53 protein-coding genes (1 of these 53 cut by a window edge) are annotated in these 55,516 nt (G+C 73.5%); 25 read left to right on the forward strand and 28 right to left on the reverse strand.

The window, feature by feature from the left end; all coding sequences use genetic code 11:
- The first annotated feature begins 586 nt into the window (after positions 1-586).
- The 3 genes from OO52_RS01370 (at position 587) to OO52_RS01380 (ending at position 4,777) form a co-directional block, all read left to right on the forward strand.
- Entirely contained in the window at positions 587-1,552 is a 966-nt protein-coding gene (locus OO52_RS01370) for an SCO0930 family lipoprotein (protein WP_030639901.1), read from the forward strand.
- Positions 1,553-1,823: 271 nt separating this feature from the next.
- Complete coding sequence (locus tag OO52_RS01375; RefSeq protein WP_030639900.1) at positions 1,824-2,636, forward strand: SAM-dependent methyltransferase; 813 nt, start codon at positions 1,824-1,826, stop codon at positions 2,634-2,636.
- A complete protein-coding gene (locus OO52_RS01380; protein WP_030639893.1) occupies positions 2,633-4,777 on the forward strand; it encodes a putative bifunctional diguanylate cyclase/phosphodiesterase in 2,145 nt (714 codons plus the stop codon). The genes OO52_RS01375 and OO52_RS01380 overlap by 4 nt, the downstream gene beginning before the upstream one ends.
- On the opposite strand, the gene OO52_RS01385 is transcribed toward OO52_RS01380, so the two are convergent.
- Positions 4,714-5,634 (reverse strand): LysR family transcriptional regulator, encoded by a 921-nt coding sequence (locus OO52_RS01385; protein WP_078876949.1) that lies wholly within the window; start codon positions 5,632-5,634, stop codon positions 4,714-4,716. The two genes, OO52_RS01380 and OO52_RS01385, sit on opposite strands and share 64 nt — an antisense overlap.
- Before the next feature lie 163 nt (positions 5,635-5,797).
- Here OO52_RS01385 and OO52_RS01390 point away from each other — a divergent pair, with 163 nt between their 5' ends.
- Entirely contained in the window at positions 5,798-6,688 is an 891-nt protein-coding gene (locus OO52_RS01390; protein ID WP_030639891.1) for an NAD(P)H-binding protein, read from the forward strand.
- Positions 6,689-7,253: 565 nt separating this feature from the next.
- Here OO52_RS01390 and OO52_RS01395 read toward each other — a convergent pair.
- Positions 7,254-8,138 carry a LysR family transcriptional regulator gene (locus OO52_RS01395; protein WP_030639889.1) on the reverse strand — a complete coding sequence of 295 codons (885 nt, stop codon included), beginning with the start codon at positions 8,136-8,138 and terminating at the stop codon, positions 7,254-7,256.
- A gap of 120 nt (positions 8,139-8,258) precedes the next feature.
- Here OO52_RS01395 and OO52_RS01400 point away from each other — a divergent pair, with 120 nt between their 5' ends.
- The 6 genes from OO52_RS01400 (at position 8,259) to OO52_RS01425 (ending at position 14,652) form a co-directional block, all read left to right on the forward strand.
- Positions 8,259-8,930 (forward strand): succinate dehydrogenase, encoded by a 672-nt coding sequence (locus tag OO52_RS01400; RefSeq protein ID WP_030639887.1) that lies wholly within the window; start codon positions 8,259-8,261, stop codon positions 8,928-8,930.
- A 1-nt stretch (position 8,931) separates the two neighbouring features.
- Positions 8,932-10,881, forward strand: a complete 1,950-nt coding sequence (locus OO52_RS01405) for a fumarate reductase/succinate dehydrogenase flavoprotein subunit (protein ID WP_030639885.1) — start codon at positions 8,932-8,934, stop codon at positions 10,879-10,881.
- Positions 10,878-11,627 carry a succinate dehydrogenase/fumarate reductase iron-sulfur subunit gene (locus tag OO52_RS01410; RefSeq protein WP_030639883.1) on the forward strand — a complete coding sequence of 250 codons (750 nt, stop codon included), beginning with the start codon at positions 10,878-10,880 and terminating at the stop codon, positions 11,625-11,627. The genes OO52_RS01405 and OO52_RS01410 overlap by 4 nt, the downstream gene beginning before the upstream one ends.
- A 94-nt stretch (positions 11,628-11,721) precedes the next feature.
- On the forward strand, positions 11,722-12,777 hold the full coding sequence (locus OO52_RS01415; RefSeq protein WP_030639880.1) for a hypothetical protein: 1,056 nt from the start codon (positions 11,722-11,724) through the stop codon (positions 12,775-12,777).
- 208 nt (positions 12,778-12,985) lie between these two features.
- The gene (locus OO52_RS01420) at positions 12,986-13,756 is read left to right on the forward strand and encodes a GNAT family N-acetyltransferase (RefSeq protein WP_030639878.1); all 771 of its coding nucleotides are present in this window, start codon (positions 12,986-12,988) and stop codon (positions 13,754-13,756) included.
- Positions 13,756-14,652 carry a lysophospholipid acyltransferase family protein gene (locus tag OO52_RS01425; RefSeq protein ID WP_051818148.1) on the forward strand — a complete coding sequence of 299 codons (897 nt, stop codon included), beginning with the start codon at positions 13,756-13,758 and terminating at the stop codon, positions 14,650-14,652. Before OO52_RS01420 ends, OO52_RS01425 begins: the two co-directional genes overlap by 1 nt.
- Positions 14,653-15,128: 476 nt before the next feature.
- Here the strand turns inward: OO52_RS01425 and OO52_RS01430 are convergent, their stop codons facing one another.
- The 3 genes from OO52_RS01430 to OO52_RS01440 all read right to left on the reverse strand — a co-directional run bounded on the left by OO52_RS01430 (position 15,129) and on the right by OO52_RS01440 (position 18,707).
- Entirely contained in the window at positions 15,129-17,363 is a 2,235-nt protein-coding gene (locus OO52_RS01430) for an ATP-binding cassette domain-containing protein (RefSeq protein WP_432422514.1), read from the reverse strand.
- Between the two features lie 29 nt (positions 17,364-17,392).
- Positions 17,393-17,590, reverse strand: coding sequence for an antitoxin (locus tag OO52_RS01435; protein WP_030639872.1), 198 nt, complete (start codon positions 17,588-17,590; stop codon positions 17,393-17,395).
- Positions 17,591-17,699: 109 nt separating this feature from the next.
- Complete coding sequence (locus OO52_RS01440) at positions 17,700-18,707, reverse strand: LLM class flavin-dependent oxidoreductase (RefSeq protein ID WP_030639870.1); 1,008 nt, start codon at positions 18,705-18,707, stop codon at positions 17,700-17,702.
- 111 nt (positions 18,708-18,818) lie between these two features.
- On the opposite strand from OO52_RS01440, the gene OO52_RS01445 reads away from it, so the two are divergent.
- A complete protein-coding gene (locus tag OO52_RS01445; RefSeq protein WP_030639868.1) occupies positions 18,819-19,310 on the forward strand; it encodes an LNS2 domain-containing protein in 492 nt (163 codons plus the stop codon).
- A 21-nt stretch (positions 19,311-19,331) separates the two neighbouring features.
- Here OO52_RS01445 and OO52_RS01450 read toward each other — a convergent pair whose 3' ends face one another.
- Complete coding sequence (locus OO52_RS01450) at positions 19,332-19,547, reverse strand: dodecin (RefSeq protein WP_014676440.1); 216 nt, start codon at positions 19,545-19,547, stop codon at positions 19,332-19,334.
- Positions 19,548-19,757: 210 nt separating this feature from the next.
- Here OO52_RS01450 and OO52_RS01455 point away from each other — a divergent pair, with 210 nt between their 5' ends.
- Positions 19,758-21,014, forward strand: coding sequence for an extracellular solute-binding protein (locus tag OO52_RS01455; protein ID WP_030639865.1), 1,257 nt, complete (start codon positions 19,758-19,760; stop codon positions 21,012-21,014).
- Positions 21,015-21,029: 15 nt separating this feature from the next.
- On the opposite strand, the gene egtD is transcribed toward OO52_RS01455, so the two are convergent.
- The 4 genes from egtD to egtA are packed head-to-tail and all read right to left on the reverse strand — an operon-like array spanning position 21,030 to position 25,490.
- Positions 21,030-21,989 (reverse strand): L-histidine N(alpha)-methyltransferase, encoded by a 960-nt coding sequence (gene egtD, locus OO52_RS01460; protein WP_030639863.1) that lies wholly within the window; start codon positions 21,987-21,989, stop codon positions 21,030-21,032.
- Entirely contained in the window at positions 21,986-22,801 is an 816-nt protein-coding gene (gene egtC, locus OO52_RS01465) for an ergothioneine biosynthesis protein EgtC (protein WP_030639861.1), read from the reverse strand. The genes egtD and egtC overlap by 4 nt, the downstream gene beginning before the upstream one ends.
- On the reverse strand, positions 22,801-24,144 hold the full coding sequence (egtB, locus tag OO52_RS01470) for an ergothioneine biosynthesis protein EgtB (RefSeq protein ID WP_030639858.1): 1,344 nt from the start codon (positions 24,142-24,144) through the stop codon (positions 22,801-22,803). Before egtB ends, egtC begins: the two co-directional genes overlap by 1 nt.
- Entirely contained in the window at positions 24,141-25,490 is a 1,350-nt protein-coding gene (gene egtA / locus OO52_RS01475) for an ergothioneine biosynthesis glutamate--cysteine ligase EgtA (protein ID WP_030639856.1), read from the reverse strand. Before egtA ends, egtB begins: the two co-directional genes overlap by 4 nt.
- A gap of 272 nt (positions 25,491-25,762) precedes the next feature.
- Between egtA and OO52_RS01480 the strand changes: the two genes are divergently transcribed.
- On the forward strand, positions 25,763-26,587 hold the full coding sequence (locus tag OO52_RS01480; protein ID WP_030639854.1) for a TIGR02452 family protein: 825 nt from the start codon (positions 25,763-25,765) through the stop codon (positions 26,585-26,587).
- Positions 26,588-26,698: 111 nt separating this feature from the next.
- On the opposite strand, the gene OO52_RS01485 is transcribed toward OO52_RS01480, so the two are convergent.
- Both OO52_RS01485 and OO52_RS01490 read right to left on the reverse strand, forming a co-directional pair.
- Positions 26,699-27,145, reverse strand: a complete 447-nt coding sequence (locus OO52_RS01485) for a type II toxin-antitoxin system PemK/MazF family toxin (RefSeq protein ID WP_030639852.1) — start codon at positions 27,143-27,145, stop codon at positions 26,699-26,701.
- 9 nt (positions 27,146-27,154) lie between these two features.
- A complete protein-coding gene (locus tag OO52_RS01490; protein ID WP_051818143.1) occupies positions 27,155-27,661 on the reverse strand; it encodes a cupin domain-containing protein in 507 nt (168 codons plus the stop codon).
- Positions 27,662-27,773: 112 nt separating this feature from the next.
- Between OO52_RS01490 and OO52_RS01495 the strand changes: the two genes are divergently transcribed.
- From OO52_RS01495 to OO52_RS01505, 3 genes are all read left to right on the forward strand, one after another.
- Entirely contained in the window at positions 27,774-28,457 is a 684-nt protein-coding gene (locus tag OO52_RS01495) for a helix-turn-helix transcriptional regulator (protein WP_030639848.1), read from the forward strand.
- A gap of 142 nt (positions 28,458-28,599) precedes the next feature.
- Entirely contained in the window at positions 28,600-29,028 is a 429-nt protein-coding gene (locus OO52_RS01500) for a hypothetical protein (protein WP_030639847.1), read from the forward strand.
- Between the two features lie 61 nt (positions 29,029-29,089).
- Complete coding sequence (locus OO52_RS01505; RefSeq protein ID WP_030639845.1) at positions 29,090-30,670, forward strand: hypothetical protein; 1,581 nt, start codon at positions 29,090-29,092, stop codon at positions 30,668-30,670.
- Positions 30,671-30,700: 30 nt separating this feature from the next.
- Here OO52_RS01505 and OO52_RS01510 read toward each other — a convergent pair whose 3' ends face one another.
- The 5 genes from OO52_RS01510 to OO52_RS01530 all read right to left on the reverse strand — a co-directional run bounded on the left by OO52_RS01510 (position 30,701) and on the right by OO52_RS01530 (position 35,671).
- The gene (locus tag OO52_RS01510) at positions 30,701-32,188 is read right to left on the reverse strand and encodes an SPFH domain-containing protein (RefSeq protein ID WP_030639843.1); all 1,488 of its coding nucleotides are present in this window, start codon (positions 32,186-32,188) and stop codon (positions 30,701-30,703) included.
- A 133-nt stretch (positions 32,189-32,321) separates the two neighbouring features.
- Positions 32,322-32,540: a hypothetical protein gene (locus tag OO52_RS01515; protein ID WP_030639841.1), complete on the reverse strand. Its 219-nt coding sequence runs from the start codon at positions 32,538-32,540 to the stop codon at positions 32,322-32,324.
- Positions 32,541-32,566: 26 nt separating this feature from the next.
- Positions 32,567-34,003: an amidase gene (locus tag OO52_RS01520; RefSeq protein WP_030639840.1), complete on the reverse strand. Its 1,437-nt coding sequence runs from the start codon at positions 34,001-34,003 to the stop codon at positions 32,567-32,569.
- A gap of 135 nt (positions 34,004-34,138) precedes the next feature.
- The gene (locus OO52_RS01525; RefSeq protein WP_030639838.1) at positions 34,139-34,669 is read right to left on the reverse strand and encodes a hypothetical protein; all 531 of its coding nucleotides are present in this window, start codon (positions 34,667-34,669) and stop codon (positions 34,139-34,141) included.
- 39 nt (positions 34,670-34,708) lie between these two features.
- Positions 34,709-35,671 carry an alpha/beta hydrolase gene (locus OO52_RS01530; protein WP_030639836.1) on the reverse strand — a complete coding sequence of 321 codons (963 nt, stop codon included), beginning with the start codon at positions 35,669-35,671 and terminating at the stop codon, positions 34,709-34,711.
- A gap of 300 nt (positions 35,672-35,971) precedes the next feature.
- On the opposite strand from OO52_RS01530, the gene OO52_RS01535 reads away from it, so the two are divergent.
- On the forward strand, positions 35,972-36,853 hold the full coding sequence (locus OO52_RS01535) for an LLM class F420-dependent oxidoreductase (RefSeq protein WP_030639833.1): 882 nt from the start codon (positions 35,972-35,974) through the stop codon (positions 36,851-36,853).
- Positions 36,854-37,067: 214 nt separating this feature from the next.
- On the opposite strand, the gene OO52_RS01540 is transcribed toward OO52_RS01535, so the two are convergent.
- Complete coding sequence (locus tag OO52_RS01540; RefSeq protein WP_030639831.1) at positions 37,068-37,628, reverse strand: NADPH-dependent FMN reductase; 561 nt, start codon at positions 37,626-37,628, stop codon at positions 37,068-37,070.
- Between the two features lie 117 nt (positions 37,629-37,745).
- Here OO52_RS01540 and OO52_RS01545 point away from each other — a divergent pair, with 117 nt between their 5' ends.
- On the forward strand, positions 37,746-38,408 hold the full coding sequence (locus OO52_RS01545) for a TetR/AcrR family transcriptional regulator (RefSeq protein WP_196945812.1): 663 nt from the start codon (positions 37,746-37,748) through the stop codon (positions 38,406-38,408).
- Between the two features lie 1,004 nt (positions 38,409-39,412).
- Here OO52_RS01545 and OO52_RS01555 read toward each other — a convergent pair.
- Together OO52_RS01555 and OO52_RS01560 are read right to left on the reverse strand one after the other, a co-directional pair.
- A complete protein-coding gene (locus tag OO52_RS01555; RefSeq protein ID WP_030639825.1) occupies positions 39,413-40,561 on the reverse strand; it encodes an FAD-dependent oxidoreductase in 1,149 nt (382 codons plus the stop codon).
- Complete coding sequence (locus tag OO52_RS01560) at positions 40,558-41,262, reverse strand: TetR/AcrR family transcriptional regulator (RefSeq protein ID WP_030639822.1); 705 nt, start codon at positions 41,260-41,262, stop codon at positions 40,558-40,560. Before OO52_RS01560 ends, OO52_RS01555 begins: the two co-directional genes overlap by 4 nt.
- 137 nt (positions 41,263-41,399) lie before the next feature.
- Between OO52_RS01560 and OO52_RS01565 the strand changes: the two genes are divergently transcribed.
- Entirely contained in the window at positions 41,400-42,413 is a 1,014-nt protein-coding gene (locus OO52_RS01565) for a LacI family DNA-binding transcriptional regulator (protein ID WP_030639820.1), read from the forward strand.
- 39 nt (positions 42,414-42,452) lie between these two features.
- Here the strand turns inward: OO52_RS01565 and trxA are convergent, their stop codons facing one another.
- Positions 42,453-42,857: a thioredoxin gene (gene trxA / locus OO52_RS01570; protein WP_030639818.1), complete on the reverse strand. Its 405-nt coding sequence runs from the start codon at positions 42,855-42,857 to the stop codon at positions 42,453-42,455.
- Positions 42,858-42,997: 140 nt separating this feature from the next.
- Here trxA and OO52_RS01575 point away from each other — a divergent pair, with 140 nt between their 5' ends.
- Positions 42,998-44,428 (forward strand): dihydrolipoyl dehydrogenase family protein, encoded by a 1,431-nt coding sequence (locus tag OO52_RS01575; protein WP_030639816.1) that lies wholly within the window; start codon positions 42,998-43,000, stop codon positions 44,426-44,428.
- A gap of 8 nt (positions 44,429-44,436) precedes the next feature.
- Here the strand turns inward: OO52_RS01575 and OO52_RS01580 are convergent, their stop codons facing one another.
- Positions 44,437-45,081 carry a peptide deformylase gene (locus OO52_RS01580; RefSeq protein ID WP_030639814.1) on the reverse strand — a complete coding sequence of 215 codons (645 nt, stop codon included), beginning with the start codon at positions 45,079-45,081 and terminating at the stop codon, positions 44,437-44,439.
- Positions 45,082-45,214: 133 nt separating this feature from the next.
- Between OO52_RS01580 and OO52_RS01585 the strand changes: the two genes are divergently transcribed.
- From OO52_RS01585 to OO52_RS01595, 3 genes are read left to right on the forward strand one after another with little or no spacing between them, the layout of a single operon-like run.
- A complete protein-coding gene (locus OO52_RS01585) occupies positions 45,215-46,615 on the forward strand; it encodes a PepSY-associated TM helix domain-containing protein (RefSeq protein WP_030639812.1) in 1,401 nt (466 codons plus the stop codon).
- Positions 46,616-46,663: 48 nt separating this feature from the next.
- Positions 46,664-47,062 (forward strand): BlaI/MecI/CopY family transcriptional regulator, encoded by a 399-nt coding sequence (locus tag OO52_RS01590; protein ID WP_030639810.1) that lies wholly within the window; start codon positions 46,664-46,666, stop codon positions 47,060-47,062.
- A 6-nt stretch (positions 47,063-47,068) separates the two neighbouring features.
- Positions 47,069-48,004 (forward strand): M56 family metallopeptidase, encoded by a 936-nt coding sequence (locus OO52_RS01595; RefSeq protein WP_030639808.1) that lies wholly within the window; start codon positions 47,069-47,071, stop codon positions 48,002-48,004.
- A gap of 131 nt (positions 48,005-48,135) precedes the next feature.
- On the opposite strand, the gene OO52_RS01600 is transcribed toward OO52_RS01595, so the two are convergent.
- From OO52_RS01600 to OO52_RS01615, 4 genes are all read right to left on the reverse strand, one after another.
- Positions 48,136-48,585 carry a winged helix DNA-binding protein gene (locus OO52_RS01600; protein ID WP_030639805.1) on the reverse strand — a complete coding sequence of 150 codons (450 nt, stop codon included), beginning with the start codon at positions 48,583-48,585 and terminating at the stop codon, positions 48,136-48,138.
- Positions 48,582-49,070 (reverse strand): MarR family winged helix-turn-helix transcriptional regulator, encoded by a 489-nt coding sequence (locus OO52_RS01605; RefSeq protein ID WP_030639803.1) that lies wholly within the window; start codon positions 49,068-49,070, stop codon positions 48,582-48,584. Before OO52_RS01605 ends, OO52_RS01600 begins: the two co-directional genes overlap by 4 nt.
- A 111-nt stretch (positions 49,071-49,181) precedes the next feature.
- Positions 49,182-50,018 carry a cytochrome c oxidase assembly protein gene (locus OO52_RS01610; protein ID WP_030639801.1) on the reverse strand — a complete coding sequence of 279 codons (837 nt, stop codon included), beginning with the start codon at positions 50,016-50,018 and terminating at the stop codon, positions 49,182-49,184.
- Entirely contained in the window at positions 50,018-50,578 is a 561-nt protein-coding gene (locus OO52_RS01615) for a DUF2243 domain-containing protein (protein ID WP_030639800.1), read from the reverse strand. Before OO52_RS01615 ends, OO52_RS01610 begins: the two co-directional genes overlap by 1 nt.
- Before the next feature lie 272 nt (positions 50,579-50,850).
- On the opposite strand from OO52_RS01615, the gene OO52_RS01620 reads away from it, so the two are divergent.
- Positions 50,851-51,708 (forward strand): MBL fold metallo-hydrolase, encoded by an 858-nt coding sequence (locus OO52_RS01620; RefSeq protein WP_030639798.1) that lies wholly within the window; start codon positions 50,851-50,853, stop codon positions 51,706-51,708.
- Positions 51,709-51,738: 30 nt separating this feature from the next.
- Here OO52_RS01620 and OO52_RS01625 read toward each other — a convergent pair whose 3' ends face one another.
- On the reverse strand, positions 51,739-53,397 hold the full coding sequence (locus OO52_RS01625; protein WP_030639796.1) for a catalase: 1,659 nt from the start codon (positions 53,395-53,397) through the stop codon (positions 51,739-51,741).
- A 275-nt stretch (positions 53,398-53,672) separates the two neighbouring features.
- Here OO52_RS01625 and OO52_RS01630 point away from each other — a divergent pair, with 275 nt between their 5' ends.
- Entirely contained in the window at positions 53,673-54,371 is a 699-nt protein-coding gene (locus OO52_RS01630; RefSeq protein ID WP_030639795.1) for a chaplin, read from the forward strand.
- A gap of 410 nt (positions 54,372-54,781) precedes the next feature.
- Here OO52_RS01630 and OO52_RS01635 read toward each other — a convergent pair whose 3' ends face one another.
- Positions 54,782-55,516: the 3' portion of a hypothetical protein gene (locus OO52_RS01635; RefSeq protein ID WP_037628381.1), read on the reverse strand. 621 nt of this gene lie beyond the right edge of the window; only the last 735 of its 1,356 coding nucleotides appear in the window; its start codon lies beyond the right edge, outside the window; it ends in the stop codon at positions 54,782-54,784.

The raw sequence follows: 55,516 nt of genomic DNA on the forward strand, positions 1-55,516 counted from the left end.
GTGTCGGTGTCTGTGTCGGTGTCGGTGTCGGCGGCGGGGGCGGCGGGGGCGGCGGGGGCGGTGGGGGAGTGGGCGTCGGCGTCGGCGTCGGCGGACACGGTGGCGGGGGCGGCTTCGGACAGGGCGGGTCGGGCCAGTGGTGGCCGCCCGCGTAGGCCACCGCCACCGTGCCGTCCGGGCCCGTGGAGGCGTACGCGCAGGCGTCGGCCGACGCGGTGCCGGCCGGACAGCCCACCAGGGCCCAGGTCAGCGTCAACAGGGCCAACACCCGCGTGGTGGGCGCGCATCGGGTCACTTCGGGTCCAGGCACGACCGAGATCATGAGGCGCGGAAGGCCGCCGTACCCCGCAGTGGGCCGAGATTGCTCCGAAAGAGGGAGATGGGGTGATCGGAGGTTTGACGAGCGGAAGGGTCCGCTATCGCCCCATGTGTCCCCTGGGTGCGCCCGCCCCGCCCCGGCGCCGTACGGGCTCCGGAAAGAAATTCCGGCCGCCGTTGAACACCAGGGCCCCTCCGGTGCGTACCCATGGCCGTGCGGCGGCACATCAGGGCGCTGCAATATCCAGGCGATAATGGGGAGTTGACGATGAAGACCTCCTGGCGGACCGCCTCACTGGTGGCGACAGCCGCTTCTGTGCTGGCGCTGACGACGGCGTGCGGTCAGGACAATGCCACCACTCCCGCTTCGGCGGCCCAGAACGTCGGGGCCACCGCCGCGGCCGGCGACTACGGCAACCCGGGCAGCGGCACCGCGCCGGGCGCCGGCAACGGATACGGCGCAGACGGCAACCAGAGCTCCAGCTCCCCGGCCCCGGTCGCCCCCGCGGGCAAGCTCGAAGTCGCCGGCAACCCCGAGCTGGGCAATGTGCTGACCGACGGCTCCGGCCTCACCCTCTACCGGTTCGACAAGGACACCGCCAACCCGCCCAAGTCCAACTGCGACGGCGACTGCGCCACCACCTGGCCGCCGGTCCCCGCCGACGACGCCACCGCCGGTGCCGGCATCGACAAGGCGCTGCTCGGCGAGGTCACCCGCGCCGACGGCTCCAAGCAGCTCACGGTCGGCGGCTGGCCCGCCTACCGTTACGCCAAGGACGTCAACGCCGGTGACGTCAACGGCCAGGGCGTGGGCGGCAAGTGGTTCGCGCTCGCCCCCAACGGCAAGAAGGCCAAGCTGACCGACCTGCCCGGCCTGTCCGTCCGCAAGGACCCCAAACTGGGTGACATCGTCATCGACAAGAACGGCATGACGGTCTACCGCTTCATGAAGGACCAGGCCTGGCCGAAGTCCGTCTCCAACTGCACCGGCGCCTGCCTGGAGAAGTGGCCGGCGGTCGGCCCGGTCAACGCCGACGACACCGAGGGCGTCAAGAAGAAGGGCCTGATGCCCTTCACCCGCCCCGACGGGGTGAAGCAGATGACCGTCAACTGCTGGCCGGTCTACACCTTCTCCGGGGACAAGGCCCCGGGCGACACCAACGGTCAGGGCGTGGGCGGCACGTGGTACGCCGTCTCGCCCGACGGAAAGCCGGTCGGCGCGTCGGGCGACTGATCACCTCCCCAGGTCGATCGCCCCGCCCGCCCCGGCGCGCGGCCGAAGATCCGCCCCCTCCGCACCGCACGGAGGGGGCGGATCGTTGTGTGCGGTGAGCGCGCGAGTTGCCCGTACAGCCGTCACACAGCGGGGCATACGGGCACTTGCCACAGGCAGTGACCGGGAACGGACGGTCAATTTCCGGATCGGGTCGCTCCATCGGCGGGCGATCAGTAGCCTCAGCTCGAACACCGGATCGCCTGCACCCGTCCACGCCTTGGAGAGATACATGGAGCGTCCCGCCTGGGCCCCACGGAGCATCGACATCTCGGTGCCCAGCGTCTCGCGGATCTACGACTACTACCTGGGCGGTTCGCACAACTTCGAGGTCGACCGGGAAGCGGCCCGCAAGGCCATGGAGTTCATGCCGGGCCTGCCGAAGATCATGCAGGCCAACCGGGCGTTCATGCGCCGGGCCGTGCGGTTCGCGGCCGGCGAGGGCATCACCCAGTTCCTCGACATCGGCTCCGGCATCCCCACCTTCGGAAACGTGCACGAGGTGGCGCAGGCGGCCGTACCGGGCGCACACGTGGTCTACGTCGACCACGACCCGGTGGCCGTCGCGCACAGCCAGGCGGTCCTGGCGGGCAACGACGACGCCGACGTGGTCGCGGCGGACCTGCGCAAGCCCCAGGAGATTCTCTCCAGCCCCCAATTGAACCGCCTGATCGACCTGAATCGGCCAGTGGCCCTCCTCCTCGTTGCCATACTGCACTTCGTGGAAGACGCGGACGACCCGTACAGTGCGGTGGCCGAGCTGCGCGAGGCGCTCGCGCCCGGCAGCCTGCTGATCCTCACCCATGCCTCGTACGAGGGAATCCCGCTGCCCGCCGAGCGGGCCGAGGGCGCGGTGGACGTGTACAAGGACATTCGCAACCCGCTGATCATGCGCTCGCGCGAGGAGATCGCGCGGTTCTTCGAGGGGTACGACATGGTGGAACCCGGACTGGTGCCGATGCCGCGCTGGCGCCCGGACTCGGCGCCGGAGGACGAGGACCCGTATGCCTTCTCCGGATTCGCCGGCGTGGGGCGTACGGCGTGAGCGCGGAGCCGGACGAGCCGGAGGGCAGACTGCGCCGGCTGACGACGATCTGGAGCCGGGCGCTCTTCCCGGTGACCTCCACGTCGCTGACTCGCACCGAGTTCGAGGAACAACTCCTGCCGCTCGCACGCAGGCTGAGCGAGCTGCTGCGTGCCCGCAGCTTCGACGCGGACGCGGCGAAGGCCGTCGGGGCCGCCCTGGTCGGGGCGCACTGCACCGACCCCGAGGCCCTGGCCCGCACCCTCGACTGCGTCGACGCCTACCTGGTCCTGTACTGCGGCGAGGGCGGCCCCCAGGACGAACTGCGCATCCGCTCCTCCCGGTTGCAGCACGCCATGGCCGCCGGCTACGCCCAGGCGCTGCGCGAGCGCACCCTCGCCGAGCAGGAGGCCATCGCCCAGGCCGCGTTGCAGGCCCAGGGCGTGGTGGCCCAGGCGCTGCACGCGAGCGAGGCCCGCTTCCGCGCGGTCTTCGAGGGCGCCGCGATAGGGATCGGCATCGCCGACCTCGACGGCAACGTCCTCCAGGTCAACGAGGCGCTGCTGCGCATGTTCGGCCTCTCCGAGCAGACCCTGCGCGGCCGGCGCGTCCAGGACTGGGTCCACCCCGAGGACGCCCCGCAGACCTGGCGGCTCTACGACGAACTCGTGCGCGGCGAGCGCGAGCACTACCACGTGGAGAAGGCGTTCAACCGCCCCGACGGGACGGTCCTGTGGACCAACCTGACGGTGTCCCTGCTGCGCGACGCCGACGGCGACCCGCAGTACCAGCTCGCCCTCATGGAGGACACCACCGAGCGCCGGCTGCTCAACCTCCGGCTGCGCTACGAGGCCACGCACGACGCCCTCACCGGCCTGCCCAACCGCTCCCTGTTCTTCGAACGGCTGGAGAAGGCCCTCAGCGCGGGCGAGGGCCAGCGCTTCGGCCTGTGCTACCTGGACCTGGACGGCTTCAAGACCATCAACGACAGCCTCGGCCACGCGGCCGGCGACCGGCTGCTGGTGGAGGTCGCCGACCGGCTCCAGTCCTGCGCGACCGCGCCCGGCGAGATGGTCGCCCGGCTCGGCGGCGACGAGTTCGTGGCCCTGACCACCGGCCCCGGCACCGAACGGAAGGTGGACGAACTCGCCGAGCGCATCATGAACGCGCTGGTCACCCCGATCAGCATCGACGGCCGCGACCTCATGGTGCGCGGCAGCCTCGGCATCGTGGAGGGCCCGGCCGGGGAGCGCACCGCGGCCGAGGTGCTGCGCAGCGCCGACATCACCATGTACCGGGCCAAGTCGGCGGGCGGCAACCGCTCCGAGCTCGCCGACCCCGAGGCCGACGCCCGCGCCATCACCCGGCACGGCCTGACCACGGCCCTGCCGACCGCGCTGGAGCGCGGCGAGTTCTTCATCGAGTACCAGCCGCTGGTCCACCTCGGCGACGGCAGCGTGCGCGGCGCCGAGGCCCTGGTGCGCTGGCTGCACCCGCAGCACGGCGTTCTCGGCCCCGACCGGTTCATCCCGCTCGCCGAGCACACCGGCCTGATCGTCCCGCTCGGCCGCTGGGTCCTGGAGGAGTCGATCCGCCAGGCCCGCGCCTGGCGGGAACGCCACGGCGAGCAGAAGGCCGCCGGCCCGCTGCGGATCAACGTCAACCTGTCCCCGTGCCAGCTCAGCCACCCCGGCCTGGTGCAGGACACGGTCGACATCCTCGAACGGACGGGCGTCACCCCGGACGCCCTGTGCCTGGAGGTCACCGAGTCCGCGCTCATCGGCGCCGACGACGACCTGCTCAAACCGCTGCGAAGGCTCGCGGAGATGGGCGTCGACATCGCCCTGGACGACTTCGGCACCGGCTACTCCAACCTCGCCAATCTGCGCCGCCTGCCGGTGAGCGTCCTCAAACTGGACCGCTCCTTCACCCAGGGCATGCAGCAGTTCCCCGCCGACCCCGTCGACCTGAAGATCGTGGAGGGCATCGTCTCGCTCGCCCACAGCCTGGACCTGGCGGTCACGGTCGAGGGCGTGGAGACCGGCGCCCAGGCCGAGCAGTTGCGGATACTGGGCTGTGACACGGCCCAGGGCTGGTACTACGCCCGCCCGGGCCCGCCGGAGAGGCTCCACGACCTGGCGCTGGTGGACGCGACGGGCTGACCGGCCCCGGCCCCGCCGTCGTCCCCCTGACGGGCGGCCGCGGCGACGGAGGCGGCCGCCCGGACGAGTGCCGCGGTGGCCGTGGAGCGGGAGTGCTGCGGCCAGGCGACCGCCAGCAGCGAGGGCGGCGCGTCCGGGACGGGCCGGTACACGACGCCCGGACGCGGGTAGCGGTCGGCGACGGACGCCGGCAGCAGGGCGACCAGTTCGCCCAGGGCGACGCGGGTGAGCAACTGGGCGAGATCGCGGCCCTCGTGCCGCATGTCCTCCAGGAACCGGTGCACGTCCCCGGGGCGCAGTCCGAGGTCGGCGAGCGGCACCCGGTCGCGGGCGGCGAGCGGATGGGACGCGCCGAGCACCGCGACACGCGGTTCGGCGATCAGGGTCTCGCTGTCCAGGCCGGTGCGGTCGAAGGGCTCGTGGATCAGCGCGGCGTCGGCCTCCCCGCGCCGCAGCAGCCCGGGCTGTTCCAGCCAGGCGCACAGCCGGACCGTCACCGGCACGGCGGCGGGGTCGGTGGCGTAGCGCTCCAGGACCGGCTCCAGCAGTCCCGCGTCGCCGTCGGCCTTGACCGCCAGGACCAGCTTCCGGTCGGGGCCTGCCGCGCGCTGTGCCCGCCGCCCGGCCGCATCCAGGGCGTCCAGCGCGAACCGCGCCTCGGCGAGGAGCACTTCGCCCGCCCGGGTCAGGGCCACGCTGTGGGTGGTCCGTTCGAAGAGGGTGACCCCGAGTTCCGTCTCCAGCCGGCGGATCGCCCGGGACAGCGGCGGGGCGGAGATGCCCAGCCGTTCGGCCGCGCGGGCGAAGTTGAGTTCCTCGGCGACGGCGACGAAGTAGCGCAGCGGGCGGGACTCCACGGCTTCGCCCTCCCTTCGGCAGTGCCCTGGGGCTCGCTTCGGCTGTGCCCCGGGCTCGGTATTGCCCTGAGGGTAACAACCGGGAGCGAAGCGGTCCTTCAGTTGCCGGACGCCGGACGGCAGGCTCGATCACGTCCGCCTCCCGTCCTTCCAGGAGCTTTCCGTGATCCTTGTCACCACTCCGACCGGTCAGATCGGCAGCCAGGTCCTCGACTCCCTCCTCGACGCCGGGGACGCGGCGGGGGAGGTCCGCGTGATCGTGCGCGATCCGGCGCGCCTGTCCCCGCGTGCGCGCGCCCGCGTCGAGGCCGTCACCGGCTCGCACGCCGACCCCGACGTCACCGCCAAGGCGTGCGCGGGCGTCGACCGGGTGTTCTGGCTGGTGCCGCCGGCGCCCACCGCCGACAGCGTCGAGGGTCACTTCCGCTCCTTCACCCGGCCCCTGGTCGACGCGATCCGCGCCGGGGGCGTCGAGCGGGTCGTCGCCGTCTCCACCCTGGGCCGTGGCGTCGCCCGGAACGCCGGCCAGATCTCGGCCTCGCTGGCCATGGACGACGAGATCCGGGCCACCGGTGTCCACCACCGGGCGCTGTGCCCGCCGTACCTCATGGAGAACCTGCTCCACCAGGCCGCGGCGATCCGGGACGGCGGGGTGATCGCCATGGCGACCTACGGCGACCGGGTGCTGCGCACCTGCGCCACCCGTGACATCGGCGCCACAGCGGCACGGCTGCTGCTCGACGGTTCCTGGACCGGCCAGGACGACGTCCCGATGGTCGGTCCCGACGCGCTGACGCCCGAGGGCATGGCACGCGTCGTCTCCGAGGTGCTGGACCGGCCGGTCCGCTTCCAGCGGCTCAGCGGCGCGGAGTACCGGGCGTCGATGCTGCGGCACGGCGCGAGCGAGGACTGGGCGCGGGCCGTGGCCGACCTCGCGGCCGCGACCGCCGAACAGGGCTTCTACGGCAGCGCGGCGCCCACCACGCCCGAGACCGCGCGCACGTCCTTCCGCCGGTGGTGCGAGGAGGTACTCAAACCGGCCGCCCTGGGCTGACCGCCACGTCCTGCGGCTCCGCCGGCACAGTCTGCGCTTCACCGGCGCCGCGTATGGCTCCCGCGGCACCGACCTGCGGCTTCACGGGCACGACCGGCGGTTTCACCGGCGCCGCCTAGGTCTCGGTACGTGCCCAAGGCTCCTTCGGCACGCACTGCAAAGTCACTGGGGCCGCCTGAGGCTCCCGGTACCGCCGAAGGCTCCTTGGGCACGACCTCCGGTTTCACCGGCACGGCCTACGGCTCGACCGGCACGACCTGCGGTTCACTGGTGCCGCCGAAGGCTCCCGGTACCGCCCAAGGCTCCTTGGGCACCACCTCCGGTTTCACCGGCACGGCTTGCGGCTCCACCGTCACGGCCTGGTTTCACCGTTACCGCCTACAACTCCACCGCCACGACCCGCGGCTCCACCGGCACGGCTTGCGGCTCCACCGTCACGGCCCGCGGCTCCACCGGCACGCCCCGATTTCACCGTTACCGCCTACAGCTCCACCTGCACGACCCGCGGCTCCACCGGCACCGCGTATGGGGCCACCGTCACCGCCCACCGCTCCACCCCCACCGCCTACCGCTCCAGCAGCATCCGCTGCAACTCCCGGGCCGCTCGCGGCGGAGCCACATCGCTGCGGTGGGCGAGGGCGATGGTGCGGTGCAGGCCGGGGCGGGCCAGCGGGGTGACCCGCAGCCCACGGCCCGTCCGGGCGGCCACCATCCTCGGTACGACGGCCAGGCCCAGCCCCGCCCGGACGAACCCCAGCACCGCGTCCATCTCGCCGCCCTCCACCGCGAAGTCCGGCTCGAACCCCGCGGAGCGGCACGCGGCGACGGTCAGTTCCCGCAGGTCGTACCCGTGCCGGAACATCACCAGCCGTTCCCCCTCCAGATCGGCGATCTCCACGAACCGCCCGTTCCGGCCTGGCGCCGGTGCCTCCGGGGACGACACCACCACGAGGTCCTCGCGCAGCAGTTCCACGGTCGTGAGCGCGGGCGCCGGCGTCGGCAGCGGCAGCACGACCAGCGCGAGGTCGAGCGCGCCGCGCGCCAGCTCGCGCACCAGGTCGTGGGAGCCGCCCTCCTCGATCAGGAGCTGGATACCGGGGTACCGGTCGTGGAAGGCCCGCAGCACGTCCGGCAACAACCCCGTGCACAGGCTCGGCGTCGCCCCCAGCCGTACCCGCCCCCGCCGTAGCTGCACCAGTTCCTGCACCTCGTGCCGGGCCGTGTCGGCGTCGGCCAGGATGCGCCGGGCCAGCGGCAGCAGCGCCTCGCCGGCGTCGGTGAGCGTGATGTTGCCCCGGGCCCGCAGGAAGAGATCCGCGCCCAGCTCCCGCTCCAGCGCCTTGATCTGCTGGGAGAGCGAGGGCTGGGCGACATGGACCAGCTCGGCGGCCCGGGTGAAGTGCCGGGTCTCGGCGACGGCCACGAAGTACTGGAGCTGCTGGAACTGCACACCTCAAGAATAGCCCTGGCCTATGGAAACGAGCTGGACCATGTCTTGGACCGATCGGGCCTCTCACCCCTAGCGTGCTGTTCCATGGCTCTGGCAACGCGGACGGACCGACGGCCGTCCATGGCGCGCACGATGTGGGACTCCTCCGTCGGCAAGAAGACGGTGATGGCCGTCAGCGGCGTGATCATGCTCCTGTACCTGGTCGCGCACCTGATCGGCAATCTGAAGATCTACTTCGGCGCCGGCGAGTTCAACCACTACGCGCACTGGCTGCGCACCGTGGGCGAGCCCTTCATGCACTACGAGTGGACCCTCTGGCTCGTCCGGATCGTCCTCGTGGTCGCCGTGGTGGCCCACGCCACGTCCGCTTACCAGCTCAGCCGGCGCGACATCAAGGCACGGCCCAGCAAGTACGTGCACAAGAAGCCGCGGGCGAGCTACGCGACCCGCACCATGCGCTGGGGCGGCATCATCCTCGGCCTGTTCATCGTCTGGCACATCCTCGACCTGACCACCGGCACGGTGCACTCCGGCGGCTTCCAGGACGGCCACCCGTACCAGAACGTCGTGGACACCTTCTCCACCTGGTACGGCAACGTCATCTACATCGTGGCGATGCTCGCGCTCGGCCTGCACGTCCGGCACGGCTTCTGGAGCGCCGCCCAGACCCTCGGCGTCGGCAGCCGCACCCGCGACCGCGCCCTCAAGACCCTCGCGAACGTCCTCGCGCTGCTGCTCACGGCCGGTTTCATCTCCATCCCCGTGGGCGTCATGACCGGAGTGGTGAGCTGACATGACTACCTACGCCGACTACGCGACCGGCGCGCCGGTCACCGACACCAAGGCCCCCGCCGGGCCCATCCACGAACGCTGGGACAAGCGCCGCTTCGAGGCGAAGCTGGTCAACCCCGCCAACCGGCGCAAGCACACGATCATCGTCGTCGGCACCGGCCTGGCCGGCGGCTCCGCGGGTGCCACGCTCGCCGAACAGGGCTACCACGTCGTCCAGTTCTGCTACCAGGACTCCCCGCGCCGCGCCCACTCCATCGCCGCGCAGGGCGGGATCAACGCGGCGAAGAACTACCGCAACGACGGCGACTCCATCCACCGGCTGTTCTACGACACCGTCAAGGGCGGCGACTTCCGGGCCCGCGAGTCCAACGTGCACCGCCTGGCGCAGATCTCCGTGGAGATCATCGACCAGTGCGTGGCCCAGGGCGTGCCCTTCGCCCGCGAGTACGGCGGCCTGCTCGACACCCGCTCCTTCGGCGGCGTCCAGGTCTCGCGCACCTTCTACGCCCGCGGCCAGACGGGCCAGCAGCTCCTGCTGGGCGCCTACCAGGCGCTGTCCCGGCAGATCGCCGCCGGGAACGTGGAGATGCACCCGCGCACCGAGATGCTCGACCTGATCGTCGTCGACGGGCGGGCACGCGGGATCGTGGCGCGCGATCTCATCACCGGCAAGGTCGACACGTACTTCGCGGACGCCGTCGTCCTCGCCTCCGGCGGCTACGGCAACGTCTTCTACCTGTCGACCAACGCCATGAACTCCAACGCGACCGCCGTCTGGCGGGCGCACCGGCGCGGCGCCTACTTCGCCAACCCGTGCTTCACCCAGATCCACCCGACCTGCATCCCGCGCACCGGCGACCACCAGTCCAAGCTCACGCTGATGAGCGAGTCGCTGCGCAACGACGGCCGCATCTGGGTGCCCAAGGCCCAGGGCGACACCCGCCCGCCGAACGAGATCCCCGAGGACGAGCGCGACTACTACCTGGAGCGCATCTACCCGTCCTTCGGCAACCTCGTGCCCCGGGACATCGCCTCCCGCGCCGCGAAGAACGTCTGCGACGAGGGCAGGGGAGTGGGCCCCGGCGGGCAGGGCGTCTACCTGGACTTCGCCGACGCCATCCGGCGCATGGGCCGCAAGGCGGTCGAGGCCAAGTACGGCAACCTCTTCGACATGTACCAGCGGATCACCGACGAGGATCCGTACGAGGTGCCGATGCGGATCTACCCGGCCGTGCACTACACGATGGGCGGCCTGTGGGTCGACTACGACCTCCAGACCACGATCCCCGGCCTGTTCGCGATCGGCGAGGCCAACTTCTCCGACCACGGCGCCAACCGGCTCGGTGCCTCGGCGCTGATGCAGGGCCTGGCCGACGGCTACTTCGTGCTGCCGGCCACCATCAACGACTACCTGGCCCGCAACCCGCACCAGGACCCGGTCACCGCCGACCACCCCGTCGTCCAGGAGGTGCTGGCCGAGACCGAGGACCGGATCAACCTGCTGCTGGCCGTGGACGGCGACCGCACCCCGGACTCCTTCCACCGCGAACTCGGCGAGCTGATGTGGGAGTTCTGCGGCATGGCCCGCTCCGACACGGGGCTGCGCAAGGCGCTGGAGCGCATCCCGCAGATCCGCGAGGAGTTCTGGCGCCGGATCAAGGTTCCCGGCACCGGCGAGGAGTTCAACCAGTCGCTGGAGAAGGCCAACCGCATCGTGGACTACCTGGAGCTGGCCGAGCTGATGTGCCTCGACGCGCTCCACCGCACCGAGTCCTGCGGCGGCCACTTCCGCGAGGAGTCCCAGACCCCGGACGGCGAAGCCGCCCGCAAGGACGACGCGTTCTCGTACGCCGCCGCGTGGGAGTTCACCGGCACCGGCGAGGCGCCCGTCCTGCACAAGGAAGACCTGGTCTTCGAGTACGTCCATCCCACCCAGCGGAGCTACGCATGAAGCTCACCCTGCGCGTCTGGCGGCAGAAGAACGCCGACGCCGAAGGAGCGATGTCCACCTACGAGGTGGACGACATCTCGCCCGACATGTCCTTCCTGGAGATGCTGGACGTCCTCAACGAACAGCTCATCCTCTCGGGGGAGGAACCGGTCGCCTTCGACCACGACTGCCGCGAGGGCATCTGCGGCGCGTGCTCGCTCGTCATCAACGGCGACGCGCACGGGCCGGAGCGGACCACCACCTGCCAGCTGCACATGCGGTCCTTCCAGGACGGCGACACGATCGACATCGAGCCGTGGCGGGCCTCCGCGTTCCCGGTGATCAAGGACCTGGTCGTGGACCGGTCGGCGTTCGACCGGATCATCCAGGCCGGCGGCTACATCACCGCGCCGACCGGCTCCGCGCCGGAGGCCCACGCCACGCCGGTGCCGAAGGCCGACGCCGACTTCGCGTTCGAGCACGCCGAGTGCATCGGGTGCGGGGCGTGTGTCGCCGCGTGTCCCAACGGTGCGGCGATGCTGTTCACGTCCGCCAAGGTCAACCATCTGAACGTACTGCCCCAGGGAGCGCCCGAGCGGGAGACGCGGGTGCTGGACATGGTGGCGCAGATGGACGCGGAGGGGTTCGGCGGGTGCACGCTGACCGGTGAGTGCGCGACCGCCTGCCCCAAGGGAATCCCGTTGGTCTCGATCACCAGCATGAACAAGGAATGGCTGCGGGCCGCCCGGAAGGCGGGCAAGAAGTAGCACCCGAGAACGTTCGCCGATCGGTGGACGGGCGGGGCCGGGAGTGGTGCTCCCCGGCCCCGTCTGGCTTTCCCGGCCCCGGTAGTCTCCGCCCATGATCTTCGGGAACAAGGGGAGGGAGCGGTTCCTCGACGCCGTAGCCGGTTTCGAGGCCGCTGTCCGCGAACGGGACGCCGACCGGTCGCAACAGTACTTCCAGGACATGCACCGGTTCTTCGGTGACGCGGCCGACCAGGAGTTCCTCCGGGCCGGGCCGCGGCTCGCCGGAATCCTCGACGAGGTGCCGCCCGGCCCGCGCGCCACCGTCGCCGTGATCGTCGGCGCGTGCGTCGAGCGCGGTGCCGACGCCTCCGCGTGCGGGCCGCACGTCCTCGCCGGGCTCGCCGAGACGCTCGACGGCGCGCGGGAGGCCTGCGAGCGGTGGGCGGCGACCGGCGGCGGGGAACTCCCCGACCCGGAGGCCGCGGAACCGCACCCGGACCTCTTCGACCGGGTGGGGGAGGACGCGGCCGTGGCCTGGCTGACCCTGCACCAGTGGGAGATGGCCTCCGTCGCCATGCTCAACCACGCCGCCGTCCGCACCGCCCTCGACGCCGGCACGCGGGCCCGCCTGTTCCGGACGCTGCGCTCGGTGGAGGAGGACTCCGGGCACGACTTCAAGTGCCTGGCCTACGCCCTGCTGGTCCTGGACGACGAACCGCTGATCGTGCTGCACCGCCCCACCGGCACCGGTTACGCCCTCCGCATGACCGGGATCGGCGACAACTTCCAGTTGCACACCCTGCTCGCCGACGTGCTGGTCGGCGGCGGCCACCTGCCCGGCCGCGCGCCCTCCGCCGAGGAGGCGGCCGTCTGCCGGGACCGGCCCGGACAGGTGGACACCACCGGCTCCTTCAACCTCCTCACCCCGTCCGGCGCATGGGTCTGGAACGAGGGCACCCCCTCGGACATCCCGGTCGTGGACGGCGTACGGCTGCTCGTCCTGGACCCGCCGCCGTACGAGCGGAGCTGGCCCGCGGGCCGCTTCTTCCCGCACATGACGGGCGACCTCGTCCTGGAGCGCGTGCTCGGCGAGGAGGAGGCCGGTCGCCTGCTCGCCGGGTGCGTGAGCAAGGACGCTGAGCAAGGACGTGTGAGCAAGGACGTGTGAGCAAGGACGTGTGAGCAAGAACGGGTGATCCAGGACGCGTGACGGAGGACGGCCGACCCCGTCGACCCCGCCGTTCACCACCCTCACATCCGCTCTCCCGGCACCGGTCACGCGCACGCCAACCGGCCTCGGAAGAACAGGAGCGGCGGGCCGTACACACCGGGCCCGCCGCCTCTGCCGCCGACCGGCCCGTGCCCAGGAGAGAGCCATGACCGGCGTTTCCACCCTCGACCGTCCCCCGCAGCCCACGGCACCCACCCGCTACACCGTCACCCTCGCCCGCGACGAGGCCGATGTGCGTGCCGCCCAGCGGCTGCGGCACGACGTCTTCGCCGGGGAGATGGGGGCCCTGCTGACCACCGCGGAGCCGGGACACGACGTCGATGCCTTCGACGCCTACTGCGACCACCTGCTCGTGCGCGAGGAGGTGACCGGGCAGGTCGTCGGCACCTACCGGCTGCTGCCGCCGGAGCGGGCCGCCATCGCCGGCCGGCTCTACTCCGAGGGCGAGTTCGACCTGACCGCGCTGGACCCGATCCGCCCCGGGCTGGTCGAGGTCGGCCGGTCCTGCGTCCACCCCGACCACCGCGACGGCGCCGTCATAGGTCTGATCTGGGCCGGCATCGCCCGCTACATGACCGACCGGGGCCACGAGTGGCTGGCCGGCTGCTGCTCCGTGCCGCTCGCCGACGGCGGCGCCCTCGCCACCGGCACCTGGGAGCGGGTCCGGGGCAGGCACCTGGCGCCCGAGGAGTTCCGGGTCCGGCCGCTGCTGCCGTGGACCCCGAGCGCCGCGGCCCCCGCCGCCCGCACCGAACTCCCCGCCCTGCTGCGCGGCTACCTCCGGCTGGGCGCCTGGGTCTGCGGCGAGCCCGCGCACGACCCCGCCTTCGGGGTCGCCGACCTGTACGTCCTGCTGTCGATGCGCCGGGTCGACCCGCGCTATCTGCGGCACTTCCTCTCCCTCGTCCCGGCCTGATGAGCGTCTGGCTGCCCAGCGCGCCCTGCACCCCGGGCGCCTGCCTGGAGCCGGTCCGGGCCGCCGCGGCCGTACCCCGCGCGGTGCTGCGGCTGACCGCGGTCGCCGCCCTGCTGCTGGCCGGGATCGCGCTGTCCCCGCTCGGCGGGAGGATCCCCGCCGAGTGGGTCGGGCGGTGGTGCCGGTGGATCGTGCGGGCCATCGGGGTCCGGGTCCGGATCACCGGCGCCGCCCCGCCGGCCGGCGGGCTGCTGCTGGTCGCCAACCACGTCTCGTGGCTGGACATACCGCTGCTCACCGCCGTGCGCCCGGCCCGGATGCTCGCCAAGACCGAGGTCCGGCGGTGGCCCATGGCGGGCGCGCTGGCCGCGCGCGGCGGGGCCCTGTTCATCGAGCGGGACCGGCTGCGCGCCCTGCCCGGCACGGTCGCCGACATCGCCGGCGCCCTGCGCGCGGGTGCGGCCGTGACCGCCTTCCCCGAGGGCAGCACCTGGTGCGGGCGCGCCCACGGCTGCTTCCGCCGGGCCGTGTTCCAGGCCGCGCTCGACGCGGGCGTGCCCGTCCAGCCGGTCGGCCTGCGCTACCGGCGGCAGGACGGCGGACCCGGCACGGCGGCGGCCTTCGTCGGCGAGGACACCCTGCTGGCCTCCCTCTGGCGGGTGGCCCGCGCCCGCGGCCTGGTCGCCGAAGTCGAGGTCCGCCCGGTGATACCGCCGGGCACCCACCCCGACCGCCGCGCCCTCGCCCACGCGGCCCAGCCGGCCGCCCCCGAACCGGCCTGGACCCACGCGGCGCTGGTCGCGAGCGCGCTAGGGGTGCCGCAGGACCAGCTCGGCCGGCCGCGGACAGGCGTGCACGGTGGCCGGGCGGAGGTCCTTCAGCTGCCGGCGCGGTGACCACGGCTCGGTGTCGAACGGCACCGGCACGATTCACAGCGAGCTGGGTGCCCAAGGTCCGCTCCAGGTCGTCGGGCGAACCCGGGCGGTGCCAGCCGTTCGGTTCGGCAGCACCCGGTCAGCCGGTCCGTGTGGACCGGCGCGGAGTCAGGTGCGACCTGCCCCGCGCGGTGCCCGATCACGGCCAGGCCCGGGGCAGCCGAGTGCTGAGCGCACGGACGTCACCGTACGGGGGCTCCGTCCGGCGTCCCCCGTCTGCTCCGCGGCAGCGGGGCGCTCAGCCCGGCCGGGCGGTGGAACGCGGCGCGAGCCGTCTCGAAGCGGGCTCGGGGCAGCGGCCCGTCGGCCACGGGAGCCGGGTGTACGTACTGCGCCGCCGGACCGTGCCGACCACGCGGGTCACCCGGGGCTCAGGGCATGACCCGTGCCAGATAGGGCGCCCGTACTGCGCCGCCGGACCGTGCCGACCACGCGGGTCACCCGGGGCTCAGGGCATGACCCGTGCCAGATAGGGCGCCCACCGTCATGTCGTGCTCGACCACGACGACCGTGTGCCCGGCGTCGACCAGCCCGTGCAGGCGGTCCATCAGGACCTCCACATCGGCCGGGTGCAGTCCGGCCGTCGGCTCGTCCAGCAGGTACAGGGTGTGACCCCGGCGCCCGCGCTGAAGTTCGCTCGCCAGCTTGATCCGCTGCGCCTCGCCACCGGACAGCTCGGTCGCCGGCTGGCCGAGCCGCAGATAGCCGAGGCCCACGTCGAGCAGTGTGCCGAGGCTGCGGGCGGCGCCGGGGGAGTCCGCGAAGAACTCCGCGGCGGCCTCCACGGTCAGGTCGAGCACGTCGGCGATGGTCCGTCCCCGGTACGTCACCTGGAGCGTCTCGGGGTTGTAGCGGGCACCGCCGCAGTCCGGGCAGGGCGCGTAGGTGCTCGGCAGGAACAGCAGTTCCACGCTGACGAACCCCTCGCCCTGGCAGGTCTCGCAGCGCCCTCCGGCCACGTTGAAGGAGAACCGGCCGACGCCGTACCCGCGCTCCCGCGCCTCCTCCGTGCCGGCGAACACCTTCCGTACGACGTCGAACAGGCCCGTGTAGGTCGCCAGGTTGGACCGCGGGGTGCGCCCGATGGGCTTCTGGTCGACGCGGACCAGCCGCTCGATCCCCTCCAGGTCTTCCGTCAACTCACCGATGAGCGTGGACTTCCCGGAGCCGGAGACACCGGTCACCGCGGTGAACGCGCCGAGCGGGAACTCGGCCGTCACCTCCCGCAGGTTGTGCCGGGTCACCGGGCCCACCGTCAACCAGCCGCGGGGTGCGCGGACTTCACGCGGCGGACCGGGCGACTCGTCGAAGAGGAACACGGCCGTCGCCGACTCCTCGACCGAGGCCAGCTCGGCGACCGGCCCGCTGTACAGCACCCGCCCGCCGTGCTCGCCCGCGCCGGGGCCCACGTCGACCACCCAGTCGGCGCCGCGCACCACCTCCAGGTGGTGCTCCACCACGAACACCGAGTTCCCGGCCGCCTTCAGCCGGTCCAGCACGGTCAGCAGGGCCTCGGTGTCCGCCGGGTGCAGCCCGGCGGACGGCTCGTCCAGCACGTACACCACACCGAACAGCCCGGACCGCAACTGGGTGGCCAGCCGCAGCCGTTGCAGCTCGCCCGCCGAGAGGGTGGGGGTGGCCCGGTCCAGACTGAGGTAGCCGAGCCCCAGCTCGACGACCGGCGCGATCCGGGACCTGAGGTCGGCCGTGAGCACCCGGGCCGTCTCCGTTCCGGTGCCGCCGTCGAGCAGTCCCGCGAGGTCGGTCAGCGGCAGCGCGGCCAGCTCGGCGATGGTCCGCCCGCCGAAGGTCACCGCGAGGGCCTCGGGCCGCAGCCGGCTGCCCCCGCAGGCGGGGCAGGGCGCGCTGGTCAGGAAACGCTCCGCCTTCGCCCGCAGAGTCGGCGACTTGGTGTCGGAGAAGGTCTTCAGGACGTACCGGCGGGCGCTCATGTAGGTGCCCTGGTACGGGCGTTGGATGCGGTCGGCGTCCCGTACCGGGTGGACGGTGACCACCGGCTGCTCGTCGGTGAACAGGATCCACTCGCGCTCGCGGGCGGGCAGTTCGCGCCAGGGCCGGTCCACGTCGTGGCCGAGGGTGTCCAGGATGTCCCGCAGGTTCTTGCCCTGCCAGGCGCCCGGCCAGGCCGCGACGGCGCCCTCGCGGATGGTCAGCGAGGGGTCCGGGACCAGCAGCTCCTCCGTGGTCTCGTGCACCTGGCCTAGGCCGTGGCACGTGGGGCAGGCACCGGCCGCCGTGTTCGGCGAGAACGCGTCCGAGTCCAGCCGCTCGGCGCCGGGCGGGTAGGTGCCGGCGCGGGAGAACAGCATGCGCAGTGAATTGGAGAGGTTGGTGACGGTGCCCACCGAGGAACGCGATCCGGGGGCGGAGCGGCGCTGCTGGAGCGAGACCGCGGGCGGTAGCCCGGTGATCTCACCGACCTTGGGCGCCCCCACCTGGTGGATCAGCCGGCGCGCGTACGGGGCTACCGACTCGAAGTAGCGCCGCTGGGCCTCGGCGTAGACCGTGCCGAACGCCAGGGACGACTTGCCCGAGCCGGAGACGCCGGTGAAGACGGCGAGGACGTCCCGGGGGATGTCCACGTCGACGCCCTTGAGGTTGTGCTCGCGGGCGCCGCGGACGCGGACGTACGGGTCATGGGGGCTGTGCATCGGGGGGACAGCCTAACCGCCCCCGTGCGCTAGACCTGCGGAGGGTTGTCCCGGTCCTGCGGCCGGGTGCCGAACTCGTCGCGCAGCTTGTCCTGACCGGTGTCGACCTGCGACTGGTACTTGTCCCCGGTGCGCTGGTCGATGTAGTCGCCGCCCTTGTCGATGCCCTTGTCGGCCATGCCCTCATGGCCCTTGAGCATGCCCTTGATCTTGTCCTTGAGGGACATGGCAGCCCTCCTCGTCACTAGGGGTTCGCCCTCCCAGGGTCACCGGCCCGCGCCGGGTTCGCATCTCGGGCGGGTCACCGGCCCGCGCCGGGTTCGCATCTCGGGCGGGTCACCGGCCCGGCGCGAAGAGCGCGGCGAGCCGCCGGTGGGAGTCCAGCAGGGCCGTACGGTCGTAGGTGCTGGTGGTGACCAGCACCTCGTCGGCGCCCGTCTCCTTCAGCACCGTCTCCAGCTCGTGGGCGACCTGGTCCGCGGTGCCCGCGATGTGCCCGGCGAGCCCGGACGCGTAGAGCTCCCGTTCCTTCGCGGTCATCACGCGGGCCTCGACCGCCTCGGCGGGGGCGAGCGGCGGGAAGTTGCCGTGCGTGCGGGAGTACGCCATCGACCAGGCCTCGGGGACCAGCAGCCGGCGTGCATCGGCCTCGGTGCCGGCGACCGCGACCGTACCGGAGATCACGACGTACGGCTCGGACGCCCAGCGGGAGGGGCGGAACAGGGAGCGGTACCGGTCGATGCCGCGCAGCATCTTCTCGCGGGCCCGCAGGTCTCCGACGACCACGGGCAGGCCCGCGCGGGCGGCGATCCGCGCGCCCTCGCCCATGGCCAGCACGAACGGCGGCACGGTCAGGCCCTCCGCGGGGCGGGCGTGCACCCCGGTCGGCGAGTCGCCCGTGAACCAGTCCAGCAGCTCGCCGAGCTGCGCCGCGAAGTCCTCGGCGTCCGCCTTGTCCCGGCCGAGCGCCCTGCGCACCCCGTCCGTGAAGCCGACGGAGCGCCCGAGCCCCATGTCGATCCGGCCCGGGAACAGCGCCTCCAGCACTCCGAACTGCTCGGCGACGACCAGGGGTCGGTGGTTGGGCAGCATGACCCCGCCGGTGCCGACCCGGATGGTGCGGGTTGCGGCGGCGACCGCGGCGGCGAGCACGGTCGGCGCGGAGCCGGCGACGCCCGGCACCCCGTGGTGCTCGGACACCCAGAACCGGTGGTAGCCCAGCGCCTCCGCCTCGCGGGCCAGCGCCACGGAGTCCCGCAGCGCCTCGGCGGCCGGGTGGCCCTCGCGGGTGCGGGAGCGGTCGAGGACGGAGAACCGGGTCCGGCTGATCACTGTGCTGCTCACAGAGGGTTCAACGTCGTGGCGGGCCCGGGATTCCCGGGGCCACCCCCGGTGGGTGCACGGGCACGCACCGTACGGCCGGCTCGGGCGGCGGGGCTGGTTAGGGTGGTCGGTGTGACCGACAGCAGCAAGCGCCCGCTCGCCGTGTTCGACCTCGACAACACGCTTGCCGACACCGCCCACCGCCAGCACTTCCTGGAGGGCCGGCCGCGGAACTGGGACGCGTTCTTCGCCGCCGCGCCCCAGGACCCGCCGATCGCCGAGGGCGTGGCGCTGGCCGTGGAGAGCGCCCGGGCGTGCGAGGTCGTCTACCTCACCGGCCGCCCCGAGCGGTGCCGCCGGGACACGCTGGAGTGGCTCGCGGCCCACGGGCTTCCCGAGGGGCGCGTGCACATGCGGGGCGACGCCGACCGCAGGCCGGCCCGGTTCACCAAGCTGGCGATCCTGCGCCGGCTCGCCCGGGACCGGGAGGTCCGGATGGTCGTGGACGACGACGAACTGGTCTGTGACGACGCCGAGCGGGCCGGGTTCACCGTCGTACGGGCGCGCTGGGCCGCGAAGTCGGCCGCCCTGGAAGAGGCGCAGGAGCGGGAAGGGCGTACCTGAGGAGGGCCGGCGCGGGCGGGCTCAGTCGCCGTCCTCCAGGCGGAAGCCGACCTTCAGGCCCACCTGGTAGTGCTCGATCCGGCCGTTCTCGATCTGGCCGCGGACCTGGGTCACCTCGAACCAGTCCAGGTTGCGCAGGGTCTGGTCGGCGCGGGCGATGCCGTTGCGGATGGCCTGGTCGACGCCCTCGTGCGAGGTCCCGACGATCTCGGTGACCCGGTAGGTGTGGTTCGACATGCGGGTGCTCCTCTCGTGTCACGCCGTACTCCACCGTGCCGTATCAGCGCTCCGCGCGCACGGCGTCGGGGGCCGGCCGGTGGCCGGGCCTTGACCTCCGCATTGGTCCATACCAAAATCGCGAACACCCGTACGAGTCGCGCGCTCGTCCCCCCACGTCGGGCCCCCAGCCCTGTCCCAGCACTTTCGCCAGACAGAACAGGACCCCTCGTGAGACGTCGTCTGCTCGCCCTCATCTGCGTCACCGGCTCACTCGTCAGCGGCTGCGGGATGCTGCCCGGCGACCACGACCGGAAGACCGTGACCGTGTGGCTGATGAAGGGCAGCGCCTCCGGGGAGTTCCTGCGGCGGTTCACCGAGGACTTCGAACGCACCCACGAGGATCTGCGGCTGGACATCCGCATCCAGGAGTGGACCGGCATCGTCGAGAAGGTCCGCGGCGCGCTCAAGGACGGCTCCGGCGACGGCCCCGACGTCATCGAGGTCGGCAACACCCAGGTGCCGCTGTACGCGGACGGCGGCCGGCTCGTGGACCTGACCCTGGAGTCGATGCGGGACTGGGGCAAGGAGAAGTGGCTGCCCGGTCTCGCCGAGCCCGGCAAGGACGGCAACAAGCAGTACGGCATCCCGTGGTACGCCGCCAACCGCGTCGTCATCTACCGCAAGGACCTGTTCGAGCAGGCCGGCATCACCAGCCCGCCGAAGACCCGCGACGCGTGGCTCGCCGCCACCGAGAAGCTCAACTCCGGCGGCAACCAGGGCATCTACCTCGCCGGGCAGGACTGGTACACGCTCTCCGGCTTCATCTGGGACGAGGGCGGTGACCTCGCCCGGGAGAAGGACTACGAGTGGCAGGGCACCCTGGACACCCCGGACGCGCTGCGCGGCATGGACTTCTACCGCCGGCTCCAGGCGCTGGGCGAGGGGCCCGTGGACGCCGACGAGGAACACCCGCCCCAGGCCGGGGTGTTCGCCGACGGCGAGGTCGCGCAGATCGTCGCCGTACCCGGACTCGCCCAGGCGGTCGTCCGGCAGAACCCGGCCCTGAAGGACGAGCTCGGCTTCTTCCCGGTGCCCGGCCCGACCGCCGGACGGCCCGGCACGGTCTTCACCGGCGGCTCCGACCTGGTCGTCCCGCGCAACACCGACGACCAGTTCGCCGCGACCGCCGTCGTCGGGGCGCTCACCGGAGCCAAGTGGGACACCGAGCTCGCCCGCACCATGAACTACGTGCCCAACAAGACCACGCTGGCCGGCGCGGTCGGCAGCGAGGAGGGGGTCGCCGCCATGGCCGTGGGCGCGGCGCACGGACGGGCGACCCCCAACACCCCTCAGTGGGCGGACGTCGAGGCGGACAACCCGATCAAGGAGTACATGACCCGGGTGCTGGGCGGCGCGGACCCGTTGACCGAGGCCCGCCGCGCCTCACGCGCGATCACCGAGGCGCTCGCCCCGGACGTGGGCTGACCGGGCGCACCCGCCTCACCGCACCACGCTCAGCGACAGCGCGAACCGGCCCTCGGCGTCCGTCCACCAGTGGGTCAGCTCCAGGCCGGCGGCGGCCAGTTCGGCGGTCACGCCCTCCCTGCGGAACTTGGCCGACACCTCGGTGCGCAGCTCCTCGCCCGCCGCGAAGTCCACGGCGAGATCCAGCGCGGGCACCTTCACGGTCTGCGCGGTACGGGAGCGCAGCCGCATCTCGATCCACTCCCGCTCGGCGTCCCAGAGGGCCACGTGGTCGAACGCGTCCGGGTCGAAGTCGGCCCCCAGTTCGCGGTCGACCACGGCCAGCACGTTCTTGTTGAACGCGGCCGTCACCCCGGCCGCGTCGTCGTACGCCCGGACCAGCACCCCCTCGTCCTTCACCAGGTCCGTGCCGAGCAGCAGCCCGTCGCCGGGGGCGAGCAGCGTGCGCACGGACGCCAGGAACCGCGCGCGCTCGGCGGGCAGCAGGTTGCCGATCGTGCCGCCGAGGAAGGCCACCAGCCGGGGTCCCGGTGTGGCGGGCAGGGTGAGCGGGGCGGTGAAGTCGGCGATCAACGCGTGGACTTCGAGCCCGGGACGCTCCTCGATCAAAGCCTCGCCGGCCTGGGTGAGGGCGCTCTCGCTGACGTCGACGGGGACGTACGCCGAGAGGGGCAGCGCGTCGATCAGGTAGCGGGTCTTCTCCGAGGAGCCCGAGCCCAGTTCGACCAGGGTGCGGGCACCGCTCGCGGCGGCGATCTCACCGGACCGGGCGGCGAGGATCTCCCGTTCGGCCCGCGTGGGGTAGTACTCGGGCAGTTCGGTGATCCGCTCGAACAGCTCGCTGCCGCGCGCGTCGTAGAACCACTTGGGCGGCAGCCACTTGGGAGTGACGGTGAGGCCGTGCAGGACGTCGGCGCGCAGCGCGGCGTCCGTCGCGTCCTCGGGGAGCGTGCGGGTGACGTGCAGGGGACTCAACGGCAGGGCTCCTTCGGTGATGGGCGTGCCCCCGCTCGGGAGGAGTCGAGCGTGGGGGAGGCCGCCGGTTCCTCCAGCGGGGCGAGCAGCACGCCGGCGCGGCTCGCGGTGACCACGGTGCGGTCGGGGACCTCCCGCCAGAGCGGGTCGTCGTCGTACGGCTCGGAGGCGACGACCGTGCTCCGGCCGGGCTCCGCGCGGTACCAGAGCGAGTCGCCCCAGGCGGTGGCCGTGATCGTGGCTCCGTCGGTCAGCAGCAGGTTGAGGCGGGAGGCGGGGGCCGCCCGCGCTAGTTGGAGAACCGTTTCGCCCATGGCCTGGTCCGGTGCGTCGCCGCTCCGCAGCCGGTGCAGGACTAGCGCCCAGACGAATGCCGAGTCGTTACGGGCCTGAAGCGAGAGCAGCTCGACCGGCGGCAGCCCGGACACCAGGGGCGCCGCCGCGTCCGGCCAGCCCGCGACCGCGCCGTTGTGGCTGAACAGCCACCGCCCGGACGCGAACGGCGCCGCCGCGGCCTCGGCGTCCGCCCCGGCGAAGGTCGCGTCCCGGACGGCCGCGAGCACGGCACCCGAGCGCACCACCCGGGACAGGTCGGCGAAGGACAGGTCGGCCCAGATCGGCCCGGCCCGCCGGTAACGCGCCGGGACCGGGTCCTGGGAGGCGTACCACCCCACCCCGAACCCGTCGGCGTTGACCGTGCCGTACCGCTGCCGGCGCGGCGCCCACGACTGGCGGAACAGACTGTGCGGGGGCTCCATGAGGACCCGGCCGAGCGGTTCCTCGGGGCCCAGGTAGGCGAGGTGACGGCACATCAGACCGCCTCCGAGCGGGCGGTGCGGAACCCGGAGAAGATCTGCCGGCGGATCGGGTAGTCCCAGTTGCGGAAGGTGCCCCGGCAGGCGACCGGGTCCACGGCGAACGAACCGCCGCGCAGCACCTTGTGCTCCGGGCCGAAGAACACCTCCGAGTACTCCTTGTACGGGAACGCCTTGAAGCCCGGGTACGGCAGGAAGTCGCTCGCCGTCCACTCCCACACGTCACCGATCAACTGCCGCACACCGAGCGGTGACTCACCGGCCGGGTAGCTGCCGGCGGGGGCGGGCCTGAGGTGCCGCTGGCCCAGGTTGGCGTGTTCCGGTGCCGGGTCCGCGTCCCCCCACGGGTAGCGCCGCGAGCGGCCGGTCGCCGGGTCGAAGCGGGCCGCCTTCTCCCACTCCGTCTCGGTGGGCAGCCGCCGCCCGGCCCAGCGGGCGTAGGCGTCCGCCTCGTACCAGCACACGTGCAGCACCGGCTCGTCCGGCGGGACCGGTTCCGTGATCCCGAACCGGCGCCGCAGCCACTGGCCGCCGTCCCGCCGCCAGAACAGCGGGGCCGAGACGGAGTGCTCCCTGATGTGCGCCCAGCCCTGCGGCGACCACCAGCGCTCGGTGTCGTACCCGCCGTCCTCGATGAACGCCTGGTACGCAGCGTTCGTCACCGGGGTCGTGTCGATCCAGAACGGCGCCACCTCGCGCGGGTGCGCCGGGCGCTCGTTGTCCAGCGCCCAGGGCTCGCTGGAGGTGCCCATGGTGAACGGGCCGCCGGGGACCAGGACTTCGGCCGGGCCGGTGAACAGCGGGACCGGCTCCGGGTCCGGGGCGGTCAGCGCCTGCGGGCCCTTCCGCAGCTGATGGGTGATCAGCATGGTCTCGTCGTGCTGCTGTTCGTGCTGCGCGATCATGCCGAAGGCGAAGCCGGCCTCGGTCAGCCGGGTGCCGTGGAAGTCCGCCGCCTGGAGCAGGTCGAGCGCCCGGCCGCGCACCTCCGCCGCGTACCGGCGCGCCTCGGCGGGCGGCAGCAGCGGCAGGGTGGGGCGCTCGGAACGAGGGTGCTCGAAGGCGTCGTACAGGTTGTCTATCTCGGGCCGCATCGCCTCCCGGCCGCCGACCGTCCGCAGCAGCCACAGCTCCTCCTGGTTGCCGATGTGCGCCAGGTCCCACACCAGTGGGGACATCAGCGGCGAGTGCTGGGCGGTGAGGTCCGGTTCGTCGACGCAGGAGGTCAGCAGCGTGGTGCGGTCGCGGGCGGTGGCGAGGGAGGCCAGCGCGCGCTCGCGCAGCGCCTCGGTGTCCGTCTCGGCCGTCTGGGTCTCGATGTCGGTCTCGGGCGCGGTCATGTACGGATGTCCTTCCTCCCGTGGGCGGTGCGGATTCCCGCGTCGGGGCCGGACCCGGACGAGGGCGGGGCGGTCACCGGCAGCCGGTCCAGCAGGTCGTCGGCCGGGCAGCGGCCCCGGGCGACGTAGCGGTCCCGGTACGCCGCCACGGCGTCGGTGACCCGGGTCGTGGCGCCGAGCCGGGGCAGCGCGTCCAGGGCCGCCGCGAAACAGGTGTCGGCGGCCTCGCGCAGCTCCGGGTCGGCGAGCCCGAACCGGGCCGCGTCGGCCCACAGGGGGTTGTGCGGGGCGGGCAGGTTCAGGGCGCGTTCGCCCAGACGTTTCACGGTCCGGTAGGCGGTCTCGGCGGCCTCCGGGTCGTCGAACAGCGCGGCCGTCACCGCGAGCGGCACGATCCAGCCGTCCTCGCCGGGCTGGGCGTCGATCATCCGCAGCTCCAGGTGGCCGCGCGGCCGGACCGGCGGGAACAGCGTGGTCAAGTGGTAGTCGAGGTCCGCCCGGGTGGGCGGCCGGGGTGAACCGGAACGGGTCCATTCCCGGAAGGTGAGCCCCTCGGGCACCTCCCACGGCCCGCTGTCCCGGCGCACGCACATGACCGGCGCGTCCAGTACGTGCCGGGCCCAGGCGGCCCGTGGCTCGCCGTTCAGCGGGGGAGCGCCGGCCCGGCCGGCACCGATCTCCATCCACGTGAGCTGCCGGCTCGACTGCCAGCCCGTGGGGCGGCGGTCGCGCAGCGGCGAGTTGGCGAACGCGGCCACCAGGACCGCGCCGAGATGGTGCGCCAGCCACCAGCGCCGGACGTGCCCCAGCGGACCGGGCTCCTCATGGCCGGCGTCCACGCAGACCTGGACGGACGCCGACGCGCACATCATGTGCCGGCCGGCCGGACCGGTGCGGTCCAGGCAGGTCTCCATGGCGTCGTAGCGGGGCTCGTGCAGGAATCTGCGGGGCGCGTGCCAGGGATCGTGGCCGATGCCCGCGAGGCCGAGACCGTCCTGGGCCAGCACGGCCCGGACGGCGTCCAGGTCGGCGGAGACGGTGTCGACGCACTCCATCAGGGAGGCGGCGGGCGGCGAGCTCAGCTCCAGCTGGCCGCCGGGTTCGACGGTGAGCGCCGATCCCAGGGATACGGCCCGCACGGAGGCGTAGGCCGCTTCGAGTCGTTCGGGTGTGACCGGGAGCTGCGGCAGCTCCAGCGGGTGGACGAGCCACTCCAGCTCGACACCGAGGGTGCGGGGCGGTCCGGTCTTGAAGCAGATGCCCCGGACCAGGGCCTCCACCTCGGCCTCGGTGACGGCGGTACGGTGCTCCGTACAGTCACCGCCGTCGCTCTGCGTATGAGACATGTCGGGATCCTCCTGAGATTCCACCATGCCACCGGCCCCTGGTGCGGGCCGGGCAGGCACTCGTCCCACCCAAGACCTTCGCACCGATTCGCACAAGGGTGCCAGTCGGGACGTTCCGGATCCGTCACTTCCGTTTCCTTGCGTGTTTCTGGGTCGTCGCGGGGCGTGGAAACTCCGTTGCACCGCATCACCAGCATCACCCAGGATGCGTCCATGAGCACGACGGGGGACATCGCGCGGGCCGCGGTCACGGCGCCCACGGGGGTGGCGCCGTGAGCGCGCGCCTGCGCGGGATCGCCGAGGAAACGGAACGTATCGTGGCCGCGGGCTGGTATCGCGCGCCGGGCGGCCGGGAGGTGCCGCTCGCCGAATCGGTGCAGGCCGCGCGGGTAGGTACCCAAATGTACGGCCCGGCGCCAGTACCGGTGACACCGACGAGCGGAACCGAAACGGTGGTCGAGGTCACCGGCGAGAGCAGCCTGGAGGCGGCCCGCCGGCTCGCCGACGCGCCCGTCGCCGTACTGAACTTCGCCTCCGCCCGGAATCCCGGCGGCGGTTACCTCAACGGCGCGCAGGCCCAGGAGGAGGCCCTGTGCCGCGCCTCCGCGCTGCACACCTGCCTGCTGACGGCCCGCGCCTTCTACGACCACCACCGCGCCGACCGCGACCCGTTCTACTCGGACCGCGTGATCCACTCACCGGCCGTCCCCGTCTTCCGCGACGACCGGGGCCGGCTGCTCGACGAGCCGTACCTCGCGGGCTTCCTGACGGCCGCCGCCCCCAACGCGGGCGTGATCCGGCGTGCGGCGCCGGAACGGGCCGCCGCGCTCCCGGCAGCCCTGGCCGCACGGGCCGAACGCGTCCTGGAGACGGCCGCGGCCCACGGCTACCGGCGGCTGGTCCTCGGCGCCTGGGGCTGCGGCGTCTTCCAGAACGACCCGGCGCAGGTCGCGGGGGCCTTCCGGGCGCTGCTGGGACCCGGCGGCCGATTCGCGCGGGCGTTCGAGCATGTGGTGTTCGGGGTGCTGGACCGGACGCCGGGAGCGATGGTGCGGGCGGCGTTCGAACAGGGGTTCCCGGAGTCGACGGGGGTCTAGCGGGAGTTCGGCGTGCGACTGCCGACCTTGCCGAGGTGAGGGGCGCGGTCGGAGCCGGCCGAAGGTGTTCCGCCGGTGGGCCCGGGTCCCGGTCGGTGGCTCCGGGGACGGTCAGGTCCAGCCGTAACGCTGGTGCAGCCGTTGGCGGACCAGGTTGAACCGCATGCGGTCCAGCGCGCACGCCTCCCGGCGCATGCCCTGCTCGTGCAGCCGCAGCACCCGGTCCACGTCCACCCACGAATCGCGGCCCGACCGGTCCCAGGGCCCGCTCCCTATCGGCACCCACTCGCGGTCACCGTCGTGCCGCTTGCTCGAGAGCTGTACGGCGAGCAGGGTGCCGGCCGCCTCGCGAGCCACCACCAGCACCGGGCGGTCCTTGCCCCGGCCGTCGTTCTCCTCGAACGGCACCCAGGTCCACACGATCTCCCCGGGGTCCGGGTCGCCGTCGTGGGCCGGGGAGTACTCGGTGCGCACCCGGCCGACCTCGCGCGGGTCGGCCTCGGTGGTGGCGTGCGGGCCGTGGCGGCCGGGGACGTTCTCTTCGGTAAACGTGCTCACGGAGGCACCCTAGTGGTCGCGCAACTCGGCTCCGGCGCCGGTGGGTTGCTGCGGGGCTGAGCCGGGGCGCCGGGCCGGTGCGGACGCGGGGCGCTGGACCGGTGCCGTGCCGGGGCGGGCGCCGATCCGCATGCCGGGGCGCCGGCCGTGCACCGTCAGGTACGTCAGCCCGCGCTCGCCGGCGGTGATGCTGCGGGCGGCGCCGTGCGGCAGCCAGACCAGGGCGCCCTCCGTGAGCGGCTCCACCGCGTCCGAGGAGCCGTTGCCGAGCGTGCCGTCCCCGGCGACGACCAGGACCAGCACGTCCAGTTGCGCTTCCGTGTGGGCCGTGATCCGTCCGCCCGGAGCCAGCCGGACGACGTTCGCGTCGAGCTGCCGTCCGCTCTCCGCCAGCTTCCACAGCACCCCGGCCGATGCCGGGGGTGCGTCGGCCAGCGCACGGGTGTCGCACAGCACGCGCGGTTGCGCCGCCGGACGGCCTGCTGCTGCGGTGTCGGTCGCGGACGGCGACGTCATCTGGTGTTCCCCTCGGCTCTTCCGTATCCCTGCCCACGGTGTCCGGCCACTTTACAATTAATACATGTAGGATTCGTGAAAATGGGCGCAGGTGGGAGAGGGGTGTCCGGACGTGACCACGCGGGAGAGCCCGCGCCGCCGGGAGGTGCTGGACGTGCTGCGCACCGCGCCCGCGCCGCTCGGGGTCGCGGAGGCCGCCGAGCGTATGGGGCTCCACCCCAACACCGTGCGGTTCCATCTGGACGCCCTCGTGGCCGACGGCCTGGTGGAGCGCCGGACGGTGGCGCCCACGGGACCGGGCCGACCCCGCACCGTCCACACCGTGCGCCCCGGTATGGACCGCGGCGGCCACCGCGACTACCGGTTGCTCGCGCGCATGCTGCTCAGCCGGTGGGCCGCCGCCGACCCGGCCGAGGCGCGGGCGGAGGCGAGGGAGACGGGCCGGGCCTGGGGCCGCTTCCTGGTGGACCCCCTCCCGCCGTACGAGCCGGCGACGTCCGAGCGGTCGGTGGCCGCGTTGCTCGACCTGCTGGACGGCCTCGGCTTCGCGCCCCAGCCGGAAGGGGAAGGCGCAGCGAACGCCGAGTCCGGACGGACGCCGGAGCGGATCCGGCTGCGGCACTGCCCCTTCCTCGAACTCGCCGAGGAAAAGGGCGGCCTGGTGTGCCCGCTGCATCTGGGTCTCATGCAGGGCGCGTTGGCGGAGCTGGGCGCGTCCCTGACGGCCACCGCGCTGGAACCGTTCGCCGAACCCGACTCCTGCGTGGCCCACTTGGCGGGAACCGCGCCCGGCTGAACCGTCCCGCGTGATTCGGGCGCCGCACCGGCCGAGCCCCGCCGCTCCCGGTGGACCGCCGCGCCGCCCGCCGTATCCGCAGCCGTCGCACCTCCCACCCCGATCAACCTCGCCGCCCCCCAGCCGGCGGAGAAAGGCCCCCATGAACACCACCCCCGCTGTCACCGCCGGTGCGGTCACCTTCGTCTGGCTCGGGATGGTGCTGGCGATCTCCTTCCTGGAGGCCCCGCTGAAGTTCCGCGCCCCGGGTGTGACGATCCCCGTCGGTCTCGCTATCGGAAGGCTGGTCTTCCGCGCGCTGAACGCCGTGGAGGCCGTCCTCGCGGTCGTCGTGGTCCTCGCGGTCGCGCTGGGCGACGCCCCGGCCGCCGTCATCGCGCTGACCGCCGCGGTGGCGGCGCTCCTCCTCGCCCAGCTGGCCGTCGTCCGCCCCCTCCTCAACCGCAGGTCCGACCGGGTCCTCGCGGGAGAGGAACTGCCCCGCTCCCGCAGCCACCTGTGGTACGTGGCCCTGGAGGTCCTCAAGGCGGGCACCCTGATCGCCCTGGGCGTCGCCCTGCTCACGGCGTGATCCCGTAGGGTCGGCGCGGGGGCCCGTGAGGCCGGGGCGCGCACGAGGGGGGCCACCGAACATGCCGCCACCCGAACAGATCTGGGCCGAAGCCGATCTGCCGGCCCGCCGCCTGGCCGGACTCGCGCTCAACCCGGCCGTGCCGCAGGACGTCCTGCTCCGGCTGCTCGCCGACGCCCCGCTCGCCGTCCGCATGGTGCTGTGCCGCGACCGCGAGCTGCCGGACGCCGTCGTGGACGCCGTGATCGCGCACCCCGACCCACGCACCCGCGGCTTCCTCGCCGTCAATCCGCACGCCGAGCCCGCCCAACGCGCCCGCCTGGTCGACGACCCGGACTGGATCGTCCGCGCCCACCTCACCGAGGGCCCCCGGACACCGCTTCCGCACCGGCCGAGGCCGCTGCCCGACGACACCGTCGTCCGCATGATCACCACCTACGACGGCGAGGAGCCGCTGGGTTCGCTCGGCTTCTGGCAGCAGATGTCGCGGGAGCTCGTCGACTCCCTGCCCACCCACCCGGTCGCCCGGGTCCGCTGGTGGGGGGTCGGCCAATGGGAGTCGCTGTCCGCCGAGCGGAGGGCCGCGCTGCTCACGGACCCGGACGACAGCGTGCGCGCGCGGGCCGAGGCGCAACTGCGGTGGGAGGACCCGGCGTGGGTGGAGAGCGAGCTTCCCCCGCGGTCCTGCCACGCCCGTACCGGCATCCTGCTCAACCGGCCCCTCAGCCCGGCCGTGGTCGCCGGCGTCCTCACCGCACCCGCCCGCGAGGACGAGCGGGCGACGATCGCCCTCAACCCCACCCTCCCGGCCGACGCGGTGGCCCTCCTGGCCGCCGACCCTGACCCGGAGGTGCGCGAGAGGATCGCCGGCCGCGCCGACCTGCGGCCCGCCGAGCGCCGCGCCCTCGTCCGCGACCCTCACCCGGACGTGCGCCGGGCGGTGGCCCGCCATCCGGACCTCGGCCCGGAGGAACGCCGTACGCTCGCCACGGACCCGGATCCGGAGGTCCGGCTGGCGGTGTCCGTGCACCCCGCGTTCAGCGAGGAGGAACGCGCCCGCATCGACTACCGGGTGCCGCTGGACCGCCCGTTCTGCTTCCACCCGGCCCGTCGGGTGCCCCGCGACCCGGCCGATGTCCGCCGGGACGCCCTCTCCGGGCATCCGATGCTCCGCAGAAAGGCCGCGCGGGAACACACGCTGCCGGCCGATCTGGTGGCCCGCCTCGCGGAGGACGACGACCTCGGCGTCCGCGTCCTGCTCGCCCAGAACCACCCGCAGGCCCCGGCGGCCCTCCTCCTGCGCGCCTTCCTGGAGTACTCCGGTCCGGAACGCGAGCGCCTGCCCACCCTGCCGAACTTCCCGCGCACCGGGCTCGCCCAGTTCGCCGGGCACGCCGACCCGCACGTCCGCGCCCTGGTCGCACGGGACCCGGACACCGAGCCGGTCGTCGTGGAACGGCTCACCCATGACCCCGACCCCGAGGTCCGCGCGGCCCTGGCCCGCCACCCGAACCTCCCGGCGCCCCGGCTCGCGGAACTGCTCGCCGACGCGGAACTCGCCCACGCCGCCGCGGCCAACCCGGCCCTGTGCCCGGAGACGGTCGACCGGCTCGTGCACACGCACGGCCGGGGCCCCTGGTGAGGGACCCCGGCCGCGCACAGCACCCCTTTCTCAGCCCTCCTGCTCCACGGGCACCTTCTGCGGCACAGGCGCCACCACGCCGTTGAGCGAGGGCGAACCACCGTTCACGGCCTGCCCGTTGTCACCCATCGTGGCGAGCAGCTTGCGGGCGAGGCCGAGCCCCGTGCCGCCCATGGTGAGTGCCTTCGCGAACAACTCGCCCATGCCGTCGGCACCGTTGAGCAGCACCATGTTGTCGACGTTGCCGAACGCCGACGCCCCCGCCTGGACGATCTCCGGCCACTTCTCGGCGAGTTGCTGGGCGACGACCGCCTCCTGGTTCTCGGCGAGGGCCGCGGCCCGGGCCTTGATGGCCTCCGCCTCCGCCAGACCCTGGGCCCGGGTCGCCTCGGCCACCGCCAGGCCCTTCGCCTGCTGGGCCGCGGCCTCGGCCTCACCGGTGGCCCGGGTGGCGGCGGCGGTCGCCGCACCCCGGGTCTTGGTCGACTCGGCCTCGGCCGCGGCGGCGGCCTTCACCCGGGTCGCCTCGGCCGCCGCCGCCAGCTCCGTCTCCTTCGCCTTCGCCTGCGCCGCCGAGATCCGCGCGTCCCGCTCGGCCTCGGCCAGCGTCCGCTTCTCGTACGCCTTGGCGTCCGCCGGCTTGCGCACGTCCGCCTGGAGCTGCTGTTCCCGCCGGTGCGCCTCCAGTTCGGCGACCCGCGTCTCCTGCACGACGACCTCCTGCCGGGCCGCCGCCGCGGCGAGCGGGCCGGCCTGCTGGGCCTTGGCCGCCGCCTTGTCCCGCTCGGCCTGGTAGCCGGCCTGGAGGATCTCGCTGTCCCGGGTGGCCTCCGCCATCCGCGCGAACGACTGCTGCTCGGCCTCCGTGGCCAGTCGGTTCGCCTCGGCCTGTGCGATCCGCGCGTCCCGCTGGACGGCCGCCGCGTGCGGCATCGCCAGGTTCTGGATGTACCCGGTCGGATCCTCGATCTCGTGGATCTGCAGCGAGTCCACGATCAGACCGAGCTTCTCCATCTCCGTACCGCAGGCCGCCCGGGTCTGCCCGGTCAGCTTCTCCCGGTCGCGGATCATGTCCTCGACCGTCAACCCGCCCACGATCGACCGCAGATGACCGGCGAAGACGTTGTGCACCCGCTCCGACATCAGCTTCTGCTGGTCCAGGAAACGGCGGGCCGCGTTGGCGATCGACACGAAGTCGTCGCCGACCTTGAAGATGACCACGCCCCGCACCTTCAGCGGAATGCCCTGGTGCGTCACGCAGTCCACGTGCAACTCGGTCTCGTTCAGGTCCAGCGACAGCTTGCGCACCGCCTGCACACCGGGCAGCACCAGCGTGCCGCGCCCGGTGACGATGCGGAAGCCCATGCCCTCCTCAATGCCCTCGGTGCGGTGCTTGGACCCGGAGATGATGAGCGCCTCGTTCGGCTCGGCGACCCGCCACATCATCTTGAACAGACCGATCAACACGAGGACGGCAACGACGACCGCCCCCGCAACGACGCCGACAACCATCGGCATACGCCCCCTTTGCATGGTGCCCTTTCGGCACCGAACGAAGGGAGTGTGCGCCTGCCGGGAGCCCGGGTGAAGACGCCGGGAAATCCTTGTTGCAATCTTGACGCACGCCGCCCTCACCTGGGCCGACGCATGCTCAACTGTCGTACGCGGCCGTCACGTAGACCGTCCTCGGCGGCAGGTACTCCACCACCATCACGACCGTTCCGGTCGGGATCCGGCCCGTGCCGTCGGCCGGATAGGCGAGGAAGTGCTCAGCGCCGCCGCGCACCCGCACGATCACCTCGCCGACCAGACCGGGCCCGACCGTCCCCGTCACCCGCCCCATCAGCCCGACCATCGACGCGTCGTCCATGGCCCCAGCGTACGGGCGGAACGCCGTCACGCGGCCGGAGTGCCCGCGTCCGCGTCGGCGTCCGCCCCCTCCGGCGGCCACAGCTCGTGCCAGCGCAGCTCCGCCTCGAGCTGCGCGGCCAGGGACACCAGGAGCGGCTCACTGTTGGCCGGCCCGAGCAACTGCGCGCCCACCGGCAGTCCGGAGCCGGCGAATCCGGCGGGCACGTTCACCCCCGGCCAGCCGAGCACGTTCCACGGCCAGGCGTACGGGCAGGCGGCGATGATCGCCCGGTCCGTGGCCAGCCCGCCGAGCCGGGACAGGGCACCGATCCGTGGCGGGGGCATGGCGGTGGTCGGGGCGAGGATCACGTCGTACGACTCGAAGAACGCGCCGATCCGCCGGTGCAGCACCGTCTCCGCACGCCGGGCCGCCCGGAGCGGGGCACCGGCGAGCAGCCGGCCTAGCCGGGCCGCACCCCGGGTGCGCGGATCGAGCAGCGCGGGATCCGGTGCCTCGCGGACCCACTCGGCGATCCCGGCGGTGGCCCGGGGCACGAAGGCCAGGCCGATCTGCCCGTACGGTGGATCGGCCTCCTCCACGACGTGCCCCAGCCGCGCCAGCCGCTCGGCCAGTTCGACGACCCGTGCGCGAATCACCGGGTCCAGCCGGGCGGGCAGCGCGGTGAACGGCGGTTTCAACGACAGGGCGACGCGCAGCCGGCCCGGGTCGCGGCCGACCGCGTCCGCCACCGTCAGCGCGGGCGGCCGGTGCGGGTCCAGGTCGTGGTTGCCGCTCGCCGCGTCGAGCAGCACGGCCGCGTCGGCGACCGTACGGGCGAGGGTGCCGTTGACGGTGATGCCGTTGAAGGACTCGGCGCGCGGCCAGGTCGAGATACGGCCGCGCTGCGGCTTGATCCCGATCAGATGTGTCCAGGAGGCCGGGATGCGCACCGAACCGGCGCCGTCGGAGCCGAGCGCGGCCGGCACGAGCCCGGCGGCGACCGCGGCGGCCGAACCACCGGAGGAGCCGCCGGGTGTGTGCTCGGTGTTCCACGGGTTGCGGGTCTCGCCGAACGCCGGCCCCTCGGTGAACGGCCACTGCCCCAGCTCGCAGGTGTTCGTCTTGCCGACGATCACCGCCCCGGCCGCGCGCAGCCGACGTACCGCCTCGCCGTCCTCGGCCACCGGCGGGAACTCACCCCGGCAGCCGAACGCGGTCGGCTCGCCCGCCACGTCCATGTCGTCCTTCACCGCCACCGGCACCCCGAGCAGCGGGCGCCGCAACCCGGTGGCCAACTCCCGGTCCGCGGCTTCCGCTTCGGCAAGCGCGGCCTCGGCGCGCACGATCCGGAAGGAGTTCAGCGTCGCCTGCGCGGCCTCGATCCGCGCCAGCGTCCGCTCCACCAGCTCCCGCGAGGTCACCTCCCCCTCGGCGAGCGCACGCCGGGTCTCCACGAGTCCTGCGGCACGGTCGGGCGTCATGGACGAGCACCTCCGGGAGACTCCGGGCACGATGTCTACCGAACGGTAACGTCCCATCGGGGCGGGAGCACGGTTTTCCCGCGGGTGTCTTGCCAGACGCCGTCCCGCGTTTCCACGGCCATGCTGCCCGACGGATCAGGGACGGACCCGGAGGCGGCGAGCCGGTGAGCCGTCGGCGGGGACCGCGCCGCTCGTCACGAGTGCGTCCTTCGTGTCCGCGAACTCCCAGCGGGCGGCGTACGCCCCTGCCTCGGACGGCCACTCGGCACGCACGACAGGGCGGCTCAACAGGCGCTCGAACCAGTCGGCGCACCGTTCGGCGAGCTCCTCGACCGTGCCGGAGGCTCGGAAGAAGTCGCGCTCGGGCGACTCGTGGAGGTTGAAGAGCTGGTCGCGGACCTTCCCCGCGCGCACATGAGTGCCGTGGAAGTGCACGGCCCACTCGCCGAGCGCGACCGAGCGCGTCTCGTCGAGGAGGCACACGTGGACGAGGAGCGAGGACCTGTCCTCGGGCCGTCCGACCTGGCTGGGAGCCCACGGCACCCGCCAGACGGCGGCCCGGCCGCGCAGGGCCGCGACGAAGGCGCGTTCCGCCTCGTCGAAGTTCCAGGGTTCCTCGCCGTACTGCTCCGGGTCCTCGACCTCGAACCAGCTGTAGGTGTCCACGGAGAGACTCTAGGGCCAGACGTGTGACGTGGTGAGGGATCAGCCCAGCAGCCGCCGCAGCCACCCCAGGCGGGCCGCGCGGGCCGTGCGGGACAGGGTCGCCTCCGGGGCTAGGGCGTCGAAGCCGTGACAGCCGCCCGGCCAGACGTGGAGTTCGGCTTCGCCGCCGGACTGCCAGATCCGGGACGCGTAGGCGACCACCTCGTCCCGGAAGGTCTCCGCGGAGCCCACGTCCAGGAACGCCGGGGGCAGGCCGGACAGATCGGTGGCGCGGGCCGGAGCCGCGTACGGGGAGACCTCGGGGCCGCCGCGGCGGTCGCCCAGCAGGGCGGACCACGCGGTCTCGTTCGCGGTACGGTCCCACACGCCCAGGCCGGCCATCTGACGGCTGGAGACGCTGTCGTTGCGGTCGTCCAGCATCGGGCACATCAGCAGCTGACCGAGCGGACGCGGGCCCCGCCGGTCCCGGGCCAGCAGGGCCAGCGCCGCGGTGAGACCGCCGCCCGCGCTGGCGCCCGCGACGACGATCCGGTCCGGGTCGCCGCCGATCTCCCGCGCGTGCTCCGCGGTCCACAGCAGCCCGGCGTACACGTCCTCGATCGGCGCCGGATGGGGATGCTCGGGCGCGAGCCGGTACTCCACCGACACCACGACCGCGCCCAGCTCACGCGCCCAGGCCAGTGGCTCGGTCACCCCGGCCCGGTTGGTGCCGGCCACCAGGCCGCCGCCGTGCACGTGGTACAGCACCGGCAGCGGGGCCGGGGCGGGAGCGGCCGTCGGCCGGCACAGGAGGAGGGAGACATCGGGGGCGCCCTCCGGGCCCGGCACCGTACGGTCCTCCGCCTCGAAGGCGCCGTCCATGGTCACGTCGACCAGTTCGAGGGCCGCGCTGCGCCGGGCGGACTCGACATCGGCCGGCGTCAGTCCGGGCCCGATCACGCCCCGGAACGAATCCAGCACGGCGGCGAGCTCCGTGTCGAACGGCGGCGGGACCAGGGACATGGCTCCTCCTCCTTCCGTGACCCGTCCGGCGATCGGTGACGACGTACGCGGTCGTAAGCGGTCATGCGCGTCATGCGCGGTCATGAGCCGTCTACCCCTTGGCGTCCGGAGCACGACCTGCCGGGGCCGGGGGACGTCGCCGGAGGCGGCGGCGGTGGCGGAGCGTGGGGCGCCGGCCGGCCCGCACGTTGACTTCGAGCGCGCTCCAGCGCCTACCGTCGGTGTCCTCGACGACAGTGACGACTGCGGCACGTGTCCGGAGCGGCACCGGTGCCGGCAGGACGAGCGGACGGAGACGGCATGCGCGTGGGTGTGCACATCAACCGGTTCGATCACCCCGGGGGCGGCCCCGCGCTCGGCGCCGAACTCGCCGCCGCCGGTGCCGCCGCGGAGGCGGCCGGGGTGAGCTGGCTGTCGGTGATGGACCACTACTTCCAGATGGAGTTCAACGGCGGCGCCGAGGACCCCATGCTGGAGGCCTACACCACCCTCGGCTTCCTCGCCGCCCGCACCTCCACCGTCCGGCTCGGCGCCCTGGTGACCGGGGTGACGTACCGGCATCCGGGTCTGCTCGCCAAGATCGCCACCACGCTGGACGTCCTGTCCGGCGGCCGGGCGACCCTCGGGATCGGCGCGGCCTGGTACGACCGGGAGCACCACGGACTCGGCGTGCCCTACCCGCCGCTCGCCGAGCGGTTCGAGCGGCTGGAGGAGACCCTGCGGATCTGCCTGCAGATGTGGGACCCGCGGAACGACGGCCCCTTCGAGGGCCGGTACCACCGGCTCGCGGAGACGCTGTGCGTGCCGGCGCCGGTGAGCACCCCGCATCCGGAGATCATGATCGGCGGCGGGGGAGAGAAGAAGACCCTGCGGCTGGTGGCGCGGTACGCGGACGCCTGCAACCTGATCCCCGGCTCGCCCGAGGAGCTGCGGCACAAGCTGGATGTGCTGCGCCGGCACTGCGAGGCGGTCGGCCGGGACTACGACACCATCCGCAAGACCATCGCCTACAGCGGCGAACCCGTCACCGAGGGGGACCTGGACGCCTTCCTGCGGGACATCGAGGGGTACGCCAAGCTCGGCCTGGACACCGTGATCCTGGCGCCGCGCCGCGGCGAGACGTCCCGGTGGATGGAACGGTTCGCGGCTCCGGCGGTGGAACGGCTGGCGGGGCTGGAGTAGGCGGGGCGTGCGACTGGGGCGCGGGCCGGCGGGACCGGCTGGGCGGCTGGAGCAGAGCGAGGGGCGGGCGGCTCGGGCGCGGCTAAGGGTAGTGGCCAGGCCTGGGCATGAGTGAGGGCCGGAGCCGTGGCGGCTCCGGCCCTCACCGGTACGCAGGGCACCGGTCCTTACGGGAATGCAGGGCGCCGGCCCTCACGGGAACGGCGGTACCGGCTCAGGCGGCGGCAGCGCCCACGTTGCCGTGCAGACGGGCGACGACCTCGGTGAGCTGGGCGGCGACCTCGGCGTCGTCGACCGGGTGGGTCTCGGCGAAGCGGGTGACCGAGCCGGGGATGGACAGCTTGATGTCCTCGATGACCTTGCCGCCGGCGATGCCCACGGCCTTGCGGGCCTCGTCCTGCGCCCACACGCCGCCGTACTGGCCGAAGGCGGTGCCGATGACGGCGACGGGCTTGCCACCGAAGGCGCCGGCGCCGTACGGGCGGGACAGCCAGTCGATGGCGTTCTTCAGCACGGCCGGGATGGTGCCGTTGTACTCGGGGGAGAAGAGCAGGAAGGCGTCCGCGGCCTGGGCGGCGGCGCGCAGCTTGGCGGCGGCGGCCGGGACGTTGCCCTCCACGTCGATGTCCTCGTTGTAGAAGGGGATGTCGGCCAGGCCCTCGTACAGCTCGACCTCGGCGCCCTCCGGCGCGAGCTTCACGGCCGCCTCGGCGAGCTGGCGGTTGTGCGAACCGGCACGAAGGCTGCCGACGAGCGCGAGGATGCGAACAGACATGGGAACTCCAAAGGGCTGAAACATCGCTGTCACGATCCGGACCGAGGTCCGCTTAAGTTTCTATCACCCTAACCGGACCGCGGTCCAGTTTTGTTCCCGATGCTTTAAGCTGTCGACATGTCCAGCGCTCTGCCGCCGTTCCCGAAGCCTGAGCAGCCCGTCGACGCGCCCCAGTTGCTGGAGGTCGGCCCGGCTTCCGGCGAGCCGTTCCTGCGTGCCGACGCCGCCCGCAACCGGGCCCGGCTGCTGGAGGCCGCCGCTCGGCTGATCGCGGACCACGGGGTGGCAGGGGTCACCATGGAGGCGGTGGCGACGGCGGCCAACGTGGGCAAAGGGACCGTCTTCCGCCGCTTCGGCGACCGCACCGGGCTGCTGATGGCCCTGCTCGACCACTCGGCAAGGCAGCTTCAGGCCGACTTCCTGAGCGGGCCCCCGCCGCTGGGCCCCGGCTCGCCGCCCCTGGAGCGGCTACGGGCGTTCGGCGTGGCCGTGCTGTACCGCACGGCGGAGCAGCTGGACCTCCAACTGGCCGCCCAGCCGGAGCCGACCCGCCGGTTCGCGCACCCCGCCGCCGGGTCGCTGCGCATGCACGTCACGATGCTGCTCCGCCAGATCGTCCCGGACGCGGACTGCGACCTGCTGGCCCACACCCTGCTGGCCTCACTGGACCCCGCGCTGATCCACCACCTGACCCGACAGTGCGACATGCCCATGGAACGCCTGGAATCCGGCTGGCTCGACCTGGTCGCCCGGGTGACCGGCACGGAGCCGCGGCGCTAGGCCGGCGCGGCGGCCTGCGCCGGGCTGGGCTGTCGCGGCGGCCCCCTTTGCGGACCCGCTCCGGTGGCGTGGAGCCGCATGGAGCCGCCGGGCCGACCCGGATCGAACGAGCCACGCGGAGAGCGCTACGCCGGGGTGGGTGGTGCGAGCCACCGGAACCGCTGTGCTGGGCGGGGTGGTGCGAGCCGCGCTTGGCTGTCGCGTGACATCGCATCGCGTCGCGGCGCTCGCGCGAAGTCGCCGGAGGCGGCCCTGAATGAGTCGGCCCCGCGCGGAATCACCGAGCCACGCCCAACGAGCCTGCCCGACGGGCACCGCCGCGCCCGGCCCGGCCGAAGGGGCCTGCTGGGGTCGCGGCGCTCGGTCATGTCGCCTCCGCCGACTGGTAAATCGCCGCGCCCGGCCGGGCCGAACGGGTCTGCTGGGGTCGCGGCGCTCGGTCATGTCGCCCCGCGCCGCTGGTAAATCGCCGTGCCCGCCGGGCCGAATGGACCTGCTGGGAACCGCCGTGCTCGGCCAAGTCGCCTCCGCCGACTGGTAAATCGCCGCGCCCGGCCGGGCCGAACGGGCCTGCTGGGGGTCGCCGCGCTCGGCTATGTCGTCTCACCCCGCTGGGGAATCGCCGCACCGGGTCCAGCCGCGTCGGGCCGCGCCGACCCTCGTACCCGGTCCAGTCGCCCGGCCCGCCCGGCCCGCTCAGCCCCCGGCACCGGATCCAGTGGCCCCGGCCCGCGCCGACCCCCGTACCCGGTCCAGTCGCCTCGGCCCGCCCGCTCAGCCCCCGGCACCCGGTCCAGTCGCCTCGGCCCGCTCCAACCCCGGCACCTGCCCGAGCCGCCTCGGCTCGCTCGGCCCCTCGGCACCCGGCCCAGTCACCTCGGCCCGCTCGGCCCGCTCGGCCCGCTCAGCCCCCGGCACCTGCCCGAGCCACCTCGGCCCCGGCACCTGCCCCCGCCGCCCCAGCCCGCTCGCGCCCACGCGCCCCCCACGGCAAGCCCGCCAGCTCAGTCCTCCTGGCCGGTGAACAGGTTCACCAACCCCTGGGGCGCGTCCGTGCGGAACAGCAGGGACTGGCTGTGGGCGGATTCCGTCGCGGAGGCCTCGGCGCGCGGGAACATCCGGGACTCGTAGGCGGCCAGCGCGGCCTCCGTGTCGCCGGGGTGCGCGGCCAGGGCGAGGCCCAGTTCGGCGCCGTCGATCAGGGCGAGGTTGGCGCCCTCGCCGGCGAACGGCGACATCAGATGGGCCGCGTCGCCGAGCAGGGTCACCCCGGGCACCCGCTCCCAGCGATGCCCGGCCGGCAGGGCGTGGATGCGGCGGGGCACCAGCGCGCCGTCCGCGTCCGCGACCAGCGCCCGCAGGCTCGCGTCCCAGCCGTCGAACTCCTTCAGCACGGCAGCCTTGGCCGCCTCGGTGTCGGTGAAGTCGATGCCGTCCAGCCAGTCCTCCGGAGCCACCACGGCGGCGTACACATGCAGGCTGCCGTCGGTCTCACGGTGGGCGAGGAAACCGCGGCCGGGGCCGAGCGCGAAGAGCATGCCGCCGCCGACCACCTCCGCGCTCACCGGATGCCGCACATCCGCCTCCCACAGATCCACCTCCACGAACGACACACCGGTGTACGCGGGCCGGGCCGCGGAGACCAGCGGGCGCACGCGCGACCAGGAGCCGTCCGCGCCGACCAGCACATCGGTGGTGAACTCGGTGCCGTCCGCGAGCGTCACCCGGTGCCGGCCGCCGTCCAGCGGGCGCGCGCCGGTGACCTTGGCGTCCCAGCGCACCGTGCCGGCGGGCAGGGAGCCGAGCAGTAGGTCGCGCAGATCGCCCCGGTCTATCTCGGGCCGGCCGCCGGTGCCGTCGTCGGGCTCCGCCAGCCGGACCGTGCCGTCCTGGTCGAGGACCCGCAGGGCCTGGCCGCCGGAGTGCACCCGGGTCAGGAACTCCTCGTGCAGGCCGGCGGCCCGCAGCGCCTCCTGGCCGGTGTCGTCGTGGATGTCGAGCATGCCGCCCTGGACCCGGGCGTCCGCCGACGCGTCCAGGTCGAACAGCGCGGCCTCGACGCCGTGCACGTGCAGCACGCGGGCGAGCGTGAGTCCGCCGAGGCCGGCGCCGACGACGGCGACGGGGTGGTGGGGGAGGGAACCGGTGGTCACGTGGCCTCCTGGCCTTCGGTGGGTACGTCGGTCGGTGCGGGGGTCGGTACGGCGGTTCGCTCGATGCCGTTGATCAGCGTCTGGAAGGTCCACGACAGACGGGCCTCGGGCGTGCCGGACAGCAGCGCGTCGGCGCCGGCGGCGATGTGCGGATGGGTCGCGGCGGGCGCCTCGCGCAGGGCCCGCGCAGCGGCCTGCCAGTCGCCCTGGGGCTGCTCCCCGGCGTGCTCGGCGGCGGTCGCCGTGGCGTGCTGGAGCAGCAGGTCCACGCCCCAGGCCGCCTGGGCGAGCGGCACCCCGCCCGCCTGGAGCAGCTCCAGCAGGGTCTCGACCAGGCGCAGGTAGTGCGGTCCGCTCGGCCGGGCGGTCAGCGCCGAGCGAGCGAGGGAGGGGTGCTCCAGGAGCATCGCGGTGTAGTCGGTGAGCACCCGCTCCAGCCGCTCCCGCCAGCTGCCCCCGGCCGGTGCCGGGCCGACCGTGCCGAGCAGTTCGTCCAGGACGGCCGCGTGCAGTTCGTCGGTGTTGCGGACGTACACGTAGAGCGAGGCCGGGCCGGTGTCGAGTTCCTGCGCGAGCCGTCGCATCGTCACCTTGCGGAGCCCTTCCGTCCGCAGGATCGCGACGGCGGCGGCGATGATGCCCTCCCGGGTCAGGGCGGGTTTGGCGGGACGCTCCCGGCGGGAGCGGGGGGCAGCGTTCATGCCCTCACGATAACGAACATGTTCGTTCCGAACAAGTTCGGCACGAACGTGTTCGTCAAGAGATGTACGAACGCCCTCTTTGTCGAACGATGAACCACCTTGCCCCGCCCGCTCCCGGCCCCGACCCCTCTGCCAAGATGCGGTCTGTCATGGTGCAGATACCGAACACGCCCACGAGTGCCGACGTGGCCCGCCTGGCCGGCGTCTCGCGCGCGACCGTCTCCTACGTCATCAACAACACCAGCGCCGTACGGATCAGCGAATCCACCCGCCGACGCGTGCACGAGGCCGCCCGCGAGCTGGGATACGTCCCCCACGCCGCCGCCCGCAGCCTGCGCGCCGGACACAGCCGTATGGTCCTCATGCCCGCCCCGGTGATCCCGGTGGGACCCCTCTACAGCCGGTTCCTGAACGAACTCCAGTGGGCGCTGGGCCGCCTCGACTACACCGTCGTCCAGTACGGCAGCGTCGGCCTGGAGGGAGACGAGGCCGCCCGCGCCTGGGCGGAACTGCGGCCGGTGGCCGTCCTGGTACCCGGTGCCGGTCTCGGCCCGCAGGGCGTCGCCGTGCTCAAGCGGTCCGGCGCCCGGGCCGTGGTCACCCTCGGCCCCGGCCGCGTCGAGGGAGCGCACGCCCTGCTGATGGACCACGACGCCGTCGGCCACTGCGCGGGCGCCCACCTGTACGCCGGCGGGCGGCGCCGGATCGGTGTCGTACTGCCAGGGGAGCCGGGACTGGAGGCCTATTCACGGCCCCGGCTCGCCGGCGTGCGCGAGGCGCTGCGGGGCACGGACGCCACCGTGACGGAGCTGCCGCTCGCCTACACCGAGGAGGCCGCCGCCGAACTGGCCGCCCGCTGGACCGAGTCCGGCCTGGACGCGGTGTTCGCCTACAACGACGAGTACGCGATGCTGCTCATGCGCGCCCTCCAGGACGAGGGCGTACGCATCCCCGAGGACGTCGCCGTGATCGGTGCCGACGACCTGATGCTGGGGCGGCTGCTGCGGCCCCGGCTCAGCACGGTCCACATCGAACTGCCCTCCGGGCGGTACCTCGCGGAACTGGTCGACCGTGCCGTGCGCGACCCGGGCGGAGAGCCGGAGGTGCACACCGTGCTGGGAGCCTCGGTGATCCGGCGCGAGTCCAGTTGATCCGGCCCCGCACGCGGTGTCACCGCGGCCCCGCACGTGTTACTGCTGCGCCTGTCCCGGCTGCTCCTGCGCCTGACCCTGCTCCTGCTGGGCGGCGATGTCCTTGCGGACCTCGTCCATGTCGAGCTTGCGGGCCTGCCCGATGAGGTCGGCGAGCATGGGCGCGGGCAGGGCGCCCGGCTGGGCGTAGACCGCGACCTGGTCGCGCACGATCATCAGCGTCGGGATCGACTGGATGTCGAAGGCGGCGGCCAGCTCCGGCTGCGCCTCGGTGTCCACCTTGGCGAAGACCAGGTCGGGGTTCTCCTCGGCGGCCTTCTCGTAGACGGGCGCGAACGACCGGCAGGGCCCGCACCAGGACGCCCAGAAGTCGATGAGAACGAACTCGTTCTCCGTGACCGTCTGGTCGAAGTTCTCCTTGGTCAGCTCCACAGTGCTGCTCATGGCGTGATTCCCTCTTCCTGGTGTGGGGTGTGCCGACGTCGCAAACACGGCCACCGCTCCGGCTATTCCACCCGTGCACGCCCGTGTTCCGCGCGCGTACCCATGTGGCCACGGCGCACACCACCCACCAGACTGACCCCATGACGGAAACGGAATCCATCGCTTACGACGTCGTGGTGATCGGGGGCGGGCCCGTGGGGGAGAACGTCGCCGACCGCACCCGCGCGGCCGGCCTCACCACGGCGCTCGTGGAGAGCGAACTGCTCGGCGGCGAATGCTCGTACTGGGCGTGCATGCCCAGCAAGGCCCTGCTCAGGCCGGTCATCGCACAGGCCGACGCCCGCCGCCTGCCCGGCCTCGCCCAGGCGGTCCAGGGCCCGCTCGACGCCCCGGCCGTGCTGGCCCGCCGGGACTACTTCACCGCGAACTGGAAGGACGGCGGCCAGGTCGCCTGGCTGGAGGGCACCGGCGCCGTCCTGTACCGCGGCCAGGGCCGGCTGGCCGGGCCGCGCACGGTCACGGTCACCGGCCCCGACGGCACGGTCACCACCCTCACCGCCCGGCACGCCGTGGCCGTGTCCACCGGCACCCGGGCCCAGCTGCCCGACCTGCCCGGACTGGCCGAGGTCAAGCCCTGGACCAGCCGTGAGGCCACCAGCGCCCAGGCGGCCCCGGGCCGGCTGATCGTCGTCGGCGGCGGCGTCGTCGCCACCGAGATGGCCACCGCCTGGCAGGCCCTCGGCTCCCGGGTCACCATGCTGGTACGCGGCAAGGGCCTGCTGAACCGCATGGAGCCGTTCGCCGGTGAACTGGTCGCCGAGGCCCTCACCGAGGCGGGCGTCGACCTGCGCACCGGCACCTCCGTGGAGTCCGTCAGCCGCGAGAACGGCACGGTCGTGGCCGTCACCTCCGCCGGCGACCGGATCGAGGGCGACGAGATCCTCTTCGCCACCGGCCGCGTCCCGCACACGGACGACATCGGCCTGGAGACCGTCGGCCTGGAACCCGGTTCCTGGCTGGACGTCGACGACAGCCTTCGGGTGACCGGCACCGACTGGCTGTACGCGGTCGGCGACGTCAACCACCGTGCCCTCCTCACCCACCAGGGCAAGTACCAGGCCCGCATCGCGGGCGCCGCCATCGCCGCCCGCGCCGCCGGGAGCACGGTCGCGGAGGAGCCCTGGGGCGCCCACGCCGCCACCGCCGACCACCACGCCGTCCCCCAGGTCGTCTTCACCGACCCGGAGGCCGCCGCGGTCGGGCTCTCCCTCGCCGAGGCGGAACAGGCCGGTCACCGGGTCCGTGCCGTCGACGTGGAGTTCTCCTCCGTCGCGGGCGCCGGCCTGTACGGCGACGGCTACAAGGGGCGCGCCCGCATGGTCGTGGACCTGGAGGACGAGATCCTGCGCGGGGTCACCTTCGTCGGCCCCGGCGTCGGTGAACTCATCCACTCGGCCAGCGTCGCGGTCGCGGGACACGTCCCGGTCAGCCGGCTGTGGCACGTCGTCCCGTCGTACCCGACGCTGAGCGAGGTGTGGCTGCGGCTGCTGGAGGCCTACCGGGACAACTGAACCGCGGGCTACGGCAGTTCGAAGCCCAGGGCCTCGGCCGCCGCCTCCGGCGTCGGCTGGGCCCACAGGGCCGCCACCGCCTCGTTGGTGGACAGCGAGCGCAGCTCCGCGCGGTCCAGGTAGAGCGTGCCGTCGAGGTGGTCCGTCTCGTGCTGGACGATCCGGGCCGGCCAGCCGGTGAACACCTCGTCCAGCGCGCGGCCCTGTTCGTCCGCGCCGCGCAGCCGCACCTCGGCGTGCCGGGCCACCACCGCCTGCCAGCCCGGCACGCTGAGGCAGCCCTCGAAGAAGGCGGCCGTGGCGCTGCCGACGGGCTCGTACGAGGGGTTGACCAGGACCCGGAAGGGCTGCGGCACCCGGCCCCGGGCGACCGCCACCTCCTCGGGCACCGGCGCCGGGTCCTCGATGACCGCGATCCGCAGCGGCACACCGACCTGCGGGGCGGCGAGGCCCACGCCGGGGGCCGCGCGCATGGTGACGCGCAGGGCCTCGACGAACCGGGCCAGCAGCGCGGGGCCGAGCTGGCCGTCGTACGGCTCGGTGCCGCGCCGCAGCACCGGCTGTCCGGCCGCGACGATGGGCAAGGGGCCGCCGGCGGCGAGGAGTTCCTCGACCCGCTCGGCGAGCGGTGCGTGATCACGGGGAGGTGCCATCGCGTCAGGATGCCACGCCCGCCCGCCACCCCCTGTGGCACAGCTCACCAACACCCCGGGGAACTCAGCCCTTTCGCGGTCCGACTACTGGACCGCCCTCGCTTTTCGCGCCGAGTCCCGGAGAAGCCCGCCGATGACCACCGTTCCCTCGACCACCCCGGCCGAGGCGTCCCGCCCCGCCACCCGCGGCCGCTGGGCACCCCTGCGCCCCCTCGTGCTGCGCCTGCACTTCTACGCCGGCGTGCTCGTCGCGCCCTTCCTGCTGATCGCCGCCGTCACCGGCCTGCTGTACGCGGGCTCCTTCCAGGCCGAGAAGCTCGTGTACGGCCATGAGCTGACCGTTCCGGCCGGCGAACGCGAACTGCCCGTCTCCGCCCAGGTGGCCGCCGCCCGCGAGGCCCACCCGGAGGGCACGGTCGCGGCCGTCCGCCCATCGCCCGAGGCCGGCGCCACGACCCGGGTGCTGCTCACCGGGGTGAGGGGCGTCGACCCGGAGCACACCCTCGCCGTGTTCGTGGACCCGTACACCGGTTCGGTCCGTGGCGCCCTCGAACAGTACGGCGCGACGGGCGCGTTGCCCCTGCGCACCTGGATCGACGAGCTGCACCGCGATCTGCACCGGGGAGAGACCGGCCGGCTCTACAGCGAGCTGGCCGCCAGTTGGCTGTGGGTGATCGCGGGCGGCGGCCTGGTGCTGTGGTTCTCCCGGCGCCGCGCCCTGCGCAGGGTGCGCGGCACCGGCGGCCGGCGCCGCACCCTCGGCCTGCACGGCACCGTCGGCGTCTGGACCGCCGCCGGGTTCCTGTTCCTGTCCGCGACCGGCCTGACCTGGTCGGCGTACGCCGGCGCGAACATCGACGAGCTGCGCACCTCGCTCGGCCAGGCCACCCCGTCCGTCTCGGCGGCCGCGACCGGTGGCGACCACGCGGGCCACGGCTCGGCGGCGTCCGCCGGCGGCACGGCGGAGCACGGCGTGGGCCTGGACCGGGTGCTCGCCGCGGCCCGCGCGAAGGGGCTCGGCGACCCGGTGGAGATCGTGCCGCCCGCGGACGCCGGCAGCGCCTACGTGGTCAGGCAGATCCAGCGGAGCTGGCCCGAGAAGCAGGACTCCGTCGCCGTCGACCCCGCCACCGGCCGGGTCACCGACGAACTGCGGTTCGCCGACCACCCGGTGCTCGCCAAGCTCACCCGCTGGGGCATCGACCTGCACACCGGCGTCCTCTTCGGGCTCGTCAACCAGATCGCCCTCGCGCTGCTCGCGCTCGCCCTGATCCTGCTCGTCGTCTGGGGCTACCGCATGTGGTGGCAGCGCGGCCGGGGCTCCGCCTTCGGCCGGCCCGTTCCGCGCGGCGCCTGGGCGGGGGTGCCGCCGCACCTCCTCGTCCCGGCGCTCGCGGCCGTCGCCGTGCTCGGCTGGTTCGTGCCGCTGCTCGGCGTCCCGCTGGCCTGTTTCCTCGCCGTCGACATCCTCCTCGGCGAGCTCGCGCACCGGCGCGGGCGCCGCACCTACGGAAGTGTCAGTGGCGTGAAGTAGCGTGGAACGGCGGGTGAGCGAGCGAGGGAACACGGGGGAGGACCGGAGATGACGAGGGAAGACGGCCGGGCCCGGCGGCGCGGGCAGGGGGAACTGGAGGGTCAGGTCCTCGGCGCGCTGCGCGAGGCGGACGGACCGGTCACCGCGGCCTGGGTGCAGCAGCGCCTCGGCGGCGACCTCGCCTACACCACCGTCGTCACCATCCTGACCCGGCTGCTCGCCAAGGACGTCGTCTCCCGCGAACGGCACGGCCGGTCCTTCCTGTGGACGCCGACGGCCGACGTGGCCCGGCTGGCGGCGCTGCGCATGCGCCGCCTGCTGGACGGCGAACGGGACCGCGAGGCGGTGCTGGCCAGCTTCGTCACCGCGCTGCCGCCCGGCGACGAACAGGTGCTGCGGGCCCTGCTCGACATCCCGGGCCCGGACGCCGGCGGCACGGAGGACTGACCGCTCATGGGGGTCTTCGTCTTCCTGCCGCTGGTGCTGCCGCTGTCCGCGTGGCCCGTCGCCCGGCTCGCCGAGACCCGGCTGCACCCGCGCACCGCCACCCGGCTGCTGACCGCGGTCGCCGTCGTCATGGCCTGGTGCAGCACCTTGTGCCTGGCCCTGCTCATGGTGGTCGGCACCGCCCAACTGCCCGGCAACCCGCTGCCGGACGGCTGGTCCGACCCGGAGGTGCGGGCCGCCGTCCCGCACGACGAGGTGGCCGGCCGGGCCGCCATCCCCGCGCTCGCGGTGGTCGCCGCCGCCGGCGCCCGCACCCTGTGGCGGCACCGCCGGGTCACCCGCCGCGCCCGCCGCGCGCTCGACGGGGTACCGGGACCCACGGTCGCGGTCCTCCCGGACAGCACGCCCTACGCGTACGCCCTCCCCGGCGGCCGGGGCCGGGGCCGGATCGTCGTCACCACGGCCCTGCTGGACGGCCTGGCACCCGCCGAGCGGCGCGCCCTGTTCGCCCACGAGCGCGCCCACCTGACCGCCCGTCACCACCGCCACCTGCTCGCCGCGCACCTGGCGGCCCGCGCCAACCCCTTCCTGAGACCGCTGCGCACCGCCGTCGTCTACACGGCCGAGCGGTGGGCGGACGAGGAGGCGGCCCGCGCGGTCGGCGGCCGGCGCACGGTCGCCCGCGCCATCGGCAAGGCGGCCCTGCTGTCCCCGCGCACACCGGTGCCGACCGTGGCCGCGCTGGCGGCGACCGGTCCCGTGCCGCGCCGGGTGGCCGCGCTGCTGGCCCCCGCGCCCGTGGCCCGGACGTGGCCGTCGGCGTTCACCTCGGTCGGCCTGGCCGCCTGGGGTGCCGCCGCCGGGGCGCTGGTGTCGGCGATGTCGTCGGCGAACTCGGCCGTCACCCTCTTCCTGATCCTGCACGCGGCGACACCGCTGTGACGACAAAGGGGCCGGGACGGCTGTGCCCGGACCGCGTGGCCTGGTGCCGGTTCGGTCCGCGGGCACCCCGGAACCGTTCGAGTGCCCGAGAGGGGACGGCCGCGCTGCCGCCTCTCGGGTGACGGGTGGCCCTACCGCTGCCGCAGGCCGGCCAGCTCCGCCTCCGCCCGCTCGGTGAGCAGGGTGAGCACGCGGCCGGCCACCGCCCGGTCCTCCTCGGCGATGCCCGCGTACAGCCGGGCGGAGACCATCGCGGCCTCGGCGGAGCTGGTGGCGTACACCGCACGCCCCGCGTCCGTGAGGCGCATGGCCGAGGGCCCCTCGGGGGCGAGCAGGCCGGCGGCCGTCAGGTCCTCGATCGCGCGCCCGGCGTCGCTCTCGTCGGCCTTCACCGTGCCGACGACGCCGTCCACCAGGGCGGCCCGCTCGACCGGCCCGTCCGAGAGGGCCGCGAGGCGCAGGGTGACGGACTGGAGGAAGGAGATGCCGTGGGGGGAGAGGACGCGCTCCAGGACGGCGCGCAGGGCGTAGTGGGCGAGGCCGATGCCCCGGCTGTCGACGCGGGGTGCGGTGGTGGTCATGACTGCTCCGTCTCGTGATCGGTGGTGCCGAACGGGTCAAGCGGTGCGTCGAGCAGGGCCGTCAGTTCCCGGGTGAACGTCCGGGCGCGCGGGCTGTCGGGCCCGCCGAGGGGTGCCAGAAGCTGGCCGAGCAGTCCTTGGACGACGTCGATCGCCTTCCGGGTCGTCTCGCGGCCCCGCTCGGTGAGGGCGAGCTGGACCGCCCGCGGGTCGGCCGGGTCCCGGGTGCGTTCGAGGAGGCCGGCCGCTTCCAGGCCCCGGGCCAGTTTGGAGACGTACAGGGCCTCCAGGCCGGTGTGGTCGGCGAGACGGCGCTGGCTGGGACGCAGCCCGGAGCGCTGCATGCCGTACAGCGACGCCACCAGGGAGTACTGCGCGTGGGTCAGTCCGAGCGGGGCCACCGCTCGGTCCACCGCCACCCGCCACTTCATCGACAGCCGCCACACCAGGAAACCGGGCGTTGCTCCTTCGGACACCTTGCTCATGGCAGATACGGTACATGGCTACTATGTACATGGCTACTAAATTCTGTCCCTGACCCCGCCCCAACCCTGGCCATGTCGACCGGCGTGCCTACCGCACGCCCAACCGCATGTCTACCGCGCAGGGCGCACCACGCGCCCCGCGAGCGCGCCGCGTGCGGGACGCCACGTGGTGACCAGGGCCGCCGCCAGCAGGAGTTCGGCGATGTCACCGCCGTAGTACATGATCTCGGCAGCGCCCTGGACCTCGGGGACCGGAGCGCTGACGGCCACCCGGAAACCGCCGTACATCAGTTGCGCGACGCTCGCGTGCGCGGCGATGGCGCAGCCCAGGCAGACCAGCCGGGTGCGCACACCGGGACGGGCCGGGGCGGGGTCGGGCCCGGCGACGGCGTGCGCGAACAGACAGCCCGCCAGCAGGAAGTGCGCGTGCAGCAGCCAGTGCCCGGCGGGGTGGGCCGTGACGGCGTCGTAGAGCGGGGTGAAATACAGCAGCGCGAGACTGCCGGTGGACAGCAGCAGGCCGGTCACCGGGTGGGCGAACAGGCGGGCCGGGCCACTGCGCAGGAACGCGGTGAGGCGACGGGCGTGGGGCGCGGGCAGGGCGCGCAGCACGAGGGTCGTCGGGGCGCCGAGCACCAGGGCGAGCGGCGCGTACATGCCGATGAGCATGTGCTGGGCCATGTGACCGCGGAAGTCACGGTGGGCCAGGGCGGCGACGGGAGGCAGCAGCGCCGCCGCCAGCAGGAGGAGACCCACGCAGAAACCGGCCGTCCGCCAGGGGCTCCAGCCCCGCACGGGGTTGCGGCGGCGCACCCGGCGCGCCAGCAGCAGATAGCCGCCCGCGCACGCCAGCAGGGCCAGGACCGGGAGCACGACCTCCAGCGCGCCGCCGCCCTCCGCGTGATGCGGGTGCGTGTGCGCGGGCATGTGCGCGGTTCCGTGGCCCATCAGACGGCGTGTCCCGGCCGTGCGGCGCGGGGCGCGGCCGGATCGAAGGGCCGGGCGCCGTGCCGCAGGAGCGCGCCGCCCGCCAGCAGCAGCGCGCCGAGCACCAGGAAGCCGATGTCCCACCACACCTGGTAGGGGCCGCCGTGGACGTGGTGGATGCCCAGGACGTGATGGTCGAGGACGCCCTCCACGAGGTTGAACAGGCCCCAGCCGGCCAGGACCCAGCCCCACAGCACCCGTGAGGCCCACACCTGGCGCCGGCCGGTGGTCACCCGGGCGTACAGGACGGCGAGGCCGCCGAGGACGGCGAGCCAGCACACCGTGTGGAAGACGCCGTCCCACACGGTGTTCATCTCCAGCCCGGAGACGGTGCGGGGGTCGTAGTACTTCACCCCGATGCGGTCGTGGTCGGTGCCGGTGAGCATGTGGTGCCACTGCAGGAGCTGGTGCAGCAGGATCCCGTCGACGAATCCGCCGAGTCCCACTCCCAGGAGCAGGCCGGGGAGTCGGAGACTGGGCGGCGCGGTCTCGGCTCCGGTCTCGCGCGCGGTGGTCGTCATCGCTCCTCGTCTCGGTCGGTTCCTCGTCGGTTCCTCGGTCGAGCGGGTACGGCAGCGGCTGCCCTACGAGAGCTACCAGCTCCCCGGCTCCACCGCTGCGGCACGCTCGGCCATCTGTACGGAGGCGGGGTACGGCGACGAACCGGCCGGCCGGAACACGTCCTCTCATGCTGTCCGTCCGCCAGGGGTACCCGGCCGGCACGGGAGGAACCCGGCACGCCCGCGAGGGTGCGGGTGCCTGCGACGGCTCGGACGGAAGGGCGACGGAACCCATGCCCGGTACCACGGACCCACCCACCGACGACACGGTCGACCTGCACTTCCTCGGCAACGCGACCGTTCTGCTGCGCTACGGGCCGCTGACCCTGCTCACCGACCCGAACTTCCTGCACCTCGGCCAGTACGCCTACCTCGGCAAGGGCCTGCTGAGCCGGCGCCTGACCGAGCCCGTCCTGGAACCGGAGGACCTGCCCCGCCTCGACGGGATCGTGCTGTCCCATCTGCACGGGGACCACTGGGACCGCCGGTCCCGACGCCACCTGGACCGCTCGGTGCCGGTGCTCAGCACCCCGCAGGCCGCGCGTCGCCTGAAGGTGCTGCACGGACGCGAGAGAGTGGCCGGACTGCGCACCTGGCAGGAACTCACCCTCCGGCAGGGCCCGGTCCAGGCCACCGTCACGGCGCTGCCCGGACGGCACGCCGGACATCCGGTGCTGCGAGGACTGCTGCCCCCGGTGATGGGCAGCATGATCGAGTTCGGCCCGGCGGGCGGTCCGCCGAGGCTGCGGCTGTACGTCTCCGGCGACACCCTGCCGTACGCCGGCCTCGACGAGATCACCCGCCGCTTCCCGGCCGCCGACCTGGCCGTCCTGCACCTGGGCGGCACCCGGCTCCCCGGCGGCTTCGTGGTCACCATGGACGGCCGGCAGGGCGCGGAACTGTCCCGGCGCCTCGCTCCCCGCGCCGTCCTGCCCGTGCACTACGAGGAGTACACGGTGATGCGCTCGCCCCTGTCCGCCTTCCTGACCGAGGCCGACCGGCTCGGCCTCGGCGACCGGATCGTGCGCTGCCCGCGCGGGCGCCACGCCCGGCTCGCGGCCGAGCCGGGGGCGGCGCCCGTCGTGAGCTGACCGGCCTTCCGGGCCGTCAGCGGTGCGGGCTCAGCGGCTCACCTCATGGCGCGCGTCCGGAACGCAGTGCGTCATGGTCAGGCCCTCGACGTTCCGCGGCGGGTTCTTGCCGAGGTTCGCCAGCCGCTCCTTGTCCTCCTCGGTGAGGTCCTGGCTGGCCAGCGGCTCCAGGTCCGCGACGTCCTCCGGGCGGATGCCGAGGCCCTCGCCGACCCGCAGCCCCAGGTCGTTCTCCACCAGCAGGAAGTGCCACACCATCCGCTCCTGGACGGACCGGTCGCACCGGGAGAGCTGACCCACCAGGTTCCGCACCAGGTCGTCGCGCTCCCACTGCTCCATGAGCAGGTACCGCTGACCCGCCTGGAGATAGTCGTTGGTGCGGGGGATGCGCTTGCGGGTGAGCCGGCCCCGGACCTCGGGCCCCTGCTCGTCGTGGACCGGGTACTCCGCCTCGCGCAGGCCGCCCCGGATCGACGGCTCGTAGTTGACGCTCGGATTCTCCCCGCCGCCGTCGACGTGGTACGTCATCAGCCCGTCGCGCTGGTTGGTGCGCACCTGGGCGTTCTTCGCCTGGTTGACCGGCAGTTGGAGGTAGTTCGGGCCGACCCGGTAGCGCTGGGTGTCGCTGTAGGAGAAGGTCCGGCCGACGAGCATCTTGTCGTCGGAGAAGTCCAGGCCGTCGACGAGTACGCCCGTGCCGAAGGAGATCTGCTCGTTCTCCGCGAAGAAGTTCTCCGGCATCCGGTCCAGCACCATCCGGCCCACCGGCCTGGGCGGGAACTCCTGCTCCGGCCAGGTCTTGGTGTCGTCCAGCGGATCGAAGTCGAGTTCGGGGTGCTCGTGGTCCTCCATGATCTGCACGAGCAGCTCCCACTCGGGGTACTCGCCCCGCTCGACGGCCTCGTACAGGTCCTTGGTGGCGTGACCGAGGGAGCCGGCCTGGACGTTGGCCGCGTCCTCCTCCGTCATCGAGCGCACGCCCTGTTTGGGCATCCAGTGGTACTTGACGAGCACGGTGTTGCCCTCGGCGTTCACCCACTTGTACGTGTTCACGCCGAAACCCTGCATGTGGCGGTAGTCGGCGGGGATGCCGCGCGGGCTGAACAGGTTGACCAGCATGTGCATGGCCTCGGGCGTCTGCGACATGAAGTCGAAGATCCGGTTCGGCTTCTGCTCGAAGTCCACCGGGTCCGGCTTCAGGGCGTGGATGACGTCCGGGAACTTGATGGCGTCGCGGATGAAGAAGACGCCCAGGTTGTTGCCGACGAGGTCCCAGTTGCCGTCCTCGGTGTAGAACTTGACGGCGAAGCCACGCGGGTCGCGCGCCGCCTCGGAGGAGTCACGGCCGCCGATGACGGTGGAGAAGCGGACGGCGACGTCGGTGCGCTGGCCGCGCTCCTGGAACAGCTTCGCGCGCGTGTAGCGGCCGATCGGCTCGTCACCCCAGGCGCCGTACGCCTCGAAGTAGCCGTACGCCGTCACGCCGCGGGCGTGCACCACCCGTTCGGGGATGCGTTCCCGGTCGAAGTGGCTGATCTTCTCCAGGAACTGGTAGTTCTCCAGCGTCGCGGGGCCACGGGCGCCGACGGTGCGCTGGTTCTGGTTGTCGTAGACGGGGTGGCCCTGTCGGTTGGTCAGGATCCTCCGGTCGTCTCCGGAGGCGGGACCCGTGCGTGCTACGTCTGTCATGTCGAGGGCTCCTAGAAACGGGAGAGGCGATACGACAAGCGTCGCCACGACCACCGGCCGAGTACCCGAAGGCGCGCGGCCATGCCCGTACCGAACCCCCGTACGGCTCTCGGGCGCGACGGCCGCGTGAACAGGCCCGCCGACCGCCGTATAGGGCAAAAGGCTGAAAAACCACAACTTGCATGTTTACGGCGGCGTTGCCTCCGGTGCGGGTGAGTGCCCGCAACCGTGTCTGGAAGGGCAGGGAACCGATGAAACGGGCTACCCGAAACAGTGTGATCGCCATCGCCGCCGCGTCCGGCGCGATGGCAGTGGCGGGACCGGTGCACGCCGACTCCGCCGCGGACGGGTCCGCGAGCGGCTCGCCCGGGTTGATCTCGGGCAACGGCATCCAGTTGCCGGTGCACCTCCCGGTGAACGTCTGCGGGAACACCGTGAACGTGGTGGGGCTGCTCAACCCCGCCATGGGCAACACGTGCGTCAACAAGGGCGGCGGCGGGGGGAAGGAACAGCCCGCGGCGCCCAGCGGGGCGACGTCCCACGCCACCACGAAGGACTCGCCGGGCGTGATCTCCGGCAACGGCATCCAGTTGCCGGTCGACCTGCCCGTCAACGTCAGCGGCAACAGCGTGAACGTGGTCGGAGTGGGCAACCCAGTCTTCGGCAACACGTCCGCGAACGTCCCGGACGACCACCCCGAGGTGCCCGGCCGGACCACCACCCCGCCCAAGCCGCAGGAACCGCCCACGCGGGTCACTCCGCCGCCGGTGCGTTCCGAGCCCCCGCGGCCGCAGGAACCGCCCGTCACCCACCCGGCGCCGAAGCCGACCCCGCCCGTCGTACGGCACGGCAGCCTCGCGCACACCGGAACGGAGACCACCTGGGCGGCGGCCGCCGCGAGCCTGGCCTCACTGATGGGCGGAACGCTCCTGTACCGCCGCTTCCGCACGGGGAAACCCAGCCGGGAGGCATGAGCCCCGACGCGACGAGGCACCCTGGCCGGCAGAGTTCCGGCCGGGGAGCCGGCGGCGGTTCCTGACGGGGCGCACTCGGCTCGGTGACGCCCGGGTCAACGGCCGCCCAGCGGGTCGGGCCCTCTCGGCTCGGTGACGACCGGGCGGGGCCGGGAGCACGCTCGGTCGCACGGCCGAAGCAGCCAGGGCACGCGGTCATGACGGGCCGTGTCTGCTTCCGCCGGGCGATCGGGCAGACCTCTGGGCGGTATCGGCTTCACGCCGGGCGATCGGGCACCCTCCGCCCGGTGTCGGCTTCACGCCGGGCGATCGGGCACCCTCCGCGCGGTGTCTGCTCCACGCCCGGCGAGGCGGCCTGCGCGAGCCGGTGGCCGCCTCGCCCCCACCGGCAGACCCACCGGCCGGCCGGTTCACCATCCGGTGAGCAGCAAGTGGTTCAGCAGGAGTGCGAGCGTCGCCTGGGCGGTGAGCCAGACGCGTGGGCGGGGGAGGAGTGCGCAGGCCGGGAGCAGCCACATCGCGAAGGGCAGCCAGATGCGTTCCGTCTCGGCCTTGCTCATGCCGGACAGGTCGGCGGCCAACAGGGCCACCAGGGCCGCCGCCACGAGGAGGGCGAGTCTGGTCTCCGCCGACGGGGCCGCGCGGTGCCGGGCGAGTGGCGTGGCCGTCCGCCGTAGCCCCGCCGCCGTGGCCAGGCCGGTGACCAGCACCGTGCAGGCCAGGTTGGCCCACACCCAGTAGCCGTAGGGGCGGATGCCGCCGACACCCTGGTAGTAGCGCGTCACCAGCAGCCGGTACCCCTCCCACCAGTCGAACCCGGCGAGCGTGAACGCCGTCGGGACGACCGCCGCCCCGGCCGCGAAGAGGACCGCGAGGACCGGCCGCGTGTGGCCCCGGTGCCGTCCCGCCACCAGCACCGCCGCACCGATCAGCGCGAAGAGCGCGAGGCCGTACGAGAGGTAGCAGGTCAGGCCGTACAGCAGTCCGCTGCCCGCCGCCCAGACCACGGACCGGCCGGTGACCGCGAGGGCCAGCAGCGCCACCGACCAGGCGGCGACCGCCGCGAAGTACCCGTCGGCCGAGGCGCCCACCCACACGGCGGCCGGGGCCAGGACGAGGAACGGCGCCGCCCGCCGGGCCAGGCG

The organism is Streptomyces flaveolus (genome assembly GCF_000716535.1).
Classification (GTDB): domain Bacteria; phylum Actinomycetota; class Actinomycetes; order Streptomycetales; family Streptomycetaceae; genus Streptomyces; species Streptomyces flaveolus_A.

Excerpts from the sequence above, each read along its gene's own strand:
- OO52_RS01370 (WP_030639901.1), top strand. The coding sequence starts at position 587 with ATGAAGACCTCCTGGCGGACCGCCTCACTGGTGGCGACAGCCGCTTCT.
- OO52_RS01375 (WP_030639900.1), top strand. The coding sequence starts at position 1,824 with ATGGAGCGTCCCGCCTGGGCCCCACGGAGCATCGACATCTCGGTGCCC.
- OO52_RS01400 (WP_030639887.1), top strand. The coding sequence starts at position 8,259 with ATGGCGCGCACGATGTGGGACTCCTCCGTCGGCAAGAAGACGGTGATG.
- OO52_RS01405 (WP_030639885.1), top strand. The coding sequence starts at position 8,932 with ATGACTACCTACGCCGACTACGCGACCGGCGCGCCGGTCACCGACACC.
- OO52_RS01410 (WP_030639883.1), top strand. The coding sequence starts at position 10,878 with ATGAAGCTCACCCTGCGCGTCTGGCGGCAGAAGAACGCCGACGCCGAA.
- OO52_RS01415 (WP_030639880.1), top strand. The coding sequence starts at position 11,722 with ATGATCTTCGGGAACAAGGGGAGGGAGCGGTTCCTCGACGCCGTAGCC.
- OO52_RS01420 (WP_030639878.1), top strand. The coding sequence starts at position 12,986 with ATGACCGGCGTTTCCACCCTCGACCGTCCCCCGCAGCCCACGGCACCC.
- OO52_RS01425 (WP_051818148.1), top strand. The coding sequence starts at position 13,756 with ATGAGCGTCTGGCTGCCCAGCGCGCCCTGCACCCCGGGCGCCTGCCTG.
- OO52_RS01430 (WP_432422514.1), bottom strand. The coding sequence starts at position 17,363 with ATGCACAGCCCCCATGACCCGTACGTCCGCGTCCGCGGCGCCCGCGAG.
- OO52_RS01435 (WP_030639872.1), bottom strand. The coding sequence starts at position 17,590 with ATGTCCCTCAAGGACAAGATCAAGGGCATGCTCAAGGGCCATGAGGGC.
- OO52_RS01450 (WP_014676440.1), bottom strand. The coding sequence starts at position 19,547 with ATGTCGAACCACACCTACCGGGTCACCGAGATCGTCGGGACCTCGCAC.
- egtC (WP_030639861.1), bottom strand. The coding sequence starts at position 22,801 with ATGTGCCGTCACCTCGCCTACCTGGGCCCCGAGGAACCGCTCGGCCGG.
- egtB (WP_030639858.1), bottom strand. The coding sequence starts at position 24,144 with ATGACCGCGCCCGAGACCGACATCGAGACCCAGACGGCCGAGACGGAC.
- egtA (WP_030639856.1), bottom strand. The coding sequence starts at position 25,490 with ATGTCTCATACGCAGAGCGACGGCGGTGACTGTACGGAGCACCGTACC.
- OO52_RS01490 (WP_051818143.1), bottom strand. The coding sequence starts at position 27,661 with ATGACGTCGCCGTCCGCGACCGACACCGCAGCAGCAGGCCGTCCGGCG.
- OO52_RS01500 (WP_030639847.1), top strand. The coding sequence starts at position 28,600 with ATGAACACCACCCCCGCTGTCACCGCCGGTGCGGTCACCTTCGTCTGG.
- OO52_RS01505 (WP_030639845.1), top strand. The coding sequence starts at position 29,090 with ATGCCGCCACCCGAACAGATCTGGGCCGAAGCCGATCTGCCGGCCCGC.
- OO52_RS01510 (WP_030639843.1), bottom strand. The coding sequence starts at position 32,188 with ATGCCGATGGTTGTCGGCGTCGTTGCGGGGGCGGTCGTCGTTGCCGTC.
- OO52_RS01515 (WP_030639841.1), bottom strand. The coding sequence starts at position 32,540 with ATGGACGACGCGTCGATGGTCGGGCTGATGGGGCGGGTGACGGGGACG.
- OO52_RS01520 (WP_030639840.1), bottom strand. The coding sequence starts at position 34,003 with ATGACGCCCGACCGTGCCGCAGGACTCGTGGAGACCCGGCGTGCGCTC.
- OO52_RS01530 (WP_030639836.1), bottom strand. The coding sequence starts at position 35,671 with ATGTCCCTGGTCCCGCCGCCGTTCGACACGGAGCTCGCCGCCGTGCTG.
- OO52_RS01535 (WP_030639833.1), top strand. The coding sequence starts at position 35,972 with ATGCGCGTGGGTGTGCACATCAACCGGTTCGATCACCCCGGGGGCGGC.
- OO52_RS01540 (WP_030639831.1), bottom strand. The coding sequence starts at position 37,628 with ATGTCTGTTCGCATCCTCGCGCTCGTCGGCAGCCTTCGTGCCGGTTCG.
- OO52_RS01545 (WP_196945812.1), top strand. The coding sequence starts at position 37,746 with ATGTCCAGCGCTCTGCCGCCGTTCCCGAAGCCTGAGCAGCCCGTCGAC.
- OO52_RS01560 (WP_030639822.1), bottom strand. The coding sequence starts at position 41,262 with ATGAACGCTGCCCCCCGCTCCCGCCGGGAGCGTCCCGCCAAACCCGCC.
- OO52_RS01565 (WP_030639820.1), top strand. The coding sequence starts at position 41,400 with ATGCGGTCTGTCATGGTGCAGATACCGAACACGCCCACGAGTGCCGAC.
- trxA (WP_030639818.1), bottom strand. The coding sequence starts at position 42,857 with ATGAGCAGCACTGTGGAGCTGACCAAGGAGAACTTCGACCAGACGGTC.
- OO52_RS01575 (WP_030639816.1), top strand. The coding sequence starts at position 42,998 with ATGACGGAAACGGAATCCATCGCTTACGACGTCGTGGTGATCGGGGGC.
- OO52_RS01580 (WP_030639814.1), bottom strand. The coding sequence starts at position 45,081 with ATGGCACCTCCCCGTGATCACGCACCGCTCGCCGAGCGGGTCGAGGAA.
- OO52_RS01585 (WP_030639812.1), top strand. The coding sequence starts at position 45,215 with ATGACCACCGTTCCCTCGACCACCCCGGCCGAGGCGTCCCGCCCCGCC.
- OO52_RS01590 (WP_030639810.1), top strand. The coding sequence starts at position 46,664 with ATGACGAGGGAAGACGGCCGGGCCCGGCGGCGCGGGCAGGGGGAACTG.
- OO52_RS01595 (WP_030639808.1), top strand. The coding sequence starts at position 47,069 with ATGGGGGTCTTCGTCTTCCTGCCGCTGGTGCTGCCGCTGTCCGCGTGG.
- OO52_RS01600 (WP_030639805.1), bottom strand. The coding sequence starts at position 48,585 with ATGACCACCACCGCACCCCGCGTCGACAGCCGGGGCATCGGCCTCGCC.
- OO52_RS01605 (WP_030639803.1), bottom strand. The coding sequence starts at position 49,070 with ATGAGCAAGGTGTCCGAAGGAGCAACGCCCGGTTTCCTGGTGTGGCGG.
- OO52_RS01610 (WP_030639801.1), bottom strand. The coding sequence starts at position 50,018 with ATGGGCCACGGAACCGCGCACATGCCCGCGCACACGCACCCGCATCAC.
- OO52_RS01615 (WP_030639800.1), bottom strand. The coding sequence starts at position 50,578 with ATGACGACCACCGCGCGCGAGACCGGAGCCGAGACCGCGCCGCCCAGT.
- OO52_RS01620 (WP_030639798.1), top strand. The coding sequence starts at position 50,851 with ATGCCCGGTACCACGGACCCACCCACCGACGACACGGTCGACCTGCAC.
- OO52_RS01625 (WP_030639796.1), bottom strand. The coding sequence starts at position 53,397 with ATGACAGACGTAGCACGCACGGGTCCCGCCTCCGGAGACGACCGGAGG.